Here is a 57,671-nt window from a genome sequence, read left to right as displayed (position 1 = left end):
ATAAATAACAGGCAAAAAAAAGCCGACTCATCAAAGTCGGCGTCGTACGAATCAATTGTGCTATGCAGTAATTCAAAAAAGGAAGTAAGACAATATGGAGCGCAACGCCCATCGCTTGACGTTGCATTCACCTGCAAGAGAGATATTGCCCTGAATGGGTAGAGAGTTTATTGACTTCGCTCAAACTTTACGGCGTTTTTGTATACAGACAGCCGGGAAAATTGCTTTTGTTACAACCATTTACTACGATGCAACCATAAAGCAACACCACCAATAAGAACAACTAACAGAATACAAAAAATTGAAAATCCGAATTGCCATCCACCGCCAGGGATCCCACCAAGGTTGACGCCAAATAACCCTGTCAGAAACGTACTGGGTAAAAAGACCATTGCCATCAACGACATTGTATAAGTACGACGAGCTAAATTTTCCTGCATCACCTGAGCGATTTCATCCGCCATCACGCCAGTCCGTGCTATACAGGCGTCGATTTCGTCAAGACCGCGCCCAAGGCGATCGGCAATATCCTGCATCCGACGGCGTTGGTCATCGCTCATCCACGGCAAACGTTCACTGGCAAGACGAGCATAAACATCACGTTGCGGTGCCATATAGCGACGCATCACAATTAATTGTTTGCGCAGCAGAGCCAGGAATCCACGCGGTGGAATTTGCTGATCGAGAAGATTATCTTCGAGGTCGATAATTTTATCGTGCAGCTGCTCGATAAATTCGCTGGAATGATCGGTCAACGCATCGCACACATCAACCAGCCACCCCCCGCAATCGGTCGGACCAGTGCCCTCTTCCAGATCGCTCACCACATCGTCCAGCGCCAGCACTTTGCGTTGTCGGGTCGAAACAATTAACCGCCCGTCCATATATACACGCATGGCGACCAGTTGATCGGGGCGTTCATCGGTGCTGCCGTTTATACAGCGCAATGTAATCAGCGTGCCTTCACCGAGACGGCTGACTCGGGGCCGTGTGCTCTCGCCCGCCAGCGCATCACGTACGTTATTGGGAAGCAGCGGTGTTGTCGCCAGCCATTGGGCGCTATCATGGTGTACATAATTAAGGTGGAGCCAGCAGGGATGCGCTTCATCAATCACATCTGTATTTTCCAGCGGTTTAACGCCGCCTCTACCATCCAGCATCCATGCAAATACTGCATCCGGGACATTAACGTCCGATCCCTTAATCGCTTCCACAGTGCCTCCATCATCAACGCATTATTTTGTAGTCTAGCCTTCTGGCCCTGTTACGCAACATCTCATCACCCCATTACCCTGAAATGATTAATAAAATTCTGTCTAAATTGAATACAAAAAGCAAAATGCTTTTCCGTATACAAACCGTGTGAAGTGTTAAATAGCGTCTATCATTATCAGAATTATCTGATCATATGACGTGGCTTTTTTGCGATCGGATAGCAACAACAATTGATAAAAATAATGGGATCTCAATGATTACGCACAACTTCAATACCCTGGACTTACTCACCAGTCCTGTCTGGATCGTTTCGCCCTTTGAGGAACAGTTAATTTATGCCAACAGCGAGGCGCGACTGTTGATGCAAGACCTCACGTTTAGTCAGCTACGAACCGGTCCCTATTCCGTCTCCTCACAAAAAGAACTGCCGAAATACCTCTCCGATCTGCAAAATCAACACGATATTATCGAAATCCTCACCGTTCAGCGCAATGAAGAGGAAACAGCATTAAGCTGTCGGCTTGTTTTGCGAGAGCTGACAGAAACAGAACCGGTGATTATTTTCGAAGGTATCGAAGCACCGGCAACGCTGGGTTTAAAAGCCAGTCGCTCGACAAATTATCAGCGCAAAAAACAAGGTTTTTATGCGCGCTTTTTTCTGACTAACTCTGCGCCAATGTTGTTGATTGACCCCTCACGAGATGGCCAAATCGTTGATGCTAACCTCGCCGCTCTCAATTTCTATGGTTATAACCATGAAACGATGTGCCAGAAACATACCTGGGAAATAAATATGCTCGGGCGTCGCGTCATGCCTATCATGCATGAAATCTCGCATTTACCCGGTGGTCATAAACCTTTGAATTTTGTTCATAAACTGGCGGATGGTTCGACTCGTCATGTGCAGACCTATGCCGGGCCGATTGAAATTTATGGCGACAAGCTCATGTTATGTATTGTGCATGATATTACTGAGCAAAAACGGCTGGAGGAGCAGCTGGAACATGCTGCCCACCATGATGCGATGACAGGATTACTGAATCGGCGACAGTTTTATCACATTACCGAGCCAGGCCAAATGCAGCACCTCGCCATCGCTCAGGATTACAGCTTGTTGCTCATCGACACCGATCGTTTTAAACACATTAACGATCTCTATGGGCATTCTAAAGGTGATGAGGTGTTATGCGCCCTTGCCCGCACTCTCGAAAGTTGCGCTCGCAAAGGCGATTTGGTGTTTCGTTGGGGAGGCGAAGAGTTTGTCTTATTGCTACCAAGAACCCCACTGGATACCGCGCTTTCGCTGGCTGAAACTATCCGCGTAAGCGTGGCAAAAGTGAGTATTTCGGGCTTACCACGCTTTACTGTCAGCATTGGTGTGGCGCATCACGAAGGAAATGAAAGCATCGATGAACTGTTTAAACGCGTTGATGATGCTTTGTATCGAGCGAAAAATGATGGACGCAACCGCGTGCTGGCGGCATAAGCCACGGATGCGTCTCGTGATCAACGACTGCGCTTAGCATGGCGCTCCCAGTTTTCTTGCTTCGCCTGCGCTGTTTTACGTAGTGCGACGTAACACGCCCCGCTGCCGCCATGATGCGGTAGCGCAGTGCAATATGCCTGAACATCATCAAATTCGGTCAGCCAGCGCGCCACATAGCTGCGGACAATATTGGCATGCGATTTATCATCCCGTCCTTTGCCATGAATAATCAGCACGTTACGCAAACCATCCGCCAGGGCTTGTTGAATGAAACTGAACATCATTTTGCGGCACTCTTCCACCGGCTGGCGCAAAAGATTCAGGCTCGCCTGTTGCGGATATTTACCACTGCGCAGCTTATCCAGCACCCCATGTTGCAACCCTTCCCGCCGAAACTCCAGCGGCCGACTTAGCGGGATGATGTCGAGAAATCCAGTGGTGAGGAAATTATCAAGTTGCAGCGTGTCGATACGCTGCGGCGCACGTTGGTTACGCGTTGGATGCCAGTGGACATCTGTAGCACGTTTCAGCGGCTGGACATCTTCCATGGCGTCAAGAAACAGCGATTTGTCGTCAAGGTTCATGTAACCTCCTATGCACCTTCACACGTCGTGATTCAGACGGGTTAATTGTTCATACTTACTGCATCGTTCCCTTCACAGATTGAAACAATACTCTACTTCATACCTGTGAGTATCTGCGCAGGCGGAGCATTTTATACTAGCCTGTTAGCAGTATCGAACAGTTTAGCCCGAGTTTAATTCAGCACAGGCTCCGATCAGGATGATTTATTCATAGCAGGAACCAACAAAAATGCGATAAATAACAGACCACTGATTAGCAGAAAGGTATCCGAAAATGCCATAGTTTGCGCCTCCCTCAGCATCAATTGACTCAATAATTTGGTTGAAGCCAGTATTTCCGATGTCTGGTCACTTCCTCCGCGATTAAAAAACAAAGCACTTCTGGAAATGAAGTCATTCACCGTATGGGGAACAGAAACCATTTTTTCACCCATTCTCGAAAAATGAAAATTAGTTCGATTATTGAGAATAGAGCCACACAGGGCAATACCAATCGCGCCCCCAAGATTACGTGTTAAATTAAATACACCAGAGGCTAACTTCAGCCGTTCTTTTGGAATTCCCCCCAGCGTTAATGTTACGATGGGGGCCATCGCAAACTGCTGCGAAATCCCTCTAATTGCCTGTGGAAACAGTAACTCCTGCCATCCCCATTCGTGGGTTATAGGGGTAAAAAGATACATTGAAAACACAAATCCACCCAGCCCCGCCATCAACAGCCATCGCAGATTTATTTTTTTACTTAACCAGAAGTAAAAGGGAACAGAAAATAACTGGAAAATACCTGTTGTGCAAACGGCAAAACCTATCTCTTCGGCATTTAATCCGCGAACCCGCCCCAAAAACACAGGTATTAAATATACAGTAGAGAATATTCCAACCCCTCCAGAAAAAGAAAAAAAACATCCCAGTGTGAAATTTTTATCCTTAAAAGCATGAAGATCCATTATCGGATTGGATATTGTAAGTGTACGCGCAGCAAATAAAATAAAACTCACCAATGCCAGAACTGATGTCAGAAAAATAGTATTATCATCCAGCCATCCCCAGCGCGCTCCTTCTTCAAGGGTATATTCCAGACATCCCAGTGTCATGGCCAACAGGATAATACTCGGATAATCAGCAACTTTCAGTAAAGAGAGATCAGGTTTATCAAAATTAACCAGAAAAGGAATACTCAAAACTAAATATATGCCAGGTAATATATTGATATAAAATAGCCATCGCCAGTCGAGGTTATCAGTGATCCAGCCCCCCAGAGTTGGCCCTAGCGTCGGTGACAGTGAGGCCAGCGCACTGACTACCGCAGCAGCCAACCCCAACTCTTTACCCTGGTAATAAATAAACGCCGTCGTGAAAACTAAAGGGATCATGGATGCGCCAGCAGCTCCCTGTAAAGCACGAAAAAAAATCATGATCTGAATATTCCAAGCAAGTCCACACGCGATACTCATTAAAGTAAATATTCCCGCGGATAGAGTAAAAAGCCAACGAGTGGAAAATACCCGTGACAGCCACCCAGAGAGCGGAATAACAATAATCTCAGCAATTAAATAGCTGGTCTGAAGCCAGGCCATTTCGTCTTTACCTGCGGACAGACCACCACCTATTTCATTTAGGGATGACGATACAATTTGAATATCAAGCTGAGCAATAAATAATCCCATACACATACTGGCGAAAGCAATATGTTTACGCATAGACATCATCTCTCATCAACACTGACGGTGACGGACAGTCCCGGGCGAAGAAGTTGCTTTAATTCCTTTGCGTCGTCAAATGCAATCCGTACCGGGACACGCTGAACAATTTTGGTGAAATTGCCAGTGGCATTTTCTATCGGAATCAAGCTGAAACTGGCTCCTGTCGCTGGGGAAAGGCTTTCAATGTGACCGTGAAACACTTCCCCTTTGAGAATATCAGCACGGATCTCAGCCTTCATTCCTGGCTTCATTCCCGCTATTTGGTTTTCTTTATAATTTGCATCAACCCACAACTCACTGACTGGTACTAGTGAAACTAACGATGTGCCGCCTTCCACCCAACTGCCTGTATGGGCGCTGCGGTTTGCGACAATGCCATCAATCGGCGCACGAACAAGGGTATATTCCAGATCCAGTAGTGCCTGAGTCAAAGCGGCCTGAACTTCTTCGATACTTGCACGTACGTTTTCTTCCTGAGCAGATAAAACTGCCAGCCGTTGCTTCTCCACCAGGAAATCGTTCGCGGCTTTGCGCTCCTTTGCTGCGACCTGCTGGTAGTCAAACCTGGCGTTATCAATAATTTGTTGCGATATTGCCGCTGATTGTGCGAGTTTTTCATAACGTTCAGTATCTCGCAGGCGCTTTTGCTCCTCATGTTTTACTGCCTGCCATGTTTCACTGGCACTTTGAATTATCGACTGCTGCATCGCAATAGTGGCTTGAATGCTTTCGAGATTGGCTTTGCTACTTTTTATTTTTGCCTCAAGCCTGGCGACATTTGCACGATAATCCCGATCATCGAGACGCAGGATAATATCGCCTTTTTTTACACTCTGATTATCGCGCACCTCTATAGCAGAAATATAACCAGAAACTTTACTTGTCACCGTGGTGATATTACCACCAATGTAAGCATCATCCGTCGTCTGTATAAATCTTCCTTTGCTTACCCACCAGATAAAAAAGACAACGCCAGCCAAAAGAATACCGATCGCTACCACCCCAATAAGCTGTTTTTTAGAAATTATCATCACTCTTTACACCGTATATATCCGGAAACTTGCATACGTCATATTTAAAATTTAACATGGCTTATTTGATGATTTCTGACAAAATACCTACTGTAAATGACAATCACACTGCAACCCAAAGCATCACCAGGGCATCACATTATCGGACTGGATTCGGAACATCTGAATGGAGGTACAGTTCCCTGGCATAAACATCTCTATGCCCAGTTGCTTTACCCGGCTGAAGGAGTCGTTCGTGTATGGGCTGGAGAAAGCGTCTGGCTAGTGCATGCCAGCAGCGCGCTTTGGCTGCCCCCACAAATGCCGCATAAGTTTGTTGCGACAGGCAACGTACTTTTAAAAACCGTACTGGTTTCAGAAGCGGAAAGTGAAACGCTGGGAAAAGTTTGCTTCATGACGGGTATTTCACCCCTGTTAAGGGAATTACTAATTGCAATTAACCAACTTCCACCGTCGCAAAGTACCACAGATAAACAACAGTTACGTTTTTCAGCCCTCGAGACACTGATACTTCAGGAAATAAAAATGGGGGTGAAAATGTCACTTGAACTCCCTTGGCCAAATGATGAGCGGCTACAGCAGCTTTGTGAGAATTTGCTAAACAACCAAGGGTATCTGCCAACACTGGATAATCTAGCGGATAAAATTAACGTCAGTAGCCGTACACTCATGCGCTTATTTGTTAAAGAGACGGGATTAACATTTCGCCACTGGGTTCAGCAAATGCACGTTATTTCTGCAGTGACGCTTCTTGATGATGGATATTCGTTGACCAAAATTGCCCATCGTCTGGGCTATGCCTCAGCTGAATCGTTCGGCAATATGTTTAAGCGTCGAACGGGCTACTCGCCCGGTAAATTTACTCGTCGATTAACGATGCATGATTATGCAATCACAAGACAAATGATTTAACTTATATTTTCGTGAAATCTGTCACTGAAGAAAATTGGCAACGGATGGGTAAAACCGTTATAACACTGTCACCGGTCACCAGGACCCCAGGCCGGATTTAAGACGAGGATGCACTGCTGTGTGTACTGTAGAGTCTGGCGGATGTCGACAGGCTCTATTTTTTTATTCATTTTTTAGCCCTGTAAATAACCACATTCTCGCCGGGATTGGGGAATGAGTGACGAGATCAGTGGTGTCTGGCGGCTATCACGCCACAGATCAAATAACAGATAACCTACGGTAAAATTTCGCTGACTGGAATTATCCCACCCTCGATCCATGTGATGGCTTGCCCTCATTTCTTCAGGCAGAAAAATCAAAAAATCGCTTAATACTATCAGACTGCGACAAACCAGACGCGAAACTGGGTACTTACTATTCGTTAGTCTTACCCTATCCACTTATCTTTTTGGTGGTATGGCTGCTGATGTTGCTGGCGTGGTATCTTGTTGGCTTGCCGATAGGTCCGGGTATTTACCCACGTTTGTCTTAAGAGAGAACGGATGCTGAGATTACTTGAAGAAAAAATTGCCACGCCACTGGGTCCACTGTGGGTGATTTGCGATGAGCAATTTCGCCTGCGGGCGGTTGAATGGGAAGAGTACAGCGAACGCATGGTGCAGCTGCTGGACATCCATTATCGCAAAGAAGGCTATGAGCGCATTTCTGCCACCAACCCAGGTGGTTTAAGCGACAAGCTGCGTGAATATTTTGCCGGTAATCTTAGCATTATTGATACGCTTCCCACTGCCACGGGGGGGACGCCATTTCAGCGCGAAGTCTGGAAAACACTGCGCACTATCCCCTGCGGGCAGGTAATGCATTATGGCCAACTGGCTGAACAATTAGGCCGCCCTGGCGCGGCGCGTGCCGTTGGTGCGGCAAACGGATCGAATCCCATCAGCATCGTCGTACCTTGCCATCGGGTTATTGGCCGAAACGGCACCATGACCGGATATGCAGGCGGAGTTCAGCGAAAAGAGTGGTTATTGCGCCACGAAGGTTATCTTTTGCTGTAAACATTAAACAATTTGTGCCAGCTTGTTCACACTTTTATGTAAAGTCACCCTTAACAACTTAAGGGTTTTCAAATAGATAGACATATATTTACATCTAATATCGGAATTCTCTGCTGTTAAGGTTTGCTTAGACTTACTTGCTCCCTAAAAAGATGTTAAAATTGACAAATATCAATTACGGCTTGAGCAGACCTATGATCCCGGAAAAGCGAATTATACGGCGCATTCAGTCTGGCGGTTGTGCTATCCATTGCCAGGATTGCAGCATCAGCCAGCTTTGCATCCCGTTCACACTCAACGAACATGAGCTTGATCAGCTTGATAATATCATTGAGCGGAAGAAGCCTATTCAGAAAGGCCAGACGCTGTTTAAGGCTGGAGATGAACTTAAATCGCTTTATGCCATCCGCTCCGGTACGATTAAAAGTTATACCATCACTGAGCAAGGCGACGAGCAAATCACTGGTTTCCATTTAGCAGGCGATCTGGTGGGATTTGATGCCATCGGCAGCGGTCATCACCCGAGTTTCGCGCAGGCGCTGGAAACCTCGATGGTATGTGAAATCCCGTTCGAAACGCTGGACGATTTGTCTGGTAAAATGCCGAATCTGCGTCAGCAGATGATGCGTCTGATGAGCGGTGAAATCAAAGGCGATCAGGACATGATCCTGCTGTTGTCGAAGAAAAATGCCGAGGAACGTCTGGCTGCATTCATCTACAACCTGTCCCGTCGTTTTGCCCAACGCGGCTTCTCCCCTCGTGAATTCCGCCTGACGATGACTCGTGGTGATATCGGTAACTATCTGGGCCTGACGGTTGAAACCATCAGCCGTCTGCTGGGTCGCTTCCAGAAAAGCGGTATGCTGGCAGTCAAAGGTAAATACATCACTATCGAAAATAACGATGCGCTGGCCCAGCTTGCTGGTCACACGCGTAACGTTGCCTGATTCTTCCGCATAACTCACTATCCTTCTGTCATATCATTAAATTTTTCTGATTTATTGATCTGACAGAAGGTTCATCACTGTTTCATTCACCAGATATGGGTTAATCTTTTAATTACAAACTGCGTTGACAGTTGTTGTAAGGAGACCCTGTATGGCTATGTATCAGAACATGCTCGTTGTTATCGATCCTAACCAGGACGACCAACCAGCATTGCGGCGAGCTGTTTATTTACATCAACGGATTGGTGGCAAAATTAAAGCCTTTTTGCCGATCTATGACTTCTCATACGAAATGACCACCCTGCTCTCTCCGGACGAACGTACCGCTATGCGTCAGGGCGTCATCAGCCAGCGTACAGCCTGGATCCACGAGCAGGCAAAATATTATCTCAATGCTGGCGTTCCCATTGAAATTAAAGTGGTCTGGCATAACCGTCCTTTCGAAGCCATCATTCAGGAAGTGATCAGCGGCGGGCACGATTTGGTGCTAAAAATGGCGCACCAACATGACCGTCTGGAAGCGGTGATTTTTACGCCAACGGACTGGCATCTGTTACGCAAATGCCCAAGCCCCGTGTGGATGGTGAAAGACCAGCCGTGGCCGGAAGGGGGTAAGGCGCTGGTGGCGGTGAATCTCGCCAGTGAAGAGCCGTACCATAATGCGCTCAATGAAAAACTGGTCAAAGAGACGATCGAACTGGCAGAACAAGTCAACCATACCGAAGTTCATCTGGTTGGCGCTTATCCGGTAACGCCAATTAATATCGCGATTGAACTGCCGGAATTTGACCCGAGCGTTTATAACGATGCCATTCGTGGGCAACATTTGCTGGCAATGAAAGCTCTGCGACAGAAATTCGGCATTAATGAAAACATGACGCACGTAGAAAAAGGTCTGCCAGAAGAGGTGATTCCTGATTTGGCGGAGCACTTACAGGCGGGGATTGTGGTTCTGGGCACGGTCGGACGCACCGGTATTTCAGCAGCATTCCTCGGCAACACGGCGGAACAGGTGATTGATCATCTTCGCTGCGACCTGCTGGTCATTAAACCTGACCAGTATCAGACACCCGTTGAACTGGATGACGAAGAAGACGATTAACGACTCTTCAATAACTGACAAGGCCCGAGTTATCGGGCCTATTTTTTACTTACTGCTCTTCGCCGCCAAGGAAATAAATTCCCAACGGGATTGCCAGCAACACAGTAAAGACCAGGCTATAAACAAAAATCATCGATGACTGAATCACATACATTGATGTCGTCCACTCAGACAGCGGAATATTGTACTGTTCTATAACGCCGCCGATGGTCGCGCGAGTCACAACCGACGCCGCAATAATGAAAACCGCCAACAAACCAAAGAGAAATTTCTTCCCTTTCGCTGACTTCAGTTTCGCCATAATCATGATGTAATCCTTGTGCAGACAAATTTTTTGTTACCTAAACGTAACAATACCATGACATTTCACCGTTGTCTGCTCTGAAAACCTCACCTCTTAGCTGGATTTACAATCAACGCATTGATTAGTTAGCTAATGTTGCTACTTCCTTCCCTGACTATTGATGATCTGAATGAATTGTCGCGGTAAAATAGTCCCGCCAGGGGTTTCCGGCATGACGACAATTATCTGGAGGAGCCTGATAAAACAATGATCGCTGAACTGTTTACAAATAATGCGCTTAATCTGGTCATTATTTTCGGTAGCTGCGCAGCATTGATTCTGATGAGCTTTTGGTTTCGCCGTGGAAATCGTAAAAGAAAAGGATTTTTATTCCATGCGGTGCAATTTTTAATCTACACCATAATTATTAGTGCTGTTGGTAGCATCATTAACTATGTTATAGAAAACTATAAACTCAAATTTATCACCCCAGGCGTTATCGATTTTATCTGTACGTCCCTGATTGCGGTTATTCTGACGATTAAGCTATTTCTGCTGATTAATCAGTTTGAAAAACAGCAGATTAAAAAAGGTCGCGATATCACCAGTGCGCGGATCATGTCGCGCATTATCAAAATCACCATTATTGTGGTGCTTGTTCTGCTTTATGGCGAACATTTCGGCATGAGCCTTTCTGGCTTGTTGACCTTTGGTGGTATTGGTGGTCTGGCTGTCGGTATGGCCGGTAAAGATATTCTGAGTAACTTCTTTTCCGGGATTATGCTCTATTTCGACCGTCCTTTCAGTATTGGCGACTGGATCCGTTCACCGGACAGAAATATCGAAGGTACAGTAGCGGAAATTGGCTGGCGAATTACCAAAATTAAGACCTTTGATAATCGTCCATTGTACGTACCGAACTCGCTGTTTTCGTCGATCAGCGTAGAAAATCCTGGACGAATGACCAACCGGCGCATTACCACGACCATTGGTTTACGTTATGAGGATGCGGCAAAAGTGGGCGTTATTGTCGAAGCCGTACGTGAGATGCTGAAAAATCACCCGGCCATCGACCAGCGACAAACCTTACTGGTTTATTTCAACCAGTTTGCTGATTCGTCATTAAATATTATGGTTTATTGCTTTACCAAAACCACGGTATGGGCTGAATGGCTTGCTGCACAGCAAGACGTTTATTTGAAGATTATCGATATTGTACAGTCACACGGCGCGGACTTTGCCTTCCCCAGCCAGACGCTGTATATGGATAACATTACACCGGCGGACCAGGGTCGCTAAATCAGACATCACTGGCGTTATCCACAAGGGTAACGCCAGTTCTCATCACATCAATGCTTCACAATATACATAGTCCGACTGTACGCCACATCTTCAGGGTTGTTAATGGGATAACCTTTCAGCCACGGCTTGATTAATCGTCCATTGGTATATTGATAAATTGGTGCAATCGGTGCTTGCTCCATGAGGATTTTTTCTGCCGCGTTGTAATCGGCATTACGCGCTTTAACGGTATTTTCCGTCGATGCCTGGGCCAGAACTTTGTCATATGCCGGATTGTTAAAGCGTGAAATATTCCCGGAATGCGTTGACGTTAATAATGTCAGGAAAGTGGAGGGTTCATTATAATCCCCTACCCACGAGGCGCGGATAACATCAAAATTGCCGGTATTACGGCTATCGATATAGGTTTTCCATTCCTGGTTTTGCAATTTAACATCTACGCCCAGGTTCTTTTTCCACATCGATGCTACAGCAATCGCAATTTTTTGATGGTTTTCTGAAGTGTTATACAAAAGCGTCAGCTTCAGCGGTTTTTGCGGACCATAACCAGCGGCGCTCAACAAAGTTTTTGCCTGCGCATTCAGTTCTTCCTGACTCATTTGTTCAAACGGCGAAGGTTCCGGCGTAAATCCCGCGGTAACATCTGGTGTAAAATGCCACGCTGGCTTTTCGCCCGTCCCCAACACTTTTTCGGTCATCAGGCGGCGATCTATCGTCATACTTAATGCCAGGCGAACACGCTGATCTGCCGTCGGCCCTTTTTGCGTGTTAAACGCATAATAATAGGTCCCGAGCTGCGGCGGCGTATAAACCTGCCCCGGAATATCCTTCAACAGCTTCTGATACATATTTTTCGGGAAGGATTCGGTGATATCAATATCCCCCGCGAGATAACGCTTAGTGGCTGCGGATTCCTGATTAATTGGCAGGAAGGTCACTTTTTGCAGTACCGTTTTGGCGTTATCCCAATAATGGGTATTCGGCACTACGACCAGTTTTTCATTGACTACGCGCTCTTTAAGAACATAAGCGCCATTGCCGATCAGATTTCCGGGTTTCGTCCACTCTTTACTGCTTTCTACGTTGGCTTTTTGCACCGGGAAGAAGGCAAAGTTAGCGGTTAAATTCACAAACCACGGCAACGGTTTATCAAGCTGGATTTTCAAAGTATGGGCATCAACTGCGGTAACGCCAAGCTGGTCAGGCGTGGCTTTACCATCAATAATCGCCTGTGCGTTGTTGATTCCCGCCAGCGCGGCAAACCATGCAAATGGCGAAAGCGTTTTCGGGTCCACCAGACGTTGCCAGCTGTAGACAAAATCTTGCGCCGTTACCGGTGTGCCATCCGCCCATTTTGCGTTATCGCGCAGGGTAAAAGTCCAGATACGGTTGTCATTACTTTTCCACTGAGTCGCAACGCCGGGGACAATCTCCCCTTTCTCGTTCTGATTCACCAGTCCTTCAAACAGATCGCGAATGACCTGAATCTCCGGCAGGCCCACGGCTTTAGCGGGATCCAGCGACGCTGGCTCATCTTTAATGTGGCGCACCAGCTCCTGCTTCTCTGCCAGTACTGTGCCGCTCGGAACTTCAGCAGCATACGAAAGAGAAATGCTGCTGACCAACAGCGCACAACACGTGACTGAAACAGAGTGCTTCATAAGTTTCCCTCTAACCGACATTAAAATTGATGCGTAATTATTTGTTTCGCCTTAAAGAAATGCAAACAACTTCCATCAAAAAAGTGACAAAGGAAGCATCAAATGTTTTAAGTATCAATATATCAAATCAGATTTAGTGTAAATAATAGTCTCCAAAATGCGGTAAAGCACATAGAACTCCGAACACTACGTTCGGGCTTCGCACATTCAAACCCGTTTTCGGTATCATAATCAGCATCTGTCGCCATTGTGCGAAGAATAAAAAATAACCAAAACGTTGAAAGGAACTGAGAATACGTTAAGAGAAGAATTAAATTAATGTATCAGCAAGTAGTGCTAAACAGCACCTTTATACTTCAGCCTATCTATAAATAATGAGAATGCCGAGCCAGCATGTCGACGGTGTGGATAGTACAGGTGATAACCGGGTAAATCTGGTGTGAATTTATCCAAAACACGTATCAGTTTTTTTTCTTTAATAGCCCGCTCCACCTGATCATAAGGTAGATACGCCAATCCATGCCCATCAATTGCAGCATCAATGATCAGATCTATCGTATTCAGTAAAAGCTGACCTTCCATGCGAACACGAACTTCACGTCCACCGCGTATTAATCTCCAGCGATTTGCTGTACCCGATGTGGGAAGATACAAATTAATTGCCTGATGATCTATTAATTGTGACACTGACGTTGGAGCACTTCGACGAGAAAAATAATCCGGTGAGCCAACAATAGCCATTGGTATGTCTGGCCCGATTCGAATGGCGATCATATCTTTATCCATCTCCCCACCCAGACGGACGCCTGCATCAAAACGTTCAGAAACGACATCGGTCAAACCATAATCAATGGTAAGCTGAATATCAATTTCAGGATGCGATTTCAGGAATGTGCGCATGGCTGGTAACAATATCGTTTTTGCTGCATGTTCTACAGTAGTAATACGTATTGTCCCGGATGGGCGGTTCTGCAGATCGCTCAGGGATGTCAGGGCAGAATCTATGTCATGCAACATAGGGCCAAGAACAGACAAAAGATGCTCGCCCGCTTCAGTGGGTACAACGCTGCGCGTGGTTCGCGTCAGAAGCCGCAATCCCAATCGTTCTTCTATACGGCGCACTATCTGGCTTAAAGCTGACTGCGCCATGCTCAGGCGGGCTGCTGCGCGAGTGAAGCTACGCTCCTCTGCAACAACGACAAACGCCATCAGATCAGCGATTTCTTCACGCTTCATTCAGTATCTCCATACAATCTATTAATCATTTAAATGATAGGTCTAATCATGATTTTGGGTCTAATCAACTTAATGATCAATATCTATAGTGATATCACCAACCGTTAAAACGAACCGACAACTCCATGAGGAACGGAATGATGAATAATAAAGTCAGCTTCACTAACAGCAATAATCCAACCATCTCTTTGTCTGCAGTGATCTATTTCCCTCCAAAATTTGATGAAACCCGTCAGTATCCGGCAATTGTGGTATCTCACCCAGGTGGGGGCGTTAAAGAGCAAACGGCCGGAACCTATGCCGAAAAACTGGCGGAAAAAGGATTTGTCACTATTGCTTATGACGCATCTTATCAAGGTGAAAGCGGCGGCGAGCCGCGTCAGTTAGAAAACCCATACATTCGTACTGAAGACGTCAGTGCCGTGATTGATTACCTGACAACGCTTTCTTATGTCGACAATACCCGAATTGGTGCGATGGGAATTTGTGCCGGTGCAGGATATACAGCCAATGCTGCAATTCAGGATCGCCGCATCAAGGCCATCGGTACTGTTAGTGCGGTCAATATTGGTTCGATGTTCCGTAATGGTTGGGAAAACAATGTGAAATCTATTGATGCCCTACCATACGTTGACGCGGGTTCAAACGCCCGAACCAGCGATATTAGCAGCGGAGAATACGCCACTATGCCACTGGCACCAATGAAGGAGTCCGATGCGCCGAACGAAGAACTGCGTCAGGCCTGGGAATATTACCACACCCCTCGCGCGCAGTATCCAACAGCACCGGGTTACGCTACTTTGCGCAGCCTTAACCAGATTATTACCTATGATGCTTACCATATGGCGGAAGTGTACCTGACTCAGCCGATACAGATTGTGGCGGGCAGCCTGGCTGGGAGCAAATGGATGAGTGACGACCTGTACGATCGAGCATCAAGCCAGGATAAACGCTATCACATTGTTGAAGGCGCAAACCATATGGATCTTTATGATGGCAAAGTCTATGTGGCTGAAGTAATTTCAGTATTAGCTCCGTTCTTTGAGGAAACTCTGTAATGAAACATATTCAAATCCGTAATAGTGATATGGCCTGGCATATTGCTGCCAATAATCTGGGAAAAGTTTCATGAAAAATGTACTGATTCTTGGTGCTGGCGGTCAGATAGCCCGCCATGTGATTAATCAACTGGCAGATAAACAAACCATTAAACAAACTTTATTTGCCCGTCAGCCAGCAAAAATCCACAAACCCTATCCAACTAATAGCAAGATTATTATGGGGGATGTACTGAATCATGCAGCACTGAAGCAGGCCATGCAGGGACAGGATGTTGTGTATGCCAACCTTACGGGGGAAGATTTAGATATTCAGGCAAATTCAGTGATCGCTGCGATGAAAGCCTGTGATGTTAAACGTCTGATCTTTGTTCTTTCCCTCGGTATTTATGATGAAGTTCCAGGAAAATTTGGCGAATGGAATAATGCAGTTATTGGTGAACCCCTAAAACCATTCCGCAGGGCTGCGGATGCAATTGAGGCTTCTGGACTGGAATATACAATTCTTCGCCCTGCCTGGCTGACTGATGAAGATATTATTGATTATGAGCTTACCTCACGCAATGAACCATTCAAAGGTACGATCGTATCACGTAAGAGTGTCGCAGCATTAATCACAGATATCATCGATAAACCTGAGAAACACATTGGTGAGAATATAGGCATCAATCAACCCGGGACTGATGGTGATAAGCCCTTCTTCATGTAAATCAATTATATAGCTACCATCGTACTGTACTATGTGCAGTACGATTTATTAAACTTATTAAGGTGAACTGATCAATCAGATGCGATTAACATGTGTAGAACCAGTAAGAATAAAATACGCCATGTATATAACATTACGACAATTCTAATATCTGCACATCAATGAAAATGCAAACAACTTCCGGCAAAAAAGTGATACAAGATCGATGACATAGCGTTGAAGAAAAGGATTTGATAATCCGCAAAATTTGCACAACACTGCCTGTAATACTTCCTGAACCAGAGACGATCATGACCGTAACTCGCCCACGCGCCGAACGCGGCGCATTTCCGCCCGGAACAGAACATTACGGACGTTCATTATTGGGCGCGCCGTTAATCTGGTTTCCGGCCCCTGCAGCCAGTCACGAAAGTGGTTTGATTCTGGCTGGCACTCACGGTGATGAAAACTCTTCGATCGTCACGCTCTCCTGTGCTCTGCGGACTTTGACACCTTCTTTGCGCCGCCATCATGTGGTGCTGTGTGTGAATCCTGACGGCTGCCAGTTAGGGTTACGGGCCAATGCTAATGGTGTGGATTTAAACCGAAACTTTCCGGCAGCGAACTGGAAGGAAGGTGAAACAGTTTATCGCTGGAACAGCGCCGCTGAAGAACGTGATGTTGTATTACTGACAGGTGACAAACCTGGCTCCGAACCTGAAACCCAGGCGCTGTGCCAGCTTATACACCGCATTCAACCTGCCTGGGTGGTCTCATTCCACGATCCGCTGGCCTGTATTGAAGATCCCAGACACAGCGAATTAGGTGAATGGCTGGCCCAGGCGTTTGAATTGCCTCTGGTAACCAGCGTCGGTTATGAAACGCCTGGCTCTTTCGGCAGTTGGTGTGCAGATCTCAACTTGCATTGCATCACCGCAGAGTTTCCACCCATCTCCTCCGACGAAGCCAGCGAAAAATATCTCTTTGCGATGGCAAACTTGCTGCGCTGGCATCCTAAAGATGCAATTCGCCCGTCGTGAACTGAAGCGCCGGTTCCACATCTACCGCCAGCCAGGTCGGTCCGTCAAGATCGGCGAAACTGACCTGCGGCACCAGCGGTAAAGCGGCGCTAATGGCACGAGAGGTACACAACATGCAGCCCAGCATCAGACGAAAACCTTGTGCACGCGCTTCAGTCGCCAGCGCCAGCGCTTCCGTCAGACCACCGGTTTTATCAAGCTTAATGTTAACCATCTCATAGCGCCCTTTCAGCGCCTTCAGATTGCTACGAGTATGACAACTTTCATCAGCACAAATCGGTAACGGATGAATAAAATTCTCCAGCGCCGCATCGTCCTGCGCAGGAAGCGGTTGTTCAAGCATCGCAACGCCTAAATCCGCCAATAGCTGGCAACGCGCCGCCAACCCTTCTGCACGCCAGGATTCATTTGCATCAACGATCAGCGTCGCATCGGGCACAGCTGTGCGAATTGCCACCATCCGCTCACTGATAAGATGGTTATCCAGCTTCACTTTCAGTAATTTCGCGCCTGCCTGCCAGAGTGTTGATGCACTATTGGCCATCTGATCAGGCGTACCGATGACTATCGTCTGTGCCGTGGTGACTGTCTCGGGAAGCGTTATGCCGATCAAATCAGCCAGCGATTGCTGCTGTTTTCGCGCCGCCAGATCCCACAATGCACAATCCAGCGCATTACGTGCTGCGCCGGCAGGGAGGATTTTTTGCAACTCCTCCCGTGTCAGCCCTTTCTCTAGTTGCGGCACGACGCTCATAATTTGCGCCATTACCGAGGCATCGCTTTCCCCATAACGCGGATACGGCGTGCATTCACCGGTGCCTTTGATACCCTCTTCTTCCAGTTCAACCACCACCACGCGCGCTTCACTGCGACTTCCCCGAGCAATCACAAACGGGGTATGTAAGGGCCAGGCCTCCTCAAATACCTTAACGGTTCTCATCTTTACTCCTTGTTGTCGCGGTGGTCTACGGATTAAGCGCAAATAGCGTTTGCTGTGTTATTGACAGTTAGCATAAACTAGGTGTGACGTTAACTATATGTAAACAGGAAAGATAATCATGTCACAAACCGTTCATTTCCAGGGCAACCCGGTTACAGTCGCCAATTCCATCCCGCAGGCGGGTAGCAAAGCGCAGACTTTTACTCTCGTGGCAAAAGATCTGTCTGACGTCACCCTCGGTCAGTTTGCGGGTAAACGCAAAGTGCTGAACATTTTCCCGAGTATTGATACCGGTGTTTGCGCCGCATCAGTACGTAAGTTTAACCAACTGGCAACCGAGATCGACAACACCGTTGTGCTGTGTATCTCTGCCGATCTGCCGTTCGCCCAGTCTCGTTTCTGCGGCGCAGAAGGTCTGAACAACGTTATCACCCTCTCCACTTTCCGTAACGCTGAATTCCTGCAAGCCTACGGTGTGGCAATTGCTGATGGCCCACTGAAAGGTCTGGCAGCGCGTGCCGTTGTGGTTATTGATGAAAATGACAATGTGATTTTCAGCCAGCTGGTGGATGAAATCACCACCGAGCCGGATTACGAAGCAGCTCTGGCTGTACTGAAAGCATAAGTTAATATGCCTGATGGTATTGCACCATCAGGCATATTCACGCTTACTCTTCGTTCTTCTTCTGACTCAGACCATATTCCCGCAACTTATTGGCAATCGCGGTATGTGAAACGCCGAGACGTTTTGCCAGTTTGCGCGTGCTGGGATAATTGCGATAAAGCTGGGTTAATACCGAGCGTTCAAAACGGCTGGTGATTTCGTCCAGCGAACCTTCCATCGCATCTTCGCCCACGGCTACCGTTGCGGCGTCATAATCCGGCAACAAAATATCCTGTGGACGCAGCTCATAACCGTCCAGTTGTGTCAGTGCACGATAGATAGCGTTCTTTAACTGCCGCACATTTCCCGGCCACGCATAACGCGTAAGTACAGTATTCAGATCAGCGGCCAGTTTCGGACGCGGCACGCCCTGCTCGTCGGCAAAGCGGGCGACGAACAGCTCGGTTAACGGCATGATGTCCTGCGGACAGTCACGTAGCGGCGGCAGATTGAGCGTCAACACGTTCAGACGATAATAGAGATCTTCACGGAACACGCCTTTTTGCACCAGTTCGACCAGATTCTTCTGCGTAGCGCAAATCACCCGCACATCGACATGCACCTCATGGTCTTCGCCAACCCGACGGAAGGTGCCATCATTAAGGAAACGCAGTAATTTCGCCTGCATCCGTGGTGACATCTCACCTATTTCATCCAACAGCACCGAACCACCGTTCGCCTGCTCAAAGAACCCTTTCTTCCCTTCCGGAGCATGACCAAACAGTTCACTCTCGACCGCATCTTCCGGTATAGACGCACAGTTCAGCGCCAGGTAAGGTTTGCTCGCTCTGGGGCTTGCCTGATGACAGGCGTAGGCAAAGAGATCTTTTCCGGTGCCGGTATCACCCGTAATCAGCAGTGGCGCGCTTAGCATCGCCAGTTTCTGCGCCTGTTCGACAACATGCTTCATTTTCGGGCTGACAGCGACAATTTGACTGAAGGCGCTGACATCCTGGGCGGCGACATTTTGCAACTGACGGCCCATACGAATCGTTGATCGCAGCATCACCACCGCACCGGTCAGGACGTGTTGATCATTTTCATCCTGAAGATAAACAGGCGTAATCTCCATCAGGAAATTCTGCCCATTAATAACGACATGCTCGTTATGCGAATCTTGCGGTTCGCTTTCCAGCCAGCGTAAAAAATTAAAGCCGTTAATCAATTGCGCGGCGGTATGGTTGCGCAGGCGATCCAATTTTTGCCCAAAAAGCTGACAGCTCGCCGGGTTCGCCATATCCACTTTGCTTTTCATATCGACAGAGAGCACAGGTTCAGGCAACGCCTCCAGTAACGCGCTCAACGCCAGATGCTCACGTTCGGAAGGCATCCACGGGACAGTACGCACATCGGTAACACCTGCAATACGGCGTATTTCGGCCATCAGACTGCTGAAACTCTCAAACTCCAGTTCAGCAAAATTGAGGTAGATTCGCCCAATGGGGTCAATCTCAATACCGCGTAAATCAATGCCTCTTAGCACGAGTAGATCGAGTAATTCGCGGGTCAGACCGAGTCGGTCTTCACAAAAGACTTCCAGACGCATGGGAACCTTCACCTGAAAAAAGAACAATTAATATGATGATATGACACTATTTGGATAGCAGGAAGGTTTCTGTCAACAATCATTGACACAAAGACGGAAAAACGGGCACTTCGGCGTAAAGATATCCGGTCAGCACCCGATATTGCATTATTTTTCGCTGGGCGTTTTGCCTTTTTGCAGAGTTTCTTTCACCTGACCGATAAGCTGACGACGGAAATCCCCGAGGCGTGGCTTGTCATCGTCAATCCACGGCAGCGGGCGGCAAAGCTCCATAGCTTTAATCCCGAGTCGTGCCGTCAGAAGTCCAGCACCAATCCCCTGAGCTGCCCGGGTAGACAAACGCGCAGCGAGATCTTGCGACATCCAGTCCATCCCCACTTCGCGCACCAGTTCGCTGGCTCCGGCGAAAGCGATATTCAGCAATACCAGCTTAAACAGGCGCAAACGGCTGTAATATCCCAGTTCAATGCCATACAGCGTGGCGATGCGATTAATCAAACGCAGATTGCGCCAGGCGATAAACGCCATATCCACCAGCGCCAGTGGGCTAACGGCAATCATTAACGTTGATTCCGCCGCTGAGCGGCTGATTTCGCGCCGCGCCTGGGCATCTAAAACTGGCTGGACCAGGTGAGCATACAAACTGACCACTTCACGATCGTTCTGCGTTTCATGGATTGAGGCATACCAGCGCTGCAGCGCCGGATGTGACTGATCGATGCCCGCCTGCTGCGCCAGTTTTTCGCAGAATGCACGGCCTTTACCCGTGCCGTGACTGTGCAACAAATCGCGCGCTTCATCGCGTTCATGGGCGCGCTGTCGCAAGCGCCATAAGCGCCGCCACTCTGTTACCACAGAACCTACGCCAGCGCCGATAATCAATGCCCCAGCGGCACATCCACCCAGCGCCACCCAGTCCTGGGTTTGCCAGGCGTTCATTGTCCACTGCACGCCCTGCCCGACAACGCTTGCGCCAAACAGAGCCAGCCCGCCCATCACCATTTTGCGCCACAGGCTGCGTTTCGGACGTAACGCTGCGTCCATCACCGCTTCAACTTGCCCCTCTTCTTCCTGTGCTTCGTCGAGCGTGGCCGGGGCAAAATTTTGCGCCTGATTTTCGTCAAAGGTCTGCTGCGCCCTGAATTTTGGATTCTGATCGGCCTCCAGTGGACCGTCGAAATCAATACGTGGTTTTAACGGTTCGGTCATCGCAATTTATCTCCTATTAAAAATTCCAGCGCAGCATCAAGACGAATATGCGGTAGCGGTTTGTCGACATCCATCACCTGCGGACGAAACGCCTCAAACTGGAAGCCTTGCTTATCCCAGAACGCCTGACCTGGCAAACGTGCGGGAACTTCGCCAGGATAAACAGTGAGCGGTGCGCCATCGCTGAGTCGATTACCGCGCAGCGCCGGGATTTTCTCACCGTTAACATCAATCATTCCGCTGGTGGTCGCCTGAACAGACGCCAGCCCCAGGCAGTCCATACTGATCCCTTCGAACGCCGCATTTTGCCATGCATCCTGAATCAGTTGTTGCAGCAATGAAACCATATTGGCGTGCTGATCGATGGTCACATGGTCCGCTTTAGTGGCAGCAAACAATAGCTTATCGATAACCGGCGAAAACAAACGCCGGAACAGGGTACGCTGCCCGTAGTGGAAACTTTGCATCAGCTGCGTCAGCGCCAGACGCATATCATTAAATGCCTGTGGCCCACTGTTGAGAGGTTGCAGGCAATCCACCAGCACAATCTGGCGGTCAAAGCGCAGAAAATGATTCTTATAGAACCCCTTCACCACTTTCTCGCAGTAATAATTAAACCGCTCGCGCAACATTCCGGCATTAGTGTGCTTATCGGCCTGCGCCAGTTTGGACTCGCCCCAGGCATCGACATCCGGCCACGGGAAGAATTGCAGCGCGGGTGCTCCTGCCATATCTCCCGGCAAGACAAAGCGCCCAGGCTGAATAAAGTGCAACCCCTGCTGTTTGCAGTGATGGAGATACTCGGTCCAGGCGGCGGCAATGTCTGCCAGCCGGTTTTCGTCGGCAGGCGCTAGCGGGTCCAGCCCTTCGCACATCATTCGCCATTTCGCCGACCATTCGCCGCGCTGACCATTGAGTAAGCCCGTCATCTGGCGCGACCAGCTTAAATAGTCCTGCGCCAGCATCGGCAGGTCGAGCAACCATTCGCCGGGGTAATCCACAATCTCCAGATACAGCGTGGAGGTATCCTTAAAGTGGCGCAGCAGCGAATCGTTCGATTTAAAACGTAACGCCAGGCGAATTTCACTGACACCGCGCGTAGGCGTCGGCCAGGCGGGAGGATCGCCATATAACTGCGCCAACCCTTCATCATAGGTGAAGCGCGGAATGCCAAAGTCACGCTGGGGAATGCGTTTTACGCCCAGCAGGCGCTCTTCACGCACCGCACTTAAAAGCGGCAAACGTGCTCCGGCATGAATATTGAGCAACTGATTAACCATCGCGGTGATAAACGCTGTTTTGCCGCTGCGGCTAAGTCCGGTTACAGCGAGGCGCAGATGTCTGTCGACACCCCGATTCACCAGCGCATTGAGTTCATTTTTAAGTCGCTTCATTGCTGTCCTGTGCTGCTCTGAAGACCAGAAAAAAAATCGTTCGTAAGGATATGAATGTGGGGGCCAGGCCATTGATTATCAACTACCCGTGTTGTCATCGACGGGCGAACTCCATAAGATGTGCAGCATTCACGTTCGGACGGAGTTCCTGACCTATGTCCCCTACTATTTATGATATTGCCAGGGTTGCAGGCGTATCAAAATCCACCGTATCACGCGTGCTGAATAAGCAAACCAATATCTCCCCGGAAGCGCGCGAAAAAGTGTTACGGGCCATTGAAGAATTACAGTATCAACCAAACAAGCTGGCCCGCGCGCTGACCTCTTCGGGTTTTGATGCCATTATGGTGATTTCTACTCGTTCGACCAAAACTACGGCGGGTAATCCATTTTTCTCTGAAGTTTTGCATGCCATCACCGCCAAAGCAGAAGAAGAAGGTTTCGACGTGATATTACAAACGTCGCACAATCCGGCAGAAGATCTGCAAAAATGCGAAAGCAAAATTAAGCAGAAAATGATTAAAGGCATTATTATGCTAAGTTCGCCTGCCGATGAATCCTTCTTTGCACAACTCGACAAATACGAGATCCCGGTGGTGGTGATCGGTAAAGTTGAAGGTCAATACAGCCATGTTTATTCCGTCGATACCGATAATTATGGCGACAGTATTGCGCTGACCAATGCGTTAATTGAAAGCGGGCATAAGAATATAGCCTGCCTGCATGCGCCGCTTGATGTACAAGTTTCAGTGGATCGGGTAAATGGTTATAAGCAAAGTCTGGCTACGCATAATATTGCAGTGCGTGATGAATGGATTGTTGACGGCGGTTATACCCATGAGACAGCATTAAAAGCAGCACGGGAATTATTAAGCCAGTCACCGTTGCCTGAGGCAGTGTTTGCTACTGACAGCCTGAAATTAATGAGTATTTATCGTGCGGCGGCAGAGAAAAACATTGCTATTCCGCAGCAGTTAGCGGTGGTGGGTTATAGTAATGAAACGCTGTCGTTTATATTAACGCCTGCACCAGGCGGCATCGATGTTCCGACGCAGGAGTTAGGTCAACAAAGCTGCGAGTTATTATTCCAGTTAATTGCCGGAAAACCGTCACCACAAAATATTACCGTTGCTACGCATATGTCGTTGAAATAAATGTATGCCGGATTTGGCGCTCGCCCCGCATCCGGCAATTTAGCACATTATCAGAACGAGTAATTCACCCCAACACCCGCATAATGGAATTTATCGCTGTCGCCTTCGTCGTGATCCTGCCACTCAAACGCGTATTCCAGCGAAACGGAAAGACCATTCTGGAAATCATAACCGTAAAATAAACCCACACGGTTAAAATCATGGCCTTCACGTTCAATATCATCCTGCCAGTCCCAGTTACTCCAGCGATCCAGCCCAATGCGCGTATACGGCGTCACCGAGTGGTTGCCGAGCGTCAGCGGCAAATAGGCGCGAATTTCTTGCGTGGAAAACTCACCGTTATTGCGGCTATCATCCATATTGAAACCACGCTCGAGATAATAGTTCACTCGCAAGGCAACCGTTTCGTTGAAGGTATATTGCAGACCCGTTTCCGTTTCGACACGGGTATCAGCATAACCGGTCGTATTCAGATCGTTGGCAAATTTATACATCGACAGCCAACCGTTGAAACGTAAATCGTCAGTCAGTTTCACATCCCAGTCTGGCGCGATTTTCCAGCGCTGCATATTTGCCGTGTCTTTACCCGGTTCATCAACGTAGTGATAACCATAGTTACGGAAACCACCAGTCAGACCGAGACTGAAATCATCGCTTTCGAGGAACTGATAATGTACCTCCAGCTCCGGGCGATCAAACCACGTTCCACGTTTACCCGCGCTATAATCTACCGGCCCTTCCTGATAATAGGCCAGAGAAATTCTCCACGGCCCGTTGGCGGCATTAAAATAGACAGAAGGCTCTGCCAGCCCATCCATATCTTCGATATAACCCTCGACGTTTTCTATTTCGTACATCGCGCCGATATTAAAGTGCCAGTTGTTCTTTTCCTCGGCCTGTGCGCAGGCCATTCCCGCACACATCACCAGTGCGGTACAGGGTAATAACTTTTTCATTATTGTTCCTTGTATTATCCTGGGAGAATGCCTTCCCCCTGTATTTAGCAAATTGCTATTTCCGTTTCTGCATCAAAGAAATGACATTTAGTCATATCAAAATGAATAGTGATATTTTCTCCTGCATGATAATCATTTAACGCACCAGCACGGACCACTAACTCGTGCCCCCCAACCGTGGTGTAGAGCATAAATTCCGCACCGGTTAATTCCGCCACGCTAATTTTGGCGGAAATGTTATTTTCTTCTTGCGCATCCGGATGAATATCCTCCGGGCGTATTCCCATCACAATGGGTTTATGTAAACTTTCCTGCGTTTTCAGAACCGCTAATTTCTCTTCGGGAATGGTTAATTTAAGTGTTTCCGTAACGAATTTATCGCCATCGATCGTGCCGCGAATAAAATTCATTGCTGGTGACCCAATAAATCCGGCAACAAACATATTCGCCGGTTGGTTATAGACCGTTTTCGGCGCACCGACCTGCTGAACAATCCCATCCTTCATAATGACAATCCGCGTCGCCATGGTCATCGCTTCGGTCTGATCGTGGGTCACGTAGATCATGGTGGTGTTCAGTTTCTGATGCAGCTTGCTGATCTCTGCGCGCATTTGCACACGCAGCTTGGCATCCAGGTTAGAGAGCGGCTCATCCATTAAAAACACGCCCGCTTCGCGCACAATCGCCCGCCCAAGCGCCACTTGCTGACGTTGCCCGCCGGAAAGCGCGCCCGGCTTGCGTTTCAGGTACTCACGCAGGCCGAGGATTTGCGCCGCCCAGTTAACCCGCTCATCAATCATCTCTTTGGCGATTTTTTGTATCTTCAGGCCAAACGCCATGTTGTCGTAGACCGTCATATGCGGATACAGCGCGTAGTTCTGGAACACCATCGCGATATTGCGTGCTTTGGCTGGAACGTCATTCATTCGTTTGCCGTCGATCAACAGCTCACCGCCGCTGATCTCCTCAAGCCCGGCAATCATACGCAGGGTGGTCGATTTACCGCAGCCCGACGGACCGACAAACACGATGAACTCTTTATCGGCAATCTCCAGGCTGAAGTCCTTCACCACATGCACCTGGTTATCGTAGATCTTTTGAATATGTTGTAACGAAAGCTGTGCCATGTTGATTCCTTTGCTATACGTTTTGCCAGAAGGCCGATAACCGCGGCCAGGTCAGGGAGTCCGTTGAGGGCAACAATAATTGCGCCCCGGTTAAGCCCGCGCCGATCCCCACCGAGCGCATACCGCTGGCGTTAATGGCGTCAATGCCCGCCTGCGCATCTTCAATGCCGATACATGCCTGTGGCGGCACGCCCAGCCCTGCACAGGCGGCGAGAAAGATTTCCGGGTCCGGTTTCGAATTTTTGAGTTGGGAAGCGTCCGCGCAGAAGGTGAAAAACTCGCGCAGCTCCAGCGCTGCTAAAATCGTCGGCGCATTCAGGGAGACAGAAGCCAGCCCAACTGGAATCTGCTGTGCCCGGAGATCTACCAGCAAATTGTGAATGCCAGGCAGCACAGCATTAACCGTCAGTTCGCGCAGTGAGTGGACGTAAAGCAGATTTTTGCGATACGCCAGTTGCGCCCGTTCCTGTGGGTTAAAATCGCCCTCTTTACCCCCGTGCTGCAGAATTCGCCGCAGGGACTCATCGCGGCTGATCCCTTTTAGGAATTCGTTAAACTGCGCATCAATGCTGATGCCAATTTCAGCGGCAATCTGCTGCCACGCCTGGAAATGCAGATGCGCGGTATCGGTGATTACTCCATCCAGATCGAAAATTACCCCTTGCAGTTTCATTCACCCTCCTGATGCGTGGTAGCGGTCCCATTGAAGGGCAAAATAAAATCCCCCAAACAGAAAACAGATTCTTCAGCGACGTAAATAAGCTGACCGTTCAAACGCAGTGAAACAGGCGCAGAAGTTCGAATCGCAATACGCTGCGCGTCGAGAGTGACCTGTAATTCGCAGCCCTGCCAGAACAGAGGGAAAGACAACTGTTGCCACTGCTCAGGTAACGCCGGATTGAGATGTAATTCACCGTCACGCACGCTCACCCCGGCAAAACCCTGAATCGCCCCCAGCCAGATAGCGCCAGTTGCGGCAGCGTGGATACCGTCATCACAGCTATGCGGATCAGCACCAAGATCGATTTCAGTCCCCTCGCGCCAGAACTGATAACTTTGGGTCAGCAGGCCACAGCGTGCGGCAACAATGCCGTGGATTGCTTTACTTAATGACGAGTCGTGAATAGTGCGCGGTTCATAAAATTGCAGATTGGCAAGACACGATGCCGCTGAGAACTGCTCCGGCAGCATGTAATTGAGCATCACCACATCAGCTTGTTTGAGGATCTGCATCTCGTTCACTTCTGCGCGTGAATAATCCAGCAGAATGGTTTGCTTCCCCGCCGCCGCTTTGTATTTCGCCAGATTAATCACCGGCTTAGCCATAAACGAATCATCCTGCGGCAAAACGCCGTCGGGCTGAATTTCTGGCAGCCGCAGTTCTTTGAGGTACATTTCTGCACGATGAATAAACGCGTCGTCGCTACAGCCAAACTGACGAGCGATATTCAGCGCCTGCTGGACGTTGTAATACGCCATATAGCTGGTGAAGGCGTTATTATTGACATGTTCGGTATATTCGTCTGGCCCAATAACATCATGAATTTCCAGACGCTCGTTAACCCTCACCGCGCGGCTAATCCAGAACTTTGCCGTCTCCAGAAGTAGCGCCATGCCTTCATGAGCAATGAAACTTTCATCCCCCGTGGTCCGCCAGTATTGAATCACCGCCCAGGCGATATCGGCGACCAGATGGTGTTCCGCCTGCGCAGAGGCCACTTTTTGCCGCAGCCCGGTACGAATGTTAATGGCGGCAAATTCCGGCGTCTCTTCTTCGCCGCTACGCGCGCTTTCCCACGGAAACAGAGCGCCCTGCCAGCCGTTGCGTCGCGCTTTCTCCTGCGCGCCAGGCAAGTTGTGCCAGCGATAACGCAGTAAACTTCGGGCAACCGTCGGATCGCTAAACAGATGGAACGGTAGCAAAAATACTTCTGTATCCCAGAAAACGTGGCCTTTGTAGCCTTCGCCGGTTAAACCTTTCGCCGCAATGCTGCTGCGCTCATCGTGGGCAGGCGTCATGATGCGCAGGTGATAAAGCGCATAATCTAATGCTTGCTGATCGTGCGCATCGCGGCCGTTTACCGTGATACGACGTTTCTGCCACCATTGACGCCAGTTTTCTGTTGATGCTGCAAGAAGTTGGTCGTAACTCTGCTGCGCGCACATTTCAAGCTGACGAAGCGACGCACTGCCCCATTCGTCTAAAGCGGCTTGTCTGTCGTCCCGCCAGTCGATCCACACCAGTTTTTGCAGCGTCAGCGTCTCACCTGCGTGAAGCTGCGCGCAGGTATGTTGCAATAAACGGCGCTCTTTGGCGGTATAGCATTGCTGCACATCACCGCTCACCTTACAGCAACAGCTGATGGCCACATCACTACGCCCATCCTGGGTGGTGTAGATCCCCTGCATCAGATGCTGACCAAACACCCGCACCTGGATTTCGTCAATATGCTGGCGACCGTGGTTGGTTTGCGTGGCGTCAATGCCTGTTGAAATCAGCACTGACGCGTCGGCGTCCAGTGGAGTAATAGTGATTTCCAGCGCAATGAGCGGCAGTTGGTCTGCCGAAACAAAGCGACGGCTGGCGATGGTGTAACCAGTGCCGTTGCTGGTACGCCAGACAACGTTGCGACGTAATTCGCCACTGGCAAAGTTAAGCTCACGCTGCCATGCTTCGCGGGATAACGAGAAAATCTCACCATTTATGGCAATCTCCATCCCCACGACATCAGGCAGGTTCACCAGTTCGTTGATTTCTCCTTTACCCGCTCGATGATACAGCCCCGCCAGATACATCCCACGGGTCTGGCGCGTGTAATCTTCTTCATGGCTGGCACGAAGCCCAAGATAGCCGTTCCCCTGCGCCATCAGCGAAGCATACTTGTTCAGGGTATGCTGGCTGAAATGGGGTTCTGATAACGTTACTGGCCTGGTCATAATTCCACACGCGTCCCTGTTTCCGCGGATTGATACAACGCCGCCACCAGTTGCTGGATGATGTACCCCTGCTCGGCGTCGGCTATCATCACGGGCTTGCCCTGTACGTGATTGATAAAGGCTTCCATGCTGCGCAAATGGCGGTTGTCGTCTGCCATTTCCCGTTGCATCAGCGTCATTAATTCACCGTTGTTATCGGTGTAGATATGTGCCGGAAACAGCGTCGCACCGGCTTTATCACCACAAAAGCTGACATTCATAATCGACTGTTCGCGGATGTTGAGTGCAAATGACGTTTCCAGCCACAGAATGCCGCCGTTATGAAATTCAATGGTGCCAAACAGCGAATCTTCAACGCTGTAAGTTGCCGGGTCCCACTCGCCAAATTGACCACAGCTCTTTTGCGTGCCGATCTTTTGAAAGCTATGCGCATTCACGCTTTTCACCGCCGGAAAGCCCAGCACATACATCGCAGCATCCAGCATATGAATGCCGATGTCGATCAGCGGGCCACCACCCTGCAGTTCTTTATTGGTAAAGACACCCCAGCCGGGAACGCCGCTGCGACGCAGGGCGCGGGCGGTGGTAACGTAAATCTCTCCCAAAACGCCGTTGGTCACCTGTTCACGCAGCTGTTGCGTATCGAACGCAAAACGATGGTGAAAGTCGTAGGCCAGCACCTTGCCCTGTTTGCGCGCGGTATCGCACATTTCCCGCGCCTGTTCTGCCGTCATGGCGGGCGGTTTTTCGCACATCACATGGCAGCCCGCTTCAAGCGCCATCAGGGTATGTTCGTAATGAAAACGGTTCGGTGAGCAGACGCTAACCACATCAGGTTTCACCGCCAGCAGCATGGCCTGCGGATCGTCCCACAAGGATGCATTACCGTATTTTTCTGCCAGCGCCTGCGCCTGGGAAAGGCGGCTGTCACAGACGGCCACCAGTTCCAGATCGTTGCGGGTGCAGTAGTACGAAGCATGAACCTTATCCGCCACCTGGCCTGCGCCGATTATCGCGACACGCAGCGGAGAGCTTGTCATTGCACTTTTCACAAAGACCTCTTAGCAGGTGCGCAACCAGGCCAACGAATCACGGTACGCCTGGGCAGGAGCTTCTGCCCGGATACGCCCTTCATACACCACATAACCCTGATAGTTATCGGCGCGCAGCTGTTCAAACAGCGCGTGGAAATCGAGGGTGCCGCTGCCCGGCTGGTAACGATGGTTATCGGCAATATGCACATGACCGAGCAAGTCGCGGTGGTCATGCAGCGCCTGCGCCAGGTTATCTTCTTCGATGTTCATGTGATAGAAATCGCCGATAATCTGCACATGTTTAAGATCGTTTTCGACGATGTAACGGCGGGCATCGGCGAGAGTATTGATCATATGATCCTGATAACGGTTTAACGGTTCGAGATACACCACGGTTCCGGTACGCGCGGCGACCTGTTCCAGTACGCGCAGGGAATCACTCACCATTTTGCGGTCGCCGTCCAGGCTGCGCGGCGAGGTCATCGGCGGTAAACGGAAGGTAAACATGCCCCATGCAGCAGGAACGACGATACCTTTACCGCCCACTTCTGCCAGCGCTTCGAGAATGCGTTCGATCTGCTTTAAGCCATTAAGACGACGCTCTTCGATAAAATCACCAATCCAGCCGTCATAGCCGCCGCAGGCAGTGGTCACCGGTAAACCGGTTTCTTTGATCGCCGCTTTGACTTCTTCGATGTTGTTGACCAGCAGTTTGCCGTCAATCTCAAAACCATCGAAGCCCATCTCTTTGATGTAACGAAATTTCTCCAGAATATTTCCCGGAAAGAATGCCTGATTCTGTGTGCCTATTTTCATTTTTTCATTCCTTTGAATTAAAACGTAACGCCCATTTTGATGCTCTGTTCCGGATGCTGATCGACATACTGCATGTAGCTTTCCGGGCTGTTGGCAAAGGTCACTACCGGGTCGATTAAATCTTCGCAATTGAGATAACCGTTCATCAGCAGTTCCCAGCAGGTTTCTTCAATACGCTTACGGCTCCAGCGCGGATAATCCGGGTTCGGTTCGCTGCACGCGCGGGAGAAAACAATTTTGGCGTTATTGAAATGCGCTTCGCGTCCGAGGTTAAAACCTTCAGCAAATGGTTTGGCAAACGCGACATAGGAGATGGTGCCGCCGTAGGCCAGACCGCGGAGCGCCGACTGCAGCGCGTCGGCGTAGCCGCTGGTTTCGATAATCACATCGGCACCCTGCTTGCCGGTCAGCGTTTTGATCTCTTTACCTACGTCAGCGCCAATGGGGTTAAGACAGAAATCCGCACCGTGGCGACGGGCAATATCACAGCGATGAGCGATAGGATCGACACCAATCACCACCGACGCGCCAGCGCGTTTTGCCAGTTGAATGGCAATTTGACCAATCGCGCCAAGCCCTACCACCACCACAAAATCGCCCACGCGCACGTTGGCATCGCGCACGCCGCTCATGGCAAACTGCGCCGGGTCGTAACAGACGGCGTTTTTCCAGGAGCTGCCTTGCGGCATTTTGCGCAGCTTGTAGTTATTCACTGCGTTAATGATGACCGTCTCGGAGAGCGGGCCGTAGCCGCATACGCTGTCGCCCACCGCGTAGTCGTTAACGTCGCTGCCGCACTCGATAATGTCGCCAACCACCATGTTGCCAAGCTGGAACTTGCCAAACTCAATGCCGCGCGGCGCATTTGCCGGACGCGGGCTGAACATCTGCCATTCACCGTTAAAGTCTTCATCGATAAACGGACTGGCAGCGCGGAAATCGACCACTTCCGTCCCGTGCTTCGGAGCGCCGAAACGCACGCGGATCTTCACTTCATTGGCTAAAATCGCCCGCTCTTCATACTCAACCAGCGCAGCTACACGCGGTGCTGTGGCTACTAACTTTTTCATGTAAAACTCCTTGTAAAGAAATTGGTCGCTTTAGCCCTTCACGCCACCAGCGGTCAAACCACTCTTAATAAAACGTTCCGAAAGCGCATACATAATCACTACCGGTAGTGCGGTCACCAGCGAGGCCGCCATCATCCGTCCCCAGATGTAATCAGGCGTACTGAACAGCGCGTTCAGGCCCACAGGTAAGGTGAAATTGCTGGCGCTGGAAAGGAAAATCGACGCAAACAGATAGTCGTTCCACGCCACCATAAAGCAGTAGACGAATACGGATATCAGCCCGGACATTGCCAGGGGCACGGTGATACGGAAGATAATTTGCAGACGATTGAGGCCATCCATCATTGCCGCTTCTTCGATTTCATCGGGGATGGTGTCGAAGTAGCTTTTCAGCATAAACACGGCGGTAGGCAGAGTTTGCGTCACCATGGTGATAATCAGCGCCATCTCGGTGTCGTAAATGCCAAGTGCGGTGATGATTTTGAACAGCGGCACCACCAGCAAAATGCCGGAGAACATGTACACCGTGTAAAAGCTGGCGTTGATGGTCATTCGCCCTTTAAAGCGCAGGCGGGAAAGCGCGTAAGCCCCAAGAATGCCGAGAAATACCGCCACCACGGATGAAACCACCGACACCACCATGCTGTTACGGAAGTAGTCGACAAACGGGAAAATCACCGGATTAAAAATGTCGACGTAATGCTCCAGCGTCCACTGCTGTGGCAGCAACGTAGGATGCAGCGAGATCGCCTCTTTTGCGCTCTTGAACGAGGTCATCAGCATCACAAAAAATGGAAACAGCGTGATGATGAGAAACAGCGCCAGCCCGCAGTAAAAACCGATTCGACTGAGTGTGCGTTTATTTGTTGCCATTGAGGTTCACCCGTTTCCTGGTCAGCAGAATGACAGCGAAAATAATGATGAAAAGCACCACCGAGATCGCCGCCGCTTTCCCTAAGTCATTAAAGGCAAAGGCGGTTTTGTAGAGATAGACACCGAGAATATCGACCTTGGTCGTCAGCAGATAAACATCCGCGAACATGTAGAACATCCAGATAGTGCGCAGGGTCACCACCGTCGCCAGAACCGGCATAATCGCGGGCAGCGTGACGATGCGAAACCGTTGCCAGGCATTCGCGCCATCCATCTCTGCCGCTTCGTACAGCGATTTGTCGATGGTCTGCAAAATCGCCAGAAACGAGATAAAGGCATACGGGAAGTAGCGCCAGATGGCGAACAGCACCACCAGCACAAAACTACTGCCCGGGTTATCGAACCACAGCGGCGCCTGCTCATAGAGATGCAGAAGATCGACGCCGAGGTAGTTCACAATGCCGTAGCCGTTGTTGAACATGTATTTCCAGGCGAACACCAGCGAAATAGACGGCGTTACGTAGGAAAGGATCACCAGCGAACGCGCGGTTTTGCGCAGGCGGAACTCGCGGTTGAAAAACATCGCCACGGCCAGCCCGAGCACGGTGCTGCCCGCCACCACAAGCGCGGTATACCAGACCGTCATCCACAGCGAGTGCCAGAAACCAGGATCGGAGAGAATGCGCACATAGTTACTCACCCCAACAAACGTTGACTCGATGTTGGGATTAAGCGGCAGACGTAAAAAACTGATTTCGATATTCGACACCATCGGCCACGCCACCAGACCGCCCAGCAGTAATAAGCTGGGCGCGAGAAGCAACAGCGCAAAGGGCATATCGGAACGACCTGAAAAAAGCCTGTTCATTGCGGATTCCTGTCCTGGGTTTAGCGCTGTTCGACCAACTCATCCAGCTTTTTCTGGCTCGCTTGCAGCGTGCCAGGGAGGTCGGCTTTACCCACGGTGACGTTATGCACCATTGAACTCACCACACCAGACCCCGTCACATCACCCATGCGGGTAAAGTTTTTATCCCCTACTGCGCCAAAGACCTGAATATTTGGCAATTCGCTGATTAGCTGATTCGGCAATTCTCCCAGCGCCTTAATAACGTCGTTGTCTTTCCAGGTGGCGGTAGTGACAACCGCTTTGTTCACCGGCAGCGCCGCGCCTGGTGACATCATCACCCAGTCGGCAATGTTGTCCGCCTGCTCCATAAAGGTGACAAATTTTTCAGCCGCTTCGGTCTCTTCAGTCTTTTGCCCGGCGGTAATGGTCAGCGAGGTCAACATGCCGTAGACCGCAGAATTTTTCTCGGTTGGCACCACGAAACCAACGTTTTTCGGATCGCCTTCTTTAATCACAGCCGGAAGGATATAGGTGGAGTAAATCGCCATCGGCGCGGTGCCGTTCATAAAAGCGTCTTTCACTTCCATGATGTCGTTAGAACCTGGCATGGTGTTGGCAGCAAGGTTGCGGTAATAGGTCAGCGCCTGCATCATCTCTGGTGTATCAAGGGTGATTTTGCCTTCGGCGTTAAAGACGTTAGCCTGATTGGATAACGCAAACTGGGAGAAAGACTGTTCCGTCAACACGCTTTCTGCTGTAGGCAGCGCAATACCGTATTTTTTATTCGCCGGGTCATTCAGTTTCTGTGCAACGTCCAGCAATTGCTGCCAGTTTTTTGGCTCCTCCAGCCCAGCTTTTGCCAGCACATCTTTGCGATACCAGATCCCGCCAATCCATGCGCTGACAGGAACACCGGTCCAGGCGCTGCCATCTTCGGTGCGCACAATCCGCAGTACGCCATCGTAGAACGCGCCTTCACCGACGTTGCTGATGACCGTGGCAACCGCTTTACGATCGATAAGCTGCTCTTTGTCCATCACTTTGGCGTAGTCATGGCTGGTTTCGATCACTTCCGGCAGCGAACCGCTACGTGAAAGGGTAATGACTTTGGTGTTATAGGCGTCTTCTTCCACGGGCACTTGTTTTACGGTGATACCTGGGTTTTCTTTTTCAAAACGGGCAATCAATTTGCTGATGACGGCCTGGCGCTCCTGCTCCACCGAAGAATGCATAAATTCGATGGATACATTATTTTTATTTTCTTCTTTACAGCCTGAAATCAGGGCGCAGGAAACCAGTGCTGATAACAGCACGATTTTTGATTTAATCATGAAATGTTCCTTTTTATTTAATCCACATAACCTGCCAGGGATGCAGTGTTATTTCATTACCCAATATATCAACTTCACTAATCAGATCCCGACCGTGCAGGTCAGTAATATTTATATGCTGAATATTTTCGCTGACATTAAACAATCCCGTCAGGCAATCGCCATCCGCATTGCTTCTTTGAATTCGCATTACAAATGAATTAATTGCATCGATGGTGAAATTATTATCCGGATGAAACTCTTTATGACTGCGACGAAGGGTAATTAAATGCGACAACTTATAATATACCGAATACCTTAATGTCGCTTTATTGTCCAGTTCTGTCGTTATCTCTTTACTAGAGTATTTTTTACGGTTAATCGCGCGATTATATCCAAGTTTTTCGACACCGGCGTAATCATTACGCGACCCCAGAATGCTTTGAATATATATCGCTGGCACACCGGGGAAACTTAACAAAATCGCATGGGCGAGAATAAACCTGGCACACCGTTCTTCGTCGCTACACTCACGGCGGCTCAACGCATCCATATAGGTGACATTCATTTCATAGGGGCTACGCGTACCGTCGGGATTATTTTTCCAGTTTACTAATGCCCCTTCCTGCTGTAACACCTCGACCAGCGCTAATATTTCGTTTTCGGGTAACAACCCCCGCAGTGGGTTAAGCCCGATGCCATCGTGAGAGGCAAGGAAGTTAAACCAGGTGGTGTTGCTGGAAGGTAGTGTCAGGTTTTGCGCCCACGCACAAAGTGCCTCAACGTTCTGTTTTTGCACCGCATGCAGCACCAGCGGCGGCAGCGAGAACTGGTACACCATATGCGCTTCGTCATCGCCTTCGCCAAAGTAAGCAATGTTGTCTTTATGCGGAACATTGGTCTCGGTAATGATCACTGTGCCTGGCGCGACGTTATCAATAATCGAACGTAACAGTTTGATAATCAGATGTGTTTTTTCCAGATGGATGCAGTTTGTTCCCGGCTCTTTCCACATAAAGCCAACGGCATCCAGACGGACATACTCTGCGCCCTTTTCCAGGTAGCACAGCAATACATCCACCATCGCCAGCAACACTTCAGGGCTACGGTAATTGAGGTCAATTTGATCGTCGCTAAAGGTGGTCCATAAATGACGCGTTGAATGATCGCGCATCTGGAATGGCGTTAATAACGGTAACGCACGCGGGCGAGTGACGGCGCTGAGATCGGTTTTCGGATCAACGGTAATAAAAAAATCTTCAAAACCTGGCTGCTGTTGTAAATAGTTTTTAAACCATTCACTTTTTGCCGACATATGGTTGCAGACAAAATCAAACATTAAATGGCTGCATTCACCGAGTTGCTGAATATCCTGCCACTCCCCCGCTTCACTGGCGACCTGATGATAATCAATTACCGAAAATCCATCATCAGATGACCATGGATAAAAAGGTAATAAATGAACATGTGAAAAAATTCTTTGCAGCCATTGAGGGTAAAACTGATTAAATGTGGGTAGTGGCTTTAAATCATTACTGTGAAATTGATCGGCATAGGTAATTAACACGACATCACTTTCATCCCAGTGTTTTTTACGTCGCTGTGTAATTAATCGTTTCGCACTCTCAAGACGCGTTACAAGTTTCTGTAAATGAGTCGCGGTAAATGTTCCACCGTAGATTTCGTCCAGGTAATCCGTAATTTTCTGTTGCATGTTGCCTTTCCGTGGTAGCGGTCCCATGAAGCGAGAGACTACTCCGCATAAAATAAACTGTCAATTGAGCTCAAGGGGTTTAGTCACGCAGGAAATCTTTTTTTACCTGGGAAAAAGCGTATTTGTGAGCTGACGCAAATAATCTATGGGGATGTAAATAAGGTGTGACAGAAAAAAACGGCGCATAAGCGCCGCTCATGGTGAATTCTTTTAACCTTTGACCTTCGGCATTGCGATGTCTTTCAGGCCACCGGCGTTCTCAACGTGGGTATATCCCATCTCGCTAAGGATCTCTTTTGCCTGCCCTGACTGGCGTCCGGCATTGCAATACACTTTCACGGTGTCGTTTTTATCCGGAACGGCGGTAGCAATGCGCTCTTTCACTTCCTTCAGGGGAATATTGATGGCCCCCTGAACGTGCTCTTGCTGATACTGCTCTGGAACACGAACATCGATCCAGTGTTCAGCGGCGAAAACGGGCAGTGAAAACACCAGTGTCAGAGCAAGTAAGCCTTTTTTAAACATGTAAGCGTCCTTCTATGGATGAAAATTGCTATCCATTATACGCCTGAGATTTAACCATTTTTGCGAAACTCCCCTCACCTTTTATAACGCTGCGCCAGTTTATTGGCAGCCCGACTTAACAGCGGTTCCAGCGCCACAGCCAGCAACATTTTCAGCGGTCGGCGAGCAACTGATTTTATCGCCCAGCCCGCCACACCCGCCGGGCCATAGCGCAGTGCGGTAAGAAGTACCAGCTTGCCTGCTAATTTGAACCCAGGCTTCACCTTTTGCCCGGCCTGTTGCCAGCGAGTATTCATAACTTTCCTCACAGTTGACGGAAACGGCTACGCAGCGTGAAAGTGTCGGAAGTGACATAACGTTCCATCTCGCGTAAACGCGTTTCACTTGCCGCCAGTTCACGGTCGACTTCATCCAGCAATTCGCTGCTGGAAGGTAGCTGCTCACCAAAGGCCATGTTGTCCGGCATTGGATCAAGCGCAAATGACAAAATGATGTAAGCAACCAGGGTAAACAGCGCCAGACCGAAGAAAATCGACAGCACCACCAGGATACGCACCAGTTTTACTGGTACATCAAAATAGTTGGCAATCCCGGCGCAGACGCCACGGACCATGCCCTGCTGCGGAATACGCCATAATTTTTTATTGAGATTAATGCCCGCCATTAGCGATCCCTCCAGTTCGGATGTTCTGCATCAAGAATGGATTCCAGCGCCTGAATACGCTCGCGCATCCGTTTTGCTTCATCAGCCAGTTGCGCTAATCGCTGCTGCTCACTTTGTGACAATTCACTGCGACCGGAACGATTGCTGTAATGCAGCCATAACCAGATCGGTAAAACAAACAGCACAAAAATGGTTAACGGAATAGCCAGAAATAGCGCGCTCATAAGTACTCCTTAGACGATGAGCGGCGGCGCGTTCGGACGCCGCCTGGATGTTATTATTGATTGTCTTGCTTCATTTTGGCTTTTAATTGTGCCAGTTGCTCGCTGATTGCATCATCGGCTTTCAGTTCGGCAAACTGATCGTCCAGCGATTTTTGTTTACCGAAGCTGTGGCTTTCTGCTTCCGCTTCCATCTGGTCGATACGGCGTTCGAAAGATTCGAAACGAGCCATTGCTTCATCCAGTTTGCCACTGTCCAGCTGACGACGCACATCGCGCGACGAGTTTGCCGCTTGATGGCGTAACATCAATGCCTGCTGGCGAGCGCGTGTTTCGCTCAATTTGTTTTCCAGCTCGCCGATCTCTTTCTTCATACGCACTAGCGTATCGTCCACCAGCGTCACTTCATGTTCCAGGCTCTTAATCAGATCGGTCAGTTTCTGTTTTTCAATTAACGCCGCACGCGCCAGATCCTCTCTCTCTTTCAGCAGTGCCAGTTCCGCTTTTTCCTGCCATTCAATTTCACGAGCCGACGCTTGTTCAATACGGCGAGTCAGCTGTTTCTTTTCTGCCAGCGCACGCGCCGAAGTAGAACGTACTTCAACCAATGTATCTTCCATCTCCTGGATCATCAGACGCACCAGTTTCTGTGGATCTTCCGCTTTCTCTAACAGAGCGTTGATGTTGGCATTCACGATGTCGGCAAAGCGAGAAAAAATACCCATAATGTTGTCCTCTTGATTTCTGCGTTCAGGATTGTCCTGCTGAACTGTTAATACAATTTGCGTGCCAATTTTTTATCTTTTTGATTTATAAAGATCTGATTGAAGAATCAACAGCAACATGCCAGGATGAATTAGCGAATTACACTAACAAGTGGCGAATTTCATCATGGCAGAATACAAAGATAATTTACTCGGTGAGGCGAACAGCTTTCTCGAAGTGCTGGAACAGGTTTCGCATCTCGCACCGCTGGACAAACCGGTGCTCATCATCGGCGAGCGCGGCACCGGTAAAGAGCTGATTGCCAGCCGTCTGCATTATCTCTCCTCCCGTTGGCAAGGGCCGTTTATTTCCCTTAACTGCGCGGCGTTAAATGAAAATTTGCTGGATTCCGAACTGTTTGGTCACGAAGCGGGGGCGTTTACCGGTGCGCAAAAACGTCATCCAGGGAGATTTGAACGTGCCGACGGCGGTACGCTATTTCTTGATGAACTCGCTACGGCACCGATGATGGTGCAGGAAAAATTATTGCGTGTGATTGAGTACGGTGAACTGGAGCGCGTCGGCGGCAGCCAGCCATTGCAGGTGAATGTGCGGTTGGTATGCGCGACGAATGCCGATCTCCCGGCAATGGTCAATGAAGGGACTTTTCGCGCTGACCTGCTCGACCGACTAGCGTTCGATGTTGTGCAACTGCCGCCACTACGCGAACGTGAAAGCGACATTATGTTGATGGCAGAACACTTTGCCATCCAGATGTGTCGGGAAATCAAGCTGCCTCTGTTCCCGGGTTTTACCGAGCACGCCAGAGAAACATTGCTGAATTATCGCTGGCCGGGAAATATACGTGAATTGAAAAACGTGGTGGAACGTTCAGTGTATCGCCACGGCACCAGCGATTATCCGCTTGATGACATCATTATTGATCCCTTTAAACGCCGTCCATCTGAAGAAGCCATCGCCGTTTCAGAAAACACCTCGCTTCCGACGCTGCCGCTGGATTTACGCGAGTTTCAGATGCAGCAGGAAAAAGAACTGCTTCAGGTCAGCTTGGAACAAGGGAAGTATAACCAGAAGCGCGCCGCTGAATTGCTGGGGTTAACCTATCATCAGTTCCGCGCGTTGCTGAAAAAGCACCAGCTTTAGCATTTCGACAATGCAACTTGCCGGGTGTGCCGTGAACGCCTTATCAGGCCTACAAAATCAATACGTCGTTTGCAGGCCTGATAAGCGCTGCGCATCAGGCATTATTGCGTTAACCCTGCTTCTGCGTATTAATCTCTCAGCGCATCCTGCAAAATTTTCATTGCCGCATCGAATTGCGCAACCGGGATGGTATGGGCTTCGTTAGGCGGCGCATATTTGTGGTATTTGATCCGCCGCTATCGCAAAGTGCCATTGTATGATGGCGACAGAACGCCGGTGAGCGAAACGTAATAGTCGAATGCGCGGCGCATTATCCTGCCTGAGGGTAATGCACCGCGCCATTAACTATAAAAATATGTATGACCCGGATCACGAGTGCTATCATCCGCCCTTATGCTTAGCGCATTAACCCCAGGGGCAAATAATGAACCACGATATCCCGCTAAAATATTATGATATTGCCGATGAGTACGCGACCGAATGCGCAGAGCCTGTCGCAGACGCTGAACGCACACCGCTGGCCCACTACTTCCAGTTACTGCTCACCCGTTTGATGAACAATGAAGAGATCAGTGAAGAAGCCCAACATGAAATGGCTGCTGAAGCGGGGATTAATCCCGTACGCATTGATGAGATCGCAGAGTTTTTGAATCAATGGGGTAATGAGTAATTATTTAATTGCAGACTATCGGTCAGTATCGTTGCCCGGATAAAGCGTTCGCGCCGCATCCGGCTAAAAATGACACGCACTGCAGCGTGCTTTAATGGGTTTCTCACGATCGTACCGCTCTGCTCCTCGCTAAGTTGTTCTGTGAGTTATAGTTATAAAGAAATCACGGGTACGAATGTTGAACTGATGGCGACGCCACCTGTTCAATGACCAACCACACGGCCCTCATTATTACCTCTGAACACAAACGGTAATGGCAAATGTCATTAAATATTAGTAAGATAGCCTCTTTACATAAAATCCCTTAATATTATGCGCCAGGTATTATCGTCTCTTTTGGTGATTGCTGGACTTGTGAGTGGTCAGGCAATCGCCGCGCCTGAATCCCCCCCGCATGCTGATATCCGCGACAGCGGTTTTGTCTATTGCGTCAGCGGGCAAGTCAACACCTTTAACCCATCCAAAGCGAGCAGTGGGTTAATTGTCGATACCCTTGCCGCCCAGTTTTATGATCGACTGCTGGATGTCGATCCCTATACCTATCGTCTGATGCCGGAACTTGCCGAAAGCTGGGAAGTACTCGACAACGGCGCAACCTATCGCTTCCACCTGCGTCGCGATGTTCCGTTTCAAAAAACCGACTGGTTTACTCCCACTCGTAAAATGAATGCCGACGATGTGGTTTTTACCTTCCAGCGAATTTTTGACCGCAACAACCCGTGGCATAACGTTAATGGCAGCAACTTCCCCTACTTCGACAGCCTGCAATTTGCCGATAACGTGAAAAGCGTCCGCAAACTGGATAATCATACCGTTGAGTTCCGTCTGGCTCAGCCGGATGCTTCTTTTTTGTGGCACCTCGCGACCCATTATGCTTCGGTCATGTCGGCAGAATATGCAGGGAAGTTAGAGAAAGAAGATCGCCAGGAGCAACTCGACCGTCAACCGGTCGGCACCGGTCCGTATCAGTTGTCGGAATACCGCGCCGGGCAATATATTCGCTTACAACGTCATGATGATTTCTGGCGTGGTAAGCCGTTGATGCCACAAGTGGTGGTGGATTTAGGCTCTGGCGGTACAGGACGATTGTCGAAACTCCTGACCGGGGAGTGCGACGTTCTGGCCTGGCCTGCTGCCAGTCAGCTATCCATTTTGCGTGACGACCCACGCTTGCGTTTAACGCTGCGTCCTGGGATGAACGTCGCCTATCTGGCATTCAACACCGCCAAACCGCCGCTAAATAATCCCGCTGTCCGCCATGCGCTGGCACTGGCAATTAATAACCAGCGCCTGATGCAATCCATCTATTATGGTACGGCTGAAACAGCGGCCTCTATTTTACCGCGCGCCTCGTGGGCCTATGACAACGAGGCTAAAATTACTGAATACAATCCGGCAAAATCGCGCGAACAGTTGAAGGCGTTGGGGCTGGAAAACTTAACGCTGAAACTGTGGGTGCCCACACGTTCGCAGGCGTGGAACCCCAGTCCACTGAAAACCGCCGAACTGATTCAGGCGGATATGGCACAGGTTGGCGTAAAAGTGGTGATTGTGCCGGTAGAAGGTCGTTTTCAGGAGGCGCGGTTGATGGATATGAGCCATGATCTGACGTTATCCGGTTGGGCGACGGACAGTAACGACCCGGACAGTTTCTTCCGTCCGTTACTGAGCTGCGCGGCAATTCATTCGCAGACCAACCTCGCCCACTGGTGCGATCCGAAATTCGACAGCGTGTTGCGTAAGGCGCTCTCCTCGCAGCAGCTGGCGGCGCGTATTGAAGCCTATGACGAAGCGCAAAGTATTCTGGCGCAGGAATTACCTATTCTGCCGCTGGCGTCGTCATTGCGTTTGCAGGCCTATCGGTACGATATCAAAGGTCTGGTACTTAGCCCGTTTGGTAACGCCTCCTTTGCTGGGGTGTATCGCGAGAAACAGGATGAGGTGAAAAAGCCATGATTATCTTCACCTTACGCCGTATTTTGTTATTGATTGTGACCTTGTTCCTGCTGACCTTCGTTGGCTTCAGCTTGAGCTATTTCACCCCACATGCGCCGTTACAAGGCGCGTCACTGTGGAATGCCTGGGTGTTCTGGTTTAATGGCCTGATCCACTGGGATTTTGGTGTTTCCAGCATTAACGGTCAACCGATTGCCGAACAGTTAAAAGAGGTCTTCCCGGCAACGATGGAACTGTGCATCCTCGCCTTCGGTTTTGCGCTGATTGTTGGCATCCCCGTGGGGATGATTGCCGGGATTACGCGCCATAAGTGGCAGGATAACTTGATCAACGCCATCGCCTTACTGGGCTTTTCAATCCCGGTGTTCTGGCTGGCGCTTCTGTTGACGCTGTTTTGTTCACTCACGCTAGGTTGGTTGCCCGTTTCAGGGCGTTTCGATCTGCTCTACGAAGTGAAACCGATTACCGGTTTTGCGTTGATTGATGCCTGGCTTTCGGACTCACCGTGGCGGGATGAAATGATCATTAGCGCAATCCGCCATATGGTATTGCCCGTGATCACCCTGTCGGTTGCGCCAACAACTGAAGTGATCCGACTGATGCGTATCAGCACTATCGAAGTGTATGACCAGAACTATGTTAAAGCAGCGGCGACCCGCGGTTTGTCGCGCTTTACTATTTTGCGTCGCCACGTTCTGCATAACGCGTTACCTCCGGTTATTCCTCGCCTGGGCTTACAGTTTTCCACCATGCTGACGCTGGCGATGATCACCGAAATGGTTTTTAGCTGGCCGGGTTTAGGGCGCTGGTTAATTAACGCCATCCGCCAGCAGGATTACGCAGCCATTTCCGCCGGAGTGATGGTGTGTGGCTCACTGGTCATTATTGTTAACGTGATTTCTGATATTTTGGGTGCCATGGCTAACCCTCTGAAACATAAGGAATGGTATGCCTTACGATAGCGTATACAGCGAAAAGCGCCCGCCGGGCACGCTGCGTACCGCCTGGCGCAAATTTTATAGTGACGCCTCTGCGATGGTCGGCCTGTACGGCTGCGCGGGGCTGGCTGTACTGTGTATTTTTGGCGGCTGGTTTGCGCCTTACGGCATCGACCAGCAATTTCTCGGTTATCAATTATTGCCGCCGTCATGGTCGCGCTATGGCGAAGTTTCTTTCTTCCTGGGGACTGACGACCTCGGACGCGATGTTTTAAGCCGTTTACTGAGCGGAGCTGCGCCAACCGTAGGTGGCGCATTTGTGGTGACGCTTGCCGCGACGATCTGTGGCCTGGTACTGGGCACCTTCGCCGGGGCGACCCACGGCCTACGCTCAGCGGTGCTTAACCATATTCTGGATACCTTACTGGCGATCCCTTCGCTGCTGCTGGCAATTATCGTTGTAGCGTTTGCCGGACCGAGTTTGTCTCACGCCATGTTTGCTGTCTGGCTGGCGCTGCTGCCACGTATGGTACGTTCGATTTACAGCATGGTGCATGACGAACTGGAAAAAGAGTACGTTATCGCCGCCCGTCTGGATGGCGCATCAACGCTGAATATTCTCTGGTTTGCTGTGATGCCCAACATCACCGCCGGGCTGGTCACCGAGATCACCCGCGCACTGTCGATGGCAATTCTCGATATCGCCGCGCTGGGCTTTCTCGATCTCGGCGCACAACTGCCCTCGCCTGAATGGGGAGCGATGCTCGGTGATGCGCTGGAACTGATTTATGTCGCCCCGTGGACTGTCATGCTGCCTGGTGCGGCGATTATGATTAGCGTGCTGTTGGTTAACCTCCTTGGCGACGGTGTCCGTCGTGCAATTATTGCGGGGGTGGAATAATGCCATTACTCGATATTCGTAACCTGACCATTGAATTTAAAACCGGTGATGAGTGGGTTAAAGCCGTCGACCGCGTAAGTATGACCTTAACCGAAGGTGAAATCCGCGGTCTTGTTGGCGAATCCGGTTCCGGTAAAAGTTTGATTGCGAAAGCGATTTGTGGGGTGAATAAAGATAACTGGCGTGTTACTGCTGACCGTATGCGTTTTGATGATATCGATTTGCTGCGTCTCTCCGCACGCGAACGGCGCAAGCTGGTTGGTCACAACGTGTCGATGATTTTCCAGGAACCGCAGTCGTGTCTTGACCCTTCAGAACGTGTGGGTCGCCAGTTGATGCAAAACATCCCAGCCTGGACCTATAAAGGCCGTTGGTGGCAGCGTTTTGGCTGGCGCAAACGCCGTGCCATTGAACTGCTGCACCGCGTGGGGATTAAAGATCACAAAGATGCGATGCGCAGTTTTCCCTATGAGTTGACCGAAGGCGAATGTCAGAAAGTGATGATAGCCATTGCACTGGCGAATCAACCGCGTCTGCTGATTGCTGACGAACCGACAAACTCAATGGAGCCAACAACCCAGGCGCAAATCTTTCGCCTCCTGACGCGTCTCAACCAAAACAGCAATACCACTATTTTGCTTATCAGCCATGACTTACAAATGCTTAGCCAATGGGCGGATAAAATTAACGTGCTTTACTGCGGTCAAACGGTGGAAACCGCGCCGAGTAAGGAGTTGGTGACGATGCCACACCATCCTTATACCCAGGCGCTGATCCGCGCGATACCAGACTTCGGCAGCGCGATGCCGCATAAAAGTCGCCTCAATACGCTGCCCGGCGCTATCCCGCTACTGGAACAGTTACCGATTGGTTGTCGTCTGGGGCCACGTTGCCCGTATGCACAACGAGAATGCATTGTGACGCCACGTTTGACGGGGGCGAAAAATCATCTCTATGCCTGTCATTTCCCACTGAACATGGAGAAAGAGTGAGATGATCGAAACGCTACTTGAAGTGCGTAATTTAAGTAAAACGTTCCGCTACCGGACCGGCTGGTTTCGTCGTCAGACCGTAGAAGCGGTAAAACCCTTGAGCTTTACGCTACGTGAAGGCCAGACACTGGCGATTATCGGCGAGAATGGTTCGGGTAAATCCACGCTGGCAAAAATGCTGGCGGGAATGATAGAACCTACCAGCGGCGAGTTATTGATTGACGATCATCCGCTGCATTTTGGCGATTATTCCTTCCGCAGTCAGCGTATTCGCATGATTTTTCAGGATCCTTCCACCTCGTTGAATCCCCGTCAACGTATCTCGCAAATTCTGGATTTTCCACTGCGCCTGAACACCGACCTGGAACCGGAACAGCGTCGCAAACAGATTATTGAAACGATGCGTATGGTTGGGCTGCTACCGGATCACGTCAGTTACTATCCGCATATGTTGGCACCCGGGCAAAAACAGCGTCTGGGTCTGGCGCGCGCGCTGATATTGCGCCCAAAAGTCATTATTGCCGATGAAGCCCTCGCCTCACTGGATATGTCGATGCGTTCGCAGTTGATTAATCTGATGCTGGAGTTACAGGAAAAACAGGGCATTTCGTATATTTATGTTACCCAGCATATCGGAATGATGAAGCACATTAGCGACCAGGTGCTGGTGATGCATCAGGGCGAGGTTGTCGAGCGAGGCAGCACCGCAGATGTGCTGGCATCGCCGCTGCATGAACTCACCAAACGGCTGATCGCCGGTCATTTTGGCGAGGCATTGACGGCGGATGCGTGGCGTAAGGACCGTTAGTGTTTTGCACCTCATCCTGACAGGCCCCCCTCAGGATGAGGTGTTCATTACTTTTGGTTGTCGATTCTGGTGAGAGCAACCAGCAATGCCAGCGTATAACACACCGTAATTGCCAGACTCATTTTTAACAGTGTTTCTCCGCCAATTCCCGACAATGGCGCGGCTATACCGCCGAAGACAAACATGCTCATCCCCATCAACGCAGACGCCGTTCCAGATTCCTGCGTCCCTACTGCACTCATAGCCTCTGCCCCGCCAACAGTGCCGATGCCGCTACAAAATGCGATGGTGAAAAATAATGCCACCAGTGCCGGAATGGGCAATTGTATCCATGCGCATAAGACCGTGAGCAATGCACACAAAATTGCCGCTATCAGGCCACCTCGCAACAATGTCATCGCGTTAATCCGTCGCGCCAGGCGCGAGAAGATCCATGAAGCAATGATAAGTCCGGTGCCGTTAAGGCCAAACACCAGGCTAAATTGCATTGGACTAAAGCCAAATTCCTTCTGCAACACGAACGACGAAGAGCCGATATATGCAAACAAACCGGCCAGCATAAAACTTTGAATCAGGCAAAAGCGCATAAAACGGCGGTTCTGCACCACGCTTCGTCCGGTTAATAGCAATGATGAGCCCCTTTTATTTTCTGGCAAGGTCTCATGAATAAATAACAGACAGCCCAGCAACAGTACGGTGCTAATTTCAGCCATTACCCAGAATAAAGTGCGCCAGTCAAAAGTGCTAACAATGTACCCGCCCAGCACTGGCGACAACACCGGTGCCAGGCCATTCACCGTCATTAACAGCGCAAAAAACTGGGTCAACGTTACTCCCTGATATTTGTCACGAGCAATAGAACGAGAGAGCACCGAACCACCCGCCCCCGCGATCCCTTGAATAAAACGCCAGACCACCAGCCAGTAAATATTGTTCGTTGTCGCGCATAAAATGGAAGAAACAATAAACAATAGCAACGACAAGATTAACGGACGTTTACGCCCTATTTTGTCGCTCAGAGGGCCAAATAACAGTTGTCCGACGCCAAGACCAATCAGTGATGCGGTCAGGGTTAATTGCGTTATGGTCGTGGTTGCCGCCAGTTGCTCAGACATCTCCGGCAAAGCCGGCAAATAAAGATCGGTACACATCGGGCCGATACCGGCTAAAAGACCAAGAATCAATGCCCATGAAAGAGAGACTCTAGCCATATTATTCCTTACTTGAGTGATGACATACCGCCGCCCAGCGACTGCCAGAGCGTGATTCGGTTTGTAAAATCAGTCAGTTGCAGTGCCAGCAGCTCCTGCTGTGCGCTCCACAAGCTGCGCTGCGCCGTCAACACGGTCAGGTAATCACCAACACCCGCCTGATAGCGACGCAAGCCAACATCGACCGTTTGTTGTTCAGCTTTAACATACTGGCGCTGTGCATCCAGTTGCTCTTCAAGCGTGGTCCGCCGCGCCAGTGCGTTAGCGACATCTTTAAATGCGCTCTGAACGGTTTTTTCATAGGTGGCAATGAGTCCACGCTTTTGTGCTTCTGCGTAACGAAGCTGCGCCAGATTACTTCCGCCAGTAAACAGCGGTAATGTGACCGATGGCGCAAATGACCAGATCTGCATTCCGTGGCTGAACAACGACGACAACGCGTCACTGCCAACACCGGCACTGGCAGTCAGCGAAATCGTCGGGAAAAAGTTAGCCCGCGCCGCGCCAATATCTGCATTGGCGCTCTTCAAATTATGTTCCGCTTCCTGGATATCCGGGCGACGCAGCAGAACATCAGATGATACTCCCGCAGGAACCAGACTTATCATTTGTTCCGGCAGGCTTTCCAGTGTTCCCGGTAGCAGATTTTCCGCAAGCGTTGTACCTGCCAGTAAGTTCAGCGCATTTTTATCCTGCATCACTTGTGTCTGATAGCTGGCAACGCTGGCGCGCGCTTGCTGATAAACACTCATCGCCTCACTGACATCTGTCGCTGCCGCCGTGCCAACCTGTTGCTGGCGCTGGATAATTTTCAATGAGTTTTCTGCACTGGCCATCGTTTCTTTTGCCAGGGCCAGGTTGCTGTTATCAGCCGCCAGTGTCAGCCAGGCGGTGCTGATTTCAGCAATCAGCGTTAAACGAGTGTTCTGGGCTGTAAATTCACTGGCAAGCCAGGTTTCCCGCGCCGCCCGAGATAAACTCTGATTACGACCAAACAGATCTAACGTATAACTGGACACCGTGCCGTCAGCCTCGGCAGTTGTTCCCGTACCATTCGCCAGCGAACGGCTGCGGGTCGAACTTAAGGCCGCATTCACCGTCGGAAATAACGACGCATTAGTTTGCCCATAGAGCGCCCGTGCTGAGTCAATATCAGCAATCGCTTTTTGCACATCGCGGTTACTGTTCAGTGCAATGGTTACTACCTGCTGCAATCGGGGATCGTGGATCACCTGCTGCCAGTCATGGCTGATTGCCTTCCCCTGGCCCTGTGCTCCCGGCAAGGTCGCCGGGATTGGGGATTCAGGCGTACTGTAGTGAGGATCGAGCGAGACACATCCCGCACTCAACAACACCAGAAAAATAAGAGAACGACGCAACATAACTTACTCCTGACGGCGCGGTTTACCGGCAAACAAACGTTTCACCAGTACAAAAAACAGAGGAACGAAGAAAATGGCCAGTAATGTAGCGGTCAGCGTGCCGCCAATAATGCCCGTACCAATGGCGATGCGGCTGTTCGCCCCTGCGCCGGTTGCTATCGCCAGCGGCATTACCCCCGCAATAAACGCCAGCGAGGTCATGATGATTGGGCGTAAACGAGTCTGCGCCGCGCGTAATGCCGCACGACTCAAGGAATAGCCCTCTGCAACCGCCGCTTCAGCAAATTCCACAATCAGAATGGCGTTTTTCGACGACAAGCCGATAGTAGTTAATAGCGCTACCTGGAAGTAAACGTCGTTGTTTAAATCACGCATCCAGGCCGCCAGCGCCGCGCCAAGAAGCCCCAGAGGGATCACCAGAATGACCGAGAACGGGACTGACCAGCTTTCGTACAGTGCTGCAAGGCAGAGGAAAACCACCAGAATAGAAACTGCATACAGACTTAATGCCTGACCGCTGGCCAGTTTCTCCTGCAATGACAAACCACTCCAGGCCCAGGTTGTTCCCGCAGGAAGACTGTTTGCCAGTTCCTCCATTTTTGTCATTGCATCGCCGGAACTAAAGCCAGTCGCGTTTTCGCCCTGAATTTCATAGGCTGCCGAGCCGTTGTAGCGCACCAGTCTTTCCGGTCCATACAGCCAGCGGGTGGTCGCAAAAGCAGAGAATGGTGTCATGGCGTTATCGCTGCCGCGCACAAACCATTTACCTAAGTCTGACGGCGCGGAACGAAATTCGCTGTCGCCCTGAATGTAGACTTTTTTCACACGACCACGGTCAATAAAGTCATTCACATAAGTACCGCCCCACGCACTGGACAGGGTGTCGGTGACATCATTCAAACTCAACCCTAATGACACCGCTTTATTACTATCAATATCTACCTGCAATTGCGGCATTTGTGGCAAATCATTGGCGCGTACAGAATGTAACTCCGGACTTTGATTCGCTTTTTCTATCAACTGATTACGCATTTGCAGCAGTGTTTCACGATCGGTTCCACCGTTAGCTAACAATTCAAACGTAAAACCATTGCTTTGGCCCAGCCCATCAACGGCTGGCGGCGTCATCGCAAATACCGTGGCATCACGAATTGTGCCCAGCTCTTTGGTTGCCCGTAGGGCGATAGCCTGGGCGGTGTTTTCTGCCCCTTTACGTTGAGACCAGTTTTTCAACGAAACAAACGCCATCCCGGTGTTCTGTCCGCTACCGCTAAAACTGAAACCATCAACGGTAAAGATGACATCGGTATTTGCTTTCTCGTTAATCAGGAACCAGTCAACAATCTGGCGATTCACTTCTGCTGTACGGGCAGCGGTCGCCCCGGCCGGCAGCGTGTACTGCACCATGATTTCGCCCTGGTCTTCAGTGGGTAAGAAACTGCCCGGCAGTTTCCACATCATCAGGGCCATTCCACCACCCAGCACGACATAAAGCCCCATCGTTCGGGCTGCACGGCGCAGGACATAAATTACGCCTCGCTGATATTTATCTTCAGTACGGCGGTAAAAGCGGTTAAATGCGCCGAAAAAGCCTTTTTTATGTGGTGGAACATGCTGGAGGACGGAACCGCACAGGGCGGGAGTCAAGGTCAATGCCACCACCACGGAAAGCAGCATTGCGGAGATGATGGTGATGGAGAACTGACGATAAATTACCCCCGTAGATCCCCCAAAGAAGGCCATCGGCAGGAATACGGCTGACAACACCAGCGCAATGGCAACCAGTGCGCCAGAAATCTCGCCCATTGATTTTTCCGTGGCTTCACGCGCGGGCAACCCTTCGTCACGCATAATGCGTTCGACGTTCTCTACCACCACAATGGCATCGTCCACCAGCAAGCCGATCGCCAGCACCATTGCAAACAACGTCAGGGTATTAATCGAATAGCCAAACAACGCAAGAACGCCGAATGTGCCCAGCAAAACGACGGGGACAGCTAACGCCGGAATCAGTGTGGCACGCAGGTTTTGCAGGAATAAATACATCACGCAAACCACCAATACGATGGCTTCAAACAGCGTCTGAATTACGTCCTCTACGGAGATTTTAATAAATTCAGTGCTGTCTTTCGGGTATGCGATGTCGTATCCCTGCGGCATGTTCCGCTGGAATTCGGCAATCTTATCCTTGACCAGCGTCGCCGTATTCAGCGCATTCGCACCGGGCGAAAGCATTACAGCAACCCCGGCAGACGGGTGACCGTTAAGTTTGCCGATAGCGGTATAATCTTCACTGCCCATCTCAACGCGAGCCACATCTTTTATACGAACAACTGCGCCGTCTGACTGGCTTTTCACGATAATATTTTTGAACTGATCCACCGTCTGCAAGCGAGACTGCGCACGTACCGTTGCGGTCAGTTGCTGAGTATCCGGTGAAGGCAATGCCCCTATTTTCCCGGCAGTAACCTGCACGTTTTGCGCTTCAATAGCACTTTGCACGTCTGAAGGCATCAGCGAGTAAGACGCCAGTTTGGCCGGGTCAAGCCAGATGCGCATAGCGTATTCCGCGCCAAAGACTTGCAGACTCCCCACACCTTCAACACGCGCCAGCGGGTCCTGAACGTTACTGACCAGCCAGTCGGCGATATCCGAACTGGAGGCTTTGTCAGTGGTGTCATACACGGCAGCAATCAGCAAAAAGTTGCTTTGTGATTTCTCCACCGTAACACCCGTTTGCTGCACTTCGCTGGGTAGGCGCGACTCCGCCTGCTGAATTTTATTCTGCACCTGAACCTGTGCAGTATCTGGATCGGTACCTTGTTCAAAGGTCACATTAATACTGACCGAACCATCAGAGCTACTGGTTGAGCTGAAATAGAGTAAATTATCAAGCCCAGTGAGTTGTTGCTCGATAACCTGAGTCACGCTGTTCTCCAGCGTTTCGGCAGAAGCACCAGTATAAGTGGCTGAAATTTTAATGGTCGGCGGTGCAACGTCAGGATATTGCGCGACGGGCAATGTGCGAATAGCCAGAATCCCTGCCAACATAATCAAAATGGCGATAACCCAGGCAAAGACCGGGCGGCGAACAAAAAAGCGCGAAAACATCAGGCGTTGCCTCCATTAGCCTGAACTTCAACAGCCTTGACGGTCTGCCCTGAAGTGACTTTGGCAGAACCTTCAACAATCAGTCGGTCGCCGTTGTGCAGGCCGTTCAGCACCAGCCATTTATCACCATACGTTTCTCCCGTTTCGAGCGTTCGCTGCTCTACTTTATTGTCTTTATTCACCACCAGCGCAGTTGCATTGCCTTTAGCATCGCGCGTAACGCCCTGTTGAGGCGCGAGAATAGCGTTTTCCATCACGCCTTCATCGACACGAGCGCGAACAAACATTCCCGGTAATAACTGCTGTTGTGGATTGGGGAAAATTGCCCGTAATGTCACCGAACCGGTAGACTCATCCACCGCGACTTCGGTGAGTTCCAGACGCCCTTTTTCGCTGTAGGTTGTGCCATCTTCCAGAATAAGTGAGACGCTCATGGTGTCACTGTTGGTCGCCAGTGACTGTTTACGCAGACGTAATAAATCGACACTGGAGCGAGTGAGGTCGACATACATTGTATCCAGACCACGAATAGTCGTTAACGCTGTATCCTGCGACGCGGTCACCAGTGCGCCAGGGGTTACCGACGAAATACCAATACGCCCCGAAATCGGTGCGGTTACCGTGGTCCAGTCAAGATTAATGCGCGCAGTTTCCAGTGCGGCTTTTTTCGCCTCTACACTGGCTTTATCTTGTGCACAGGTAGACTGAGCATCATCAGCATCCTGTTGTGAAACACCATTCTCTTTCACCAGTCGGGCATAACGCTGCGCTTTCTGGCAATCGGCTTTTACCAGTGCCTGTGCTTGTTGTAATGCTGCCCGGGCTTCATTCCATGCAGCCTGATAACTGGCCGCATCAATCTGGTAGAGAGGCTGTCCAGCCTTGACCAGATCACCTTCCTTAAATAAGCGTTTCTGGATAATTCCCCCAACCTGCGGACGTACTTCAGCACTGAGCGCAGCACTGGTGCGTCCGGTTAATTCACTGACTACCGAAACCGGTTGAGATTTGAGCGTAACAACGCCGACTTCTGTTTCTGACGGGGATGAATTGTTACTTTGCGTATTATCACAACCCGATAAGAGCAGCATTGCCACTACAGATGTTGCTATATACTTCATTATTTTCTCCAGGGTGAGAAATACCCTCCTCATTGAAATTAATGAGGATATGTCAGGGATATTCAGTTATAACGAACCCGCATCGCGAAATGAATTTCGCAATGAAATAAGGGGGATTAATATCCCCCGCTATTGGTTAATTCTGTTCTTATTTATTTATCAACATACTAACAATATCCTGATATATTTCCTGCAGATGTTGTGGATCGCTTTTTTGCGGTGTTAAACGACGATAAACCGTACCTTCCATCATGGTAGCAAACACTTCAACGCAGCAACGAATGTGCTCGTCGCTAAGATGGGGATGCATTCTTTTCATATGTGCACAACCGTTAGCGAACATTCTGGCGTCAGCTTCTTCAAGCATTGCCATAACCCGCGGGTTGCGTGTGGCTTCTGCAGCCACTTCCAGCATCAGCGCGTCGTCGTCCTCATTTAAGGATTTACGCAAGGCAAGGACTTCCGGGAAGTGATCGGTACGCGCGTCAATGTCCATTTGGGCAATACGAAAGTCGATGATACGGCGAACCATCTCTTCAATAATGGCGTCTTTGTTGGCGAAGTAACGATATATCTGACCCACGCTAAGCTGAGCTTCGCTGGCAATTTGCGACATACTGGCGGCATGAAATCCGCAGCGACGAAAACACCGACGGGCGGCGTTAATGATTTCATCCTGACGCTGTTTGTGGCGTATCTCCAGCTTGCTGGTCATTTCTGTCTCCTGGCCTATCACTTGGTGAGAATGATCATTCTCATTTTTGCTAATTATACGTTTCTCCAAAGTAATGGAAAGTATTTTTATCTTATTCATGATGCATATTCTGATAATGAAGAGATTGTGGAGATTCTGTGAAGATAGTTGACAATATTAAGTTGGAGTCAATTCATCAGAAAGACAGCGACTTGTTGTCGCCAGTTCTGTTTTCATCATTAAACTTATAGGAGCTAATACGAATAGTTTCAAAGTCAGATTCTATAAGATATTTCCCCAACCTCCCCCTTGCAGGCGTCAGGAGTAGATAACGCAAAATGCTCTGTACCGCAGCTTCTCTCCGCTACAGAAAGCGCAACTATAGCCACCCACAGCCAGGTTGATTATAATAACCGTTTATCAGTTCGTACTGTTTACTAAAACGACGAATCGCCTGATTTTCAGGCACAACAAGCATCAACAATAAGGATTAAAGCTATGGGTTTTCTTTCCGGTAAGCGCATTCTGGTAACCGGTGTTGCCAGCAAACTGTCCATCGCCTACGGTATCGCTCAGGCGATGCACCGCGAAGGAGCTGAACTGGCATTCACCTACCAGAACGACAAACTGAAAGGCCGCGTAGAAGAATTTGCCGCTCAATTGGGTTCTGACATCGTTCTGCAGTGCGATGTTGCCGAAGATACCAGCATCGACACCATGTTCGCTGAACTGGGGAAAGTTTGGCCGAAATTTGACGGTTTCGTACACTCTATTGGTTTTGCACCTGGCGATCAGCTGGATGGTGACTATGTTAACGCCGTTACTCGTGAAGGCTTCAAAATTGCCCACGACATCAGCTCCTACAGCTTCGTTGCAATGGCAAAAGCTTGCCGCTCCATGCTGAATCCGGGTTCTGCCCTGCTGACCCTTTCCTACCTTGGCGCTGAGCGCGCTATCCCGAATTACAACGTTATGGGTCTGGCAAAAGCGTCTCTGGAAGCGAACGTGCGCTATATGGCGAACGCGATGGGTCCGGAAGGTGTGCGTGTTAACGCCATCTCTGCTGGTCCGATCCGTACTCTGGCGGCTTCCGGTATCAAAGACTTCCGCAAAATGCTGGCTCATTGCGAAGCCGTTACCCCGATTCGCCGTACCGTTACTATTGAAGATGTGGGTAACTCCGCGGCATTCCTGTGCTCCGATCTCTCTGCCGGTATCTCCGGTGAAGTGGTCCACGTTGACGGCGGTTTCAGCATCGCTGCAATGAACGAACTCGAACTGAAATAATCGTTCTGTTGGTAAATATTGGGCGGCGTTCTGCCGCCCGTTATCTCTGTTATACCTTTCTGATATTTGTTATCGCCGATCCGTCTTTCTCCCCTTCCCGCCTTGCGTCAGGATAACGATTTCCTTTACGACCAAGGAGCGCCCATGGAACAACGCCACATCACCGGCAAAAGCCACTGGTATCATGAAACGCAATCCAGTACTGCGGAGTATGACGTTCTGCCTCTGGTCCCGGAAGCCGCAAAGGTCAGCGATCCCTTTCTGCTCGACGTGATCCTTGATGAAGAAACGCTGGCCCCCTTCCTTTCATGGCTGGTCCCTGCGCGCGTTCTTGCAGTGGAGTTGTTCCCTGACCCGCTTACCGTGACTCGTTCACAGACCTTCACCGCTTATGAACGCTTGTCGACGGCCCTGACGGTTGCTCAGGTTTGCGGCGTCCAACGGTTATGTAACTACTATTCTGCGCGACTTACGCCGCTCCCCGGGCCTGATTCCTCCAGGGAAAGTAATCATCGGTTGGCACAAATCACGCAATATGCCCGCCAACTGGCTAGCTCGCCTTCTATTATCGACAACCGATCGCGCCAGCATCTGAATGACGTTGGTCTTACTGTCTGTGACTGTGTGATCATTAACCAAATCATTGGTTTTATTGGCTTTCAGGCGCGGACCATTGCGACATTTCAGGCTTATCTCGGGCATCCAGTACGCTGGTTACCCGGGCTGGAGATACAAAACTACGCCGACGCGTCACTGTTTGCTGATGAATCATTACGCTGGCGAAGCAGCTATGAGGTGGAAAAACTCCCTGAAGAGCACACAAAAAGTTCAACTGCAGAACTTTGCCAACTGGCCAACACACTCTCTCTCCACCCTATTTCACTTTCCCTTCTCGAAAAGTTGTTAAACAGCACACGGGTCAATACACAGCCGGATAATCAGCTTGCGGCGTTGTTATGCGCGCGGATAAATGGCAGTCCTGCTTGTTTTGCCGCCTGTATGAATTCATCAAATGAATATAAAAAAATCAGCCCCCTTCTGCGCAAGGGCGAAAATGAAATTAACCGATGGGCTGACCGTCATTCTGTTGAGCGCGCTACCGTTCAGGCGATACAATGGCTGACCCGAGCACCCGATCGCTTTAGCGCCGCCCAGTTCAGCCCATTACTCGAACACGAAAAATCATCAACGCAGATTATTAATCTGCTAGTATGGAGCGGGCTGTGTGGCTGGATAAATCGCTTAAAAATCGCGTTGGGTGAGACATATTAACCTTGCCGCGTCAGACAGATTCGCGTAAAACTGTCAGCCGCTCTAATGGCCACCAAAATAGACAATTATGTTTCAGGACAACCCGCTGCTAGCGCAGCTTAAACAGCAACTGCATTCCCAGACGCCACGCGCTGAAGGGGTGGTAAAAGCCACAGAAAAAGGCTTTGGCTTCCTGGAAGTCGACGCGCAAAAAAGTTATTTCATTCCGCCGCCGCAGATGAAAAAAGTCATGCATGGCGACCGAATTATCGCGGTGATCCACAGTGAAAAAGAACGTGAATCCGCAGAGCCAGAAGAACTGGTTGAACCGTTCCTGACTCGTTTCGTGGGTAAAGTTCAGGGCAAAAATGACCGTCTGGCCATCGTTCCTGACCATCCACTCTTAAAAGACGCCATTCCTTGCCGCGCAGCCCGTGGCCTGAACCACGAGTTTAAAGAAGGTGACTGGGCGGTTGCCGAAATGCGCCGTCATCCGCTGAAAGGCGATCGTTCTTTCTATGCTGAACTGACACAATACATCACTTTTGGTGACGATCACTTTGTACCGTGGTGGGTTACCCTTGCGCGTCATAATCTGGAAAAAGAAGCACCAGACGGCGTTGCTACCGAAATGCTCGATGAAGGTCTGGTTCGTGAAGATCTGACTGCGCTGGATTTTGTCACCATCGACAGTGCCAGCACAGAAGATATGGATGACGCCCTTTTCGCCAAGGCGTTACCGGATGGCAAACTTCAGCTGATTGTGGCGATTGCCGATCCAACCGCGTGGATTGCTGAAGGCAGCAAGCTGGACAAAGCCGCGAAAATTCGCGCATTCACCAACTATCTGCCTGGCTTCAACATCCCTATGCTGCCTCGCGAGCTTTCTGACGATCTCTGCTCACTGCGCGCCAATGAAGTCCGCCCGGTACTGGCATGCCGCATGACGCTCTCCACTGATGGCACCATTGAAGATAATATCGAATTCTTTGCCGCCACCATCGAATCCAAAGCGAAGCTGGTGTATGACCAGGTTTCTGACTGGCTGGAAAATACCGGTGACTGGCAGCCTGAAAGCGAAGCAATTGCCGAACAAGTCCGTTTGCTAGCACAAATTTGCCAACGCCGCGGCGAGTGGCGTCATAACCACGCACTGGTGTTTAAAGATCG

General features: G+C 49.9%; 53 protein-coding genes and 3 pseudogenes (1 of these 56 only partly in view). 23 read left to right on the top strand and 33 right to left on the bottom strand.

What is annotated here, in order from left to right; translation table 11 throughout:
- Positions 1-230: 230 nt before the first annotated feature.
- Both zntB and ydaN read right to left on the bottom strand, forming a co-directional pair.
- Complete coding sequence (gene zntB, locus ACJHX4_RS14125; RefSeq protein ID WP_000387388.1) at positions 231-1,214, bottom strand: zinc transporter ZntB; 984 nt, start codon at positions 1,212-1,214, stop codon at positions 231-233.
- A 13-nt stretch (positions 1,215-1,227) separates the two neighbouring features.
- Entirely contained in the window at positions 1,228-1,275 is a 48-nt protein-coding gene (gene ydaN, locus ACJHX4_RS14120; protein ID WP_211180494.1) for a protein YnaN, read from the bottom strand.
- 193 nt (positions 1,276-1,468) lie between these two features.
- Here ydaN and dgcM point away from each other — a divergent pair, with 193 nt between their 5' ends.
- Positions 1,469-2,701, top strand: coding sequence for a diguanylate cyclase DgcM (gene dgcM / locus ACJHX4_RS14115; protein WP_001296045.1), 1,233 nt, complete (start codon positions 1,469-1,471; stop codon positions 2,699-2,701).
- Positions 2,702-2,721: 20 nt separating this feature from the next.
- On the opposite strand, the gene smrA is transcribed toward dgcM, so the two are convergent.
- The 3 genes and pseudogenes from smrA to ACJHX4_RS14100 all read right to left on the bottom strand — a co-directional run bounded on the left by smrA (position 2,722) and on the right by ACJHX4_RS14100 (position 6,019).
- Entirely contained in the window at positions 2,722-3,285 is a 564-nt protein-coding gene (gene smrA, locus ACJHX4_RS14110; protein WP_001046838.1) for a DNA endonuclease SmrA, read from the bottom strand.
- Between the two features lie 253 nt (positions 3,286-3,538).
- Positions 3,539-4,994, bottom strand: a pseudogene (locus tag ACJHX4_RS14105) (DHA2 family efflux MFS transporter permease subunit).
- Positions 4,991-6,019: an HlyD family secretion protein gene (locus tag ACJHX4_RS14100; RefSeq protein WP_000587198.1), complete on the bottom strand. Its 1,029-nt coding sequence runs from the start codon at positions 6,017-6,019 to the stop codon at positions 4,991-4,993. The pseudogene ACJHX4_RS14105 and the gene ACJHX4_RS14100 overlap by 4 nt, the downstream one beginning before the upstream one ends.
- A gap of 96 nt (positions 6,020-6,115) precedes the next feature.
- On the opposite strand from ACJHX4_RS14100, the gene ACJHX4_RS14095 reads away from it, so the two are divergent.
- The 5 genes and pseudogenes from ACJHX4_RS14095 (at position 6,116) to uspE (ending at position 10,038) form a co-directional block, all read left to right on the top strand.
- Positions 6,116-6,931: an AraC family transcriptional regulator gene (locus ACJHX4_RS14095; RefSeq protein WP_000156573.1), complete on the top strand. Its 816-nt coding sequence runs from the start codon at positions 6,116-6,118 to the stop codon at positions 6,929-6,931.
- Positions 6,932-7,319: 388 nt separating this feature from the next.
- Positions 7,320-7,463, top strand: a pseudogene (locus ACJHX4_RS14090) (AbgT family transporter); the annotation flags it as partial.
- A 10-nt stretch (positions 7,464-7,473) separates the two neighbouring features.
- A complete protein-coding gene (gene ogt, locus ACJHX4_RS14085; protein ID WP_000945011.1) occupies positions 7,474-7,989 on the top strand; it encodes a methylated-DNA--[protein]-cysteine S-methyltransferase in 516 nt (171 codons plus the stop codon).
- Between the two features lie 194 nt (positions 7,990-8,183).
- Positions 8,184-8,936: a fumarate/nitrate reduction transcriptional regulator Fnr gene (gene fnr / locus ACJHX4_RS14080; protein ID WP_000611911.1), complete on the top strand. Its 753-nt coding sequence runs from the start codon at positions 8,184-8,186 to the stop codon at positions 8,934-8,936.
- Between the two features lie 151 nt (positions 8,937-9,087).
- Entirely contained in the window at positions 9,088-10,038 is a 951-nt protein-coding gene (uspE, locus tag ACJHX4_RS14075; RefSeq protein WP_001262123.1) for a universal stress protein UspE, read from the top strand.
- A gap of 49 nt (positions 10,039-10,087) precedes the next feature.
- Here uspE and ACJHX4_RS14070 read toward each other — a convergent pair whose 3' ends face one another.
- Positions 10,088-10,345 carry a DUF2534 family protein gene (locus ACJHX4_RS14070; protein ID WP_000605090.1) on the bottom strand — a complete coding sequence of 86 codons (258 nt, stop codon included), beginning with the start codon at positions 10,343-10,345 and terminating at the stop codon, positions 10,088-10,090.
- A 243-nt stretch (positions 10,346-10,588) separates the two neighbouring features.
- On the opposite strand from ACJHX4_RS14070, the gene ynaI reads away from it, so the two are divergent.
- On the top strand, positions 10,589-11,620 hold the full coding sequence (gene ynaI / locus ACJHX4_RS14065; protein ID WP_000559888.1) for a low conductance mechanosensitive channel YnaI: 1,032 nt from the start codon (positions 10,589-10,591) through the stop codon (positions 11,618-11,620).
- A gap of 50 nt (positions 11,621-11,670) precedes the next feature.
- On the opposite strand, the gene mppA is transcribed toward ynaI, so the two are convergent.
- The gene (gene mppA / locus ACJHX4_RS14060) at positions 11,671-13,284 is read right to left on the bottom strand and encodes a murein tripeptide ABC transporter substrate-binding protein MppA (protein WP_000683029.1); all 1,614 of its coding nucleotides are present in this window, start codon (positions 13,282-13,284) and stop codon (positions 11,671-11,673) included.
- A 336-nt stretch (positions 13,285-13,620) separates the two neighbouring features.
- Positions 13,621-14,520 carry a DNA-binding transcriptional regulator PgrR gene (gene pgrR, locus ACJHX4_RS14055; RefSeq protein WP_000817700.1) on the bottom strand — a complete coding sequence of 300 codons (900 nt, stop codon included), beginning with the start codon at positions 14,518-14,520 and terminating at the stop codon, positions 13,621-13,623.
- Between the two features lie 137 nt (positions 14,521-14,657).
- Here pgrR and ACJHX4_RS14050 point away from each other — a divergent pair, with 137 nt between their 5' ends.
- The 3 genes from ACJHX4_RS14050 to mpaA all read left to right on the top strand — a co-directional run bounded on the left by ACJHX4_RS14050 (position 14,658) and on the right by mpaA (position 17,306).
- Entirely contained in the window at positions 14,658-15,578 is a 921-nt protein-coding gene (locus ACJHX4_RS14050; RefSeq protein WP_001385323.1) for an alpha/beta hydrolase, read from the top strand.
- A 70-nt stretch (positions 15,579-15,648) separates the two neighbouring features.
- A complete protein-coding gene (locus tag ACJHX4_RS14045) occupies positions 15,649-16,287 on the top strand; it encodes an SDR family oxidoreductase (protein ID WP_000800177.1) in 639 nt (212 codons plus the stop codon).
- A 290-nt stretch (positions 16,288-16,577) separates the two neighbouring features.
- A complete protein-coding gene (gene mpaA, locus ACJHX4_RS14040) occupies positions 16,578-17,306 on the top strand; it encodes a murein tripeptide amidase MpaA (protein ID WP_001296042.1) in 729 nt (242 codons plus the stop codon).
- Here mpaA and ycjG read toward each other — a convergent pair.
- Entirely contained in the window at positions 17,281-18,246 is a 966-nt protein-coding gene (gene ycjG / locus ACJHX4_RS14035; RefSeq protein ID WP_001261210.1) for an L-Ala-D/L-Glu epimerase, read from the bottom strand. The two genes, mpaA and ycjG, sit on opposite strands and share 26 nt — an antisense overlap.
- Before the next feature lie 118 nt (positions 18,247-18,364).
- On the opposite strand from ycjG, the gene tpx reads away from it, so the two are divergent.
- Entirely contained in the window at positions 18,365-18,871 is a 507-nt protein-coding gene (tpx, locus tag ACJHX4_RS14030) for a thiol peroxidase (RefSeq protein ID WP_000084387.1), read from the top strand.
- Positions 18,872-18,914: 43 nt separating this feature from the next.
- Here the strand turns inward: tpx and tyrR are convergent, their stop codons facing one another.
- From tyrR to ACJHX4_RS14015, 3 genes are all read right to left on the bottom strand, one after another.
- Complete coding sequence (gene tyrR / locus ACJHX4_RS14025; RefSeq protein WP_001296041.1) at positions 18,915-20,456, bottom strand: transcriptional regulator TyrR; 1,542 nt, start codon at positions 20,454-20,456, stop codon at positions 18,915-18,917.
- A gap of 147 nt (positions 20,457-20,603) precedes the next feature.
- Positions 20,604-21,665 carry a YcjF family protein gene (locus ACJHX4_RS14020; protein ID WP_001531648.1) on the bottom strand — a complete coding sequence of 354 codons (1,062 nt, stop codon included), beginning with the start codon at positions 21,663-21,665 and terminating at the stop codon, positions 20,604-20,606.
- On the bottom strand, positions 21,662-23,059 hold the full coding sequence (locus ACJHX4_RS14015) for a YcjX family protein (RefSeq protein WP_001296040.1): 1,398 nt from the start codon (positions 23,057-23,059) through the stop codon (positions 21,662-21,664). The genes ACJHX4_RS14020 and ACJHX4_RS14015 overlap by 4 nt, the downstream gene beginning before the upstream one ends.
- Positions 23,060-23,214: 155 nt before the next feature.
- Between ACJHX4_RS14015 and ACJHX4_RS14010 the strand changes: the two genes are divergently transcribed.
- The gene (locus tag ACJHX4_RS14010; protein WP_000075392.1) at positions 23,215-24,213 is read left to right on the top strand and encodes a LacI family DNA-binding transcriptional regulator; all 999 of its coding nucleotides are present in this window, start codon (positions 23,215-23,217) and stop codon (positions 24,211-24,213) included.
- 50 nt (positions 24,214-24,263) lie between these two features.
- Here ACJHX4_RS14010 and ompG read toward each other — a convergent pair whose 3' ends face one another.
- The 16 genes from ompG to pspA form a co-directional block, all read right to left on the bottom strand.
- Positions 24,264-25,169, bottom strand: a complete 906-nt coding sequence (ompG, locus tag ACJHX4_RS14005) for a monomeric porin OmpG (RefSeq protein ID WP_001531647.1) — start codon at positions 25,167-25,169, stop codon at positions 24,264-24,266.
- A 44-nt stretch (positions 25,170-25,213) separates the two neighbouring features.
- Positions 25,214-26,296, bottom strand: a complete 1,083-nt coding sequence (locus ACJHX4_RS14000) for an ABC transporter ATP-binding protein (RefSeq protein ID WP_001531646.1) — start codon at positions 26,294-26,296, stop codon at positions 25,214-25,216.
- A gap of 13 nt (positions 26,297-26,309) precedes the next feature.
- Entirely contained in the window at positions 26,310-26,969 is a 660-nt protein-coding gene (gene pgmB / locus ACJHX4_RS13995; RefSeq protein WP_000775770.1) for a beta-phosphoglucomutase, read from the bottom strand.
- Positions 26,966-29,233 carry a kojibiose phosphorylase gene (gene ycjT / locus ACJHX4_RS13990; protein ID WP_000198022.1) on the bottom strand — a complete coding sequence of 756 codons (2,268 nt, stop codon included), beginning with the start codon at positions 29,231-29,233 and terminating at the stop codon, positions 26,966-26,968. Before ycjT ends, pgmB begins: the two co-directional genes overlap by 4 nt.
- Positions 29,230-30,285: a Gfo/Idh/MocA family protein gene (locus tag ACJHX4_RS13985; protein ID WP_000833571.1), complete on the bottom strand. Its 1,056-nt coding sequence runs from the start codon at positions 30,283-30,285 to the stop codon at positions 29,230-29,232. Before ACJHX4_RS13985 ends, ycjT begins: the two co-directional genes overlap by 4 nt.
- A gap of 9 nt (positions 30,286-30,294) precedes the next feature.
- The gene (locus ACJHX4_RS13980; protein ID WP_000690259.1) at positions 30,295-31,083 is read right to left on the bottom strand and encodes a sugar phosphate isomerase/epimerase family protein; all 789 of its coding nucleotides are present in this window, start codon (positions 31,081-31,083) and stop codon (positions 30,295-30,297) included.
- A gap of 17 nt (positions 31,084-31,100) precedes the next feature.
- Positions 31,101-32,153: a zinc-dependent alcohol dehydrogenase gene (locus ACJHX4_RS13975; protein ID WP_000737372.1), complete on the bottom strand. Its 1,053-nt coding sequence runs from the start codon at positions 32,151-32,153 to the stop codon at positions 31,101-31,103.
- A gap of 30 nt (positions 32,154-32,183) precedes the next feature.
- The gene (locus ACJHX4_RS13970; RefSeq protein WP_000224675.1) at positions 32,184-33,026 is read right to left on the bottom strand and encodes a carbohydrate ABC transporter permease; all 843 of its coding nucleotides are present in this window, start codon (positions 33,024-33,026) and stop codon (positions 32,184-32,186) included.
- Positions 33,013-33,894 carry a carbohydrate ABC transporter permease gene (locus ACJHX4_RS13965; RefSeq protein ID WP_001080790.1) on the bottom strand — a complete coding sequence of 294 codons (882 nt, stop codon included), beginning with the start codon at positions 33,892-33,894 and terminating at the stop codon, positions 33,013-33,015. Before ACJHX4_RS13965 ends, ACJHX4_RS13970 begins: the two co-directional genes overlap by 14 nt.
- Before the next feature lie 20 nt (positions 33,895-33,914).
- A complete protein-coding gene (locus ACJHX4_RS13960; protein ID WP_000597412.1) occupies positions 33,915-35,207 on the bottom strand; it encodes an ABC transporter substrate-binding protein in 1,293 nt (430 codons plus the stop codon).
- Positions 35,208-35,220: 13 nt separating this feature from the next.
- A complete protein-coding gene (gene ycjM / locus ACJHX4_RS13955) occupies positions 35,221-36,900 on the bottom strand; it encodes a glucosylglycerate phosphorylase (protein WP_001296038.1) in 1,680 nt (559 codons plus the stop codon).
- A 210-nt stretch (positions 36,901-37,110) separates the two neighbouring features.
- Positions 37,111-37,425 (bottom strand): thiosulfate sulfurtransferase PspE, encoded by a 315-nt coding sequence (pspE, locus tag ACJHX4_RS13950; RefSeq protein WP_000473128.1) that lies wholly within the window; start codon positions 37,423-37,425, stop codon positions 37,111-37,113.
- Between the two features lie 74 nt (positions 37,426-37,499).
- Positions 37,500-37,721, bottom strand: coding sequence for a phage shock protein PspD (gene pspD / locus ACJHX4_RS13945; protein WP_001295585.1), 222 nt, complete (start codon positions 37,719-37,721; stop codon positions 37,500-37,502).
- Between the two features lie 8 nt (positions 37,722-37,729).
- Entirely contained in the window at positions 37,730-38,089 is a 360-nt protein-coding gene (pspC, locus tag ACJHX4_RS13940) for an envelope stress response membrane protein PspC (protein ID WP_000907387.1), read from the bottom strand.
- Positions 38,089-38,313: an envelope stress response membrane protein PspB gene (gene pspB / locus ACJHX4_RS13935; RefSeq protein WP_001274963.1), complete on the bottom strand. Its 225-nt coding sequence runs from the start codon at positions 38,311-38,313 to the stop codon at positions 38,089-38,091. Before pspB ends, pspC begins: the two co-directional genes overlap by 1 nt.
- 53 nt (positions 38,314-38,366) lie before the next feature.
- On the bottom strand, positions 38,367-39,035 hold the full coding sequence (gene pspA, locus ACJHX4_RS13930) for a phage shock protein PspA (RefSeq protein ID WP_000511017.1): 669 nt from the start codon (positions 39,033-39,035) through the stop codon (positions 38,367-38,369).
- A gap of 166 nt (positions 39,036-39,201) precedes the next feature.
- Between pspA and pspF the strand changes: the two genes are divergently transcribed.
- The 8 genes and pseudogenes from pspF to sapF all read left to right on the top strand — a co-directional run bounded on the left by pspF (position 39,202) and on the right by sapF (position 46,444).
- Positions 39,202-40,179 carry a phage shock protein operon transcriptional activator gene (gene pspF, locus ACJHX4_RS13925; RefSeq protein WP_001296037.1) on the top strand — a complete coding sequence of 326 codons (978 nt, stop codon included), beginning with the start codon at positions 39,202-39,204 and terminating at the stop codon, positions 40,177-40,179.
- 183 nt (positions 40,180-40,362) lie between these two features.
- Positions 40,363-40,470 (top strand): annotated as a pseudogene (locus tag ACJHX4_RS13920) (hypothetical protein); the annotation flags it as partial.
- A 133-nt stretch (positions 40,471-40,603) separates the two neighbouring features.
- Positions 40,604-40,849, top strand: a complete 246-nt coding sequence (locus ACJHX4_RS13915; protein WP_001015113.1) for a YmjA family protein — start codon at positions 40,604-40,606, stop codon at positions 40,847-40,849.
- 312 nt (positions 40,850-41,161) lie between these two features.
- The gene (gene sapA / locus ACJHX4_RS13910) at positions 41,162-42,805 is read left to right on the top strand and encodes an ABC transporter substrate-binding protein SapA (protein WP_001250202.1); all 1,644 of its coding nucleotides are present in this window, start codon (positions 41,162-41,164) and stop codon (positions 42,803-42,805) included.
- Entirely contained in the window at positions 42,802-43,767 is a 966-nt protein-coding gene (gene sapB, locus ACJHX4_RS13905) for a putrescine export ABC transporter permease SapB (protein WP_000583271.1), read from the top strand. The genes sapA and sapB overlap by 4 nt, the downstream gene beginning before the upstream one ends.
- Positions 43,754-44,644: a peptide ABC transporter permease SapC gene (gene sapC / locus ACJHX4_RS13900; RefSeq protein ID WP_001146163.1), complete on the top strand. Its 891-nt coding sequence runs from the start codon at positions 43,754-43,756 to the stop codon at positions 44,642-44,644. The genes sapB and sapC overlap by 14 nt, the downstream gene beginning before the upstream one ends.
- On the top strand, positions 44,644-45,636 hold the full coding sequence (gene sapD / locus ACJHX4_RS13895; RefSeq protein ID WP_001128858.1) for a peptide ABC transporter ATP-binding protein SapD: 993 nt from the start codon (positions 44,644-44,646) through the stop codon (positions 45,634-45,636). Before sapC ends, sapD begins: the two co-directional genes overlap by 1 nt.
- 1 nt (position 45,637) lies before the next feature.
- Entirely contained in the window at positions 45,638-46,444 is an 807-nt protein-coding gene (gene sapF, locus ACJHX4_RS13890) for a peptide ABC transporter ATP-binding protein SapF (RefSeq protein WP_000573407.1), read from the top strand.
- Between the two features lie 47 nt (positions 46,445-46,491).
- Here the strand turns inward: sapF and ACJHX4_RS13885 are convergent, their stop codons facing one another.
- The 5 genes from ACJHX4_RS13885 to ACJHX4_RS13865 form a co-directional block, all read right to left on the bottom strand.
- Positions 46,492-47,655: a multidrug effflux MFS transporter gene (locus tag ACJHX4_RS13885; protein WP_000135013.1), complete on the bottom strand. Its 1,164-nt coding sequence runs from the start codon at positions 47,653-47,655 to the stop codon at positions 46,492-46,494.
- A gap of 8 nt (positions 47,656-47,663) precedes the next feature.
- Positions 47,664-49,037 carry an efflux transporter outer membrane subunit gene (locus tag ACJHX4_RS13880; protein ID WP_000946226.1) on the bottom strand — a complete coding sequence of 458 codons (1,374 nt, stop codon included), beginning with the start codon at positions 49,035-49,037 and terminating at the stop codon, positions 47,664-47,666.
- Positions 49,038-49,040: 3 nt separating this feature from the next.
- A complete protein-coding gene (locus ACJHX4_RS13875) occupies positions 49,041-52,148 on the bottom strand; it encodes an efflux RND transporter permease subunit (RefSeq protein ID WP_000492807.1) in 3,108 nt (1,035 codons plus the stop codon).
- Complete coding sequence (locus ACJHX4_RS13870; protein WP_000873803.1) at positions 52,148-53,269, bottom strand: efflux RND transporter periplasmic adaptor subunit; 1,122 nt, start codon at positions 53,267-53,269, stop codon at positions 52,148-52,150. Before ACJHX4_RS13870 ends, ACJHX4_RS13875 begins: the two co-directional genes overlap by 1 nt.
- Positions 53,270-53,417: 148 nt before the next feature.
- Positions 53,418-53,984: a TetR/AcrR family transcriptional regulator gene (locus tag ACJHX4_RS13865; RefSeq protein WP_000202113.1), complete on the bottom strand. Its 567-nt coding sequence runs from the start codon at positions 53,982-53,984 to the stop codon at positions 53,418-53,420.
- Between the two features lie 477 nt (positions 53,985-54,461).
- On the opposite strand from ACJHX4_RS13865, the gene fabI reads away from it, so the two are divergent.
- From fabI to rnb, 3 genes are all read left to right on the top strand, one after another.
- The gene (fabI, locus tag ACJHX4_RS13860) at positions 54,462-55,250 is read left to right on the top strand and encodes an enoyl-ACP reductase FabI (RefSeq protein ID WP_000506492.1); all 789 of its coding nucleotides are present in this window, start codon (positions 54,462-54,464) and stop codon (positions 55,248-55,250) included.
- A 144-nt stretch (positions 55,251-55,394) separates the two neighbouring features.
- Positions 55,395-56,522, top strand: a complete 1,128-nt coding sequence (locus tag ACJHX4_RS13855; RefSeq protein WP_001296036.1) for a carboxymuconolactone decarboxylase family protein — start codon at positions 55,395-55,397, stop codon at positions 56,520-56,522.
- Between the two features lie 67 nt (positions 56,523-56,589).
- Positions 56,590-57,671 carry the 5' portion of an exoribonuclease II gene (gene rnb / locus ACJHX4_RS13850; protein WP_000485012.1) on the top strand. The gene runs 853 nt beyond the window's last position, so only the first 1,082 of its 1,935 coding nucleotides appear in the window; its start codon is at positions 56,590-56,592; its stop codon lies off the right edge, out of view.

It is taken from the genome of Escherichia sp. WS2035 (assembly GCF_046487065.1).
GTDB classification, from domain to species: Bacteria; Pseudomonadota; Gammaproteobacteria; order Enterobacterales; family Enterobacteriaceae; genus Escherichia; species Escherichia coli.
The sequence above is the reverse complement of the archived record's forward strand: the minus strand, read 5'-3'. Positions and strand labels throughout refer to the sequence as shown.

Coding starts and splice junctions, on each gene's coding strand:
- dgcM (WP_001296045.1), top strand. CDS start 1,469: ATGATTACGCACAACTTCAATACCCTGGACTTACTCACCAGTCCTGTC.
- smrA (WP_001046838.1), bottom strand. CDS start 3,285: ATGAACCTTGACGACAAATCGCTGTTTCTTGACGCCATGGAAGATGTC.
- ACJHX4_RS14100 (WP_000587198.1), bottom strand. CDS start 6,019: ATGATAATTTCTAAAAAACAGCTTATTGGGGTGGTAGCGATCGGTATT.
- ACJHX4_RS14095 (WP_000156573.1), top strand. CDS start 6,116: ATGACAATCACACTGCAACCCAAAGCATCACCAGGGCATCACATTATC.
- ogt (WP_000945011.1), top strand. CDS start 7,474: ATGCTGAGATTACTTGAAGAAAAAATTGCCACGCCACTGGGTCCACTG.
- fnr (WP_000611911.1), top strand. CDS start 8,184: ATGATCCCGGAAAAGCGAATTATACGGCGCATTCAGTCTGGCGGTTGT.
- uspE (WP_001262123.1), top strand. CDS start 9,088: ATGGCTATGTATCAGAACATGCTCGTTGTTATCGATCCTAACCAGGAC.
- ACJHX4_RS14070 (WP_000605090.1), bottom strand. CDS start 10,345: ATGATTATGGCGAAACTGAAGTCAGCGAAAGGGAAGAAATTTCTCTTT.
- ynaI (WP_000559888.1), top strand. CDS start 10,589: ATGATCGCTGAACTGTTTACAAATAATGCGCTTAATCTGGTCATTATT.
- mppA (WP_000683029.1), bottom strand. CDS start 13,284: ATGAAGCACTCTGTTTCAGTCACGTGTTGTGCGCTGTTGGTCAGCAGC.
- pgrR (WP_000817700.1), bottom strand. CDS start 14,520: ATGAAGCGTGAAGAAATCGCTGATCTGATGGCGTTTGTCGTTGTTGCA.
- ACJHX4_RS14050 (WP_001385323.1), top strand. CDS start 14,658: ATGATGAATAATAAAGTCAGCTTCACTAACAGCAATAATCCAACCATC.
- ACJHX4_RS14045 (WP_000800177.1), top strand. CDS start 15,649: ATGAAAAATGTACTGATTCTTGGTGCTGGCGGTCAGATAGCCCGCCAT.
- mpaA (WP_001296042.1), top strand. CDS start 16,578: ATGACCGTAACTCGCCCACGCGCCGAACGCGGCGCATTTCCGCCCGGA.
- ycjG (WP_001261210.1), bottom strand. CDS start 18,246: ATGAGAACCGTTAAGGTATTTGAGGAGGCCTGGCCCTTACATACCCCG.
- tpx (WP_000084387.1), top strand. CDS start 18,365: ATGTCACAAACCGTTCATTTCCAGGGCAACCCGGTTACAGTCGCCAAT.
- tyrR (WP_001296041.1), bottom strand. CDS start 20,456: ATGCGTCTGGAAGTCTTTTGTGAAGACCGACTCGGTCTGACCCGCGAA.
- ACJHX4_RS14020 (WP_001531648.1), bottom strand. CDS start 21,665: ATGACCGAACCGTTAAAACCACGTATTGATTTCGACGGTCCACTGGAG.
- ACJHX4_RS14015 (WP_001296040.1), bottom strand. CDS start 23,059: ATGAAGCGACTTAAAAATGAACTCAATGCGCTGGTGAATCGGGGTGTC.
- ACJHX4_RS14010 (WP_000075392.1), top strand. CDS start 23,215: ATGTCCCCTACTATTTATGATATTGCCAGGGTTGCAGGCGTATCAAAA.
- ompG (WP_001531647.1), bottom strand. CDS start 25,169: ATGAAAAAGTTATTACCCTGTACCGCACTGGTGATGTGTGCGGGAATG.
- ACJHX4_RS14000 (WP_001531646.1), bottom strand. CDS start 26,296: ATGGCACAGCTTTCGTTACAACATATTCAAAAGATCTACGATAACCAG.
- pgmB (WP_000775770.1), bottom strand. CDS start 26,969: ATGAAACTGCAAGGGGTAATTTTCGATCTGGATGGAGTAATCACCGAT.
- ycjT (WP_000198022.1), bottom strand. CDS start 29,233: ATGACCAGGCCAGTAACGTTATCAGAACCCCATTTCAGCCAGCATACC.
- ACJHX4_RS13980 (WP_000690259.1), bottom strand. CDS start 31,083: ATGAAAATAGGCACACAGAATCAGGCATTCTTTCCGGGAAATATTCTG.
- ACJHX4_RS13975 (WP_000737372.1), bottom strand. CDS start 32,153: ATGAAAAAGTTAGTAGCCACAGCACCGCGTGTAGCTGCGCTGGTTGAG.
- ACJHX4_RS13970 (WP_000224675.1), bottom strand. CDS start 33,026: ATGGCAACAAATAAACGCACACTCAGTCGAATCGGTTTTTACTGCGGG.
- ACJHX4_RS13965 (WP_001080790.1), bottom strand. CDS start 33,894: ATGAACAGGCTTTTTTCAGGTCGTTCCGATATGCCCTTTGCGCTGTTG.
- ACJHX4_RS13960 (WP_000597412.1), bottom strand. CDS start 35,207: ATGATTAAATCAAAAATCGTGCTGTTATCAGCACTGGTTTCCTGCGCC.
- ycjM (WP_001296038.1), bottom strand. CDS start 36,900: ATGCAACAGAAAATTACGGATTACCTGGACGAAATCTACGGTGGAACA.
- pspE (WP_000473128.1), bottom strand. CDS start 37,425: ATGTTTAAAAAAGGCTTACTTGCTCTGACACTGGTGTTTTCACTGCCC.
- pspD (WP_001295585.1), bottom strand. CDS start 37,721: ATGAATACTCGCTGGCAACAGGCCGGGCAAAAGGTGAAGCCTGGGTTC.
- pspC (WP_000907387.1), bottom strand. CDS start 38,089: ATGGCGGGCATTAATCTCAATAAAAAATTATGGCGTATTCCGCAGCAG.
- pspB (WP_001274963.1), bottom strand. CDS start 38,313: ATGAGCGCGCTATTTCTGGCTATTCCGTTAACCATTTTTGTGCTGTTT.
- pspA (WP_000511017.1), bottom strand. CDS start 39,035: ATGGGTATTTTTTCTCGCTTTGCCGACATCGTGAATGCCAACATCAAC.
- pspF (WP_001296037.1), top strand. CDS start 39,202: ATGGCAGAATACAAAGATAATTTACTCGGTGAGGCGAACAGCTTTCTC.
- ACJHX4_RS13915 (WP_001015113.1), top strand. CDS start 40,604: ATGAACCACGATATCCCGCTAAAATATTATGATATTGCCGATGAGTAC.
- sapA (WP_001250202.1), top strand. CDS start 41,162: ATGCGCCAGGTATTATCGTCTCTTTTGGTGATTGCTGGACTTGTGAGT.
- sapB (WP_000583271.1), top strand. CDS start 42,802: ATGATTATCTTCACCTTACGCCGTATTTTGTTATTGATTGTGACCTTG.
- sapC (WP_001146163.1), top strand. CDS start 43,754: ATGCCTTACGATAGCGTATACAGCGAAAAGCGCCCGCCGGGCACGCTG.
- sapD (WP_001128858.1), top strand. CDS start 44,644: ATGCCATTACTCGATATTCGTAACCTGACCATTGAATTTAAAACCGGT.
- sapF (WP_000573407.1), top strand. CDS start 45,638: ATGATCGAAACGCTACTTGAAGTGCGTAATTTAAGTAAAACGTTCCGC.
- ACJHX4_RS13885 (WP_000135013.1), bottom strand. CDS start 47,655: ATGGCTAGAGTCTCTCTTTCATGGGCATTGATTCTTGGTCTTTTAGCC.
- ACJHX4_RS13880 (WP_000946226.1), bottom strand. CDS start 49,037: ATGTTGCGTCGTTCTCTTATTTTTCTGGTGTTGTTGAGTGCGGGATGT.
- ACJHX4_RS13875 (WP_000492807.1), bottom strand. CDS start 52,148: ATGTTTTCGCGCTTTTTTGTTCGCCGCCCGGTCTTTGCCTGGGTTATC.
- ACJHX4_RS13870 (WP_000873803.1), bottom strand. CDS start 53,269: ATGAAGTATATAGCAACATCTGTAGTGGCAATGCTGCTCTTATCGGGT.
- ACJHX4_RS13865 (WP_000202113.1), bottom strand. CDS start 53,984: ATGACCAGCAAGCTGGAGATACGCCACAAACAGCGTCAGGATGAAATC.
- fabI (WP_000506492.1), top strand. CDS start 54,462: ATGGGTTTTCTTTCCGGTAAGCGCATTCTGGTAACCGGTGTTGCCAGC.
- ACJHX4_RS13855 (WP_001296036.1), top strand. CDS start 55,395: ATGGAACAACGCCACATCACCGGCAAAAGCCACTGGTATCATGAAACG.